Origin of the sequence: Acinetobacter sp. S4397-1, from assembly GCF_024129285.1 — a bacterium.
Classification (GTDB): domain Bacteria; phylum Pseudomonadota; class Gammaproteobacteria; order Pseudomonadales; family Moraxellaceae; genus Acinetobacter; species Acinetobacter lwoffii_C.
The window spans coordinates 1-57671 of the sequence record NZ_JAMXXZ010000007.1 but is presented as its reverse complement, the minus strand read 5'-3'; the positions used below and the strand labels follow the sequence as shown (position 1 = coordinate 57671).

Below are 57671 nucleotides of genomic sequence, written 5' to 3'. Positions count from 1 at the left end.
CTGAACATGTCCAAATAGTTGCGCAAACCAAAGGCTGGTTGCGTTATCGTTTGCCACACCGCTATATACGTACGGATTCAGATCCGGTATGTATCGGTCAAAAGCAAAAGTGGTTTTTACTCAAATTGACGGCGCCGGTACAGCACATTCAGTTGAACCTGTCCGACCCACCAGAATTTGATCAGTGGCAATGGGTCAGTTATTGGTATCCATTGGGCCAGGTCGTGAATTTTAAACGTGATGTTTATCGCAAGGCAATGATCGAGTTGTGCCAGCAGCTCCCACAGCAAAAACCTTAAAAAATCGCATCAATATGCAGATTTTTTGGCTGGCTATTGTTATAAATAAGTATCCGATTAAAATTCTGAGTATGACGGAGCAGAACTGATGTCAAATATGCAACTGGACACTTTAAGACGCATTGTTCAAGAAATCAATGCTTCGGCCAGTTTGCATGAATCTCTCGAGATTATGGTCAATCATGTGGCTGCCGCCATGCATGTGGATGTCTGCTCCATCTATCTACTGGATGAACGCAACCAGCGTTATCTATTGATGGCTTCTAAGGGTCTAAACTCTGAGTCTGTCGGCCATGTCTCCTTGCATACCAGTGAAGGTCTGGTGGGTCTGGTCGGGCAGCGTGAAGAAATCGTCAACCTCGATAATGCCTCCAAACACGAACGCTTTATGTACCTGCCTGCAACCGGAGAAGAGATTTATAACTCTTTTCTCGGCGTGCCGGTCATGTACCGTCGCAAAGTGATGGGTGTACTGGTGGTCCAGAACAAAGAACCTCAGGATTTTTCTGAAGCAGCGGAATCTTTTCTGGTCACGCTTTGTGCCCAGTTGTCGGGCGTGATTGCACATGCCCACGCGGTTGGCAATATTGATGTCTTTCGCAAGCCCAGCAATCTGCCTGCCTATAAAACCTTTCAGGGAATCTCCGGCTCTGGCGGAATTGCACTGGGCCGCGCTGTTATTCTCTATCCGCCCGCCGATCTGGCCGCTGTACCAGATCGCGAAGCCGACGATATTAGTGAAGAATTACAGCTTCTGGACAATGCCCTAGATTCAGTGCGTGAAGAAATTCAGGCGCTGGATGAAAAAATGCAGGATGCACTGATGGCCGAAGAACGCGCCCTGTTTAGTGTGTTCCTGCGCATGCTGGATGAAAATGCCCTGCCGGCTGAAATTAAAGCTGAAATTCGTGATGGAAACTGGGCACAAGGCGCAGTCCGTATTGTAATTGATAGCCATGTGGCCCAGTTCGCCCAGATGGAAGATGACTATTTGCGGGAACGGGTTGCAGATCTGAAAGATCTGGGACGGCGCATTCTGGCACGCTTACAGGAAGCGGATTCCAGCCACCGTGAACTGACCGACGAAAGTATCCTGATTGGTGAAGAAATTTCGACGGCTGCCCTGGTCGAATTGCCGGTCGATAAGATTGCAGCGATTGTAACCTCTGAAGGGGCCATGAACTCGCATATGGTTATTGTGGCACGCGCCCTCGGTATTCCTACCGTGGTCGGGGTGACCGAGCTGCCAATCAGTAGCATTGATGATGTAGAAATGATTGTGGATGCACATCAGGGCCGGGTGTTTATCAATCCGCCGCGCCGCCTGCGTACCCGTTATAAAGAAATTCAAAAAGAAGAAGAACTGATTGCCAAAGACCTGCGGCAGTATGAAACCAAAGATACCATTACCCCAGATGGCATTGTGGTGAAACTGTATGTCAATACCGGCCTGATGATTGATGTGGTTCGTGGCGTTCAACGGGGTGCCAAAGGCGTTGGCCTTTATCGCTCTGAAATTCCTTTTATGCTGCGAGATCGCTTTCCTGGTGAAGAAGAGCAACGCGCCATTTACCGTCAGCAGCTGAGCCATTTTGCCAACAAACCGGTGGTCATGCGTACCCTGGATATTGGTGCCGACAAGGATCTGCCTTATTTTTCCATTGAAGAAGAAAATTCAGCCTTGGGCTGGCGTGGCATCCGTTTTACCCTCGATCATCCGGAGATTTTCTCTTCCCAGATTCGCGCCATGCTGAAAGCCAGTATCGGGCTGAATAATCTGCATATTCTGCTGCCAATGGTGACCAGTGTCAGCGAAGTCGAAGAAGCTTTATATTTGCTGGAACGCGACCATCATGCCGTTCAGGAAGAAGAACAGGTCAAAATTACCAAACCCAAAATCGGTATTATGGTGGAAGTGCCCAGTATCTTATATCAGATTGATGAGTTCTCGGAACTGGTGGACTTTTTTTCGGTCGGCTCCAATGACCTGACCCAGTACTTGCTGGCAGTTGACCGTAATAATCCGCGGGTGGCCAATGTCTATTCTCATTTGCATCCTGCTGTCTTACGCGCGCTGGACCGTCTGGTTCAAGACTGTCATCGCAATGAAAAGCCGGTCAGTATTTGTGGTGAAATGGCAGGAGATCCGCTTTCTGCAATTCTATTGATGGCAATGGGCTTTAATACCCTGTCGATGAGTTCCAGTAATATTTTGCGGGTCCGCAAGGCGATCTGTCATGTACCGATGAACGATGCGCAAGAGATGCTGGCACATGCCTTAAAAATGGATAATCCTCTGGTGGTGAAAAGCCGGATTGAATATTATTTTAAAACCCATGGGCTGGGGGATATGGTGAAAGCAACCACCCGGATTGTCGGGGCTTAAACACCAGCCGCCAAAAAATGCAGTAATAAAAAAGGGCGATCATCTTGTTGATATCGCCCTTGTTTGTGCTTGGTGTAGCCACGTTTCGCATTTTTCTTCCGGTCTACAAAGACCTGACTCTTGTTGACCTCATGCATGTGTTTCGCCACGAAGTTGTGAATAACCACTTCTGGCAGTGCTTTTTTCTTTGCCATCGCGCTGTCCTTTTTCAGTTGATGAGTTTTAGTCTCGGTTCAGGTTTTCGGTTGAGTCAACCTGCAAATCCTGTGGATTTCAGTTATTGCCTATAGGATTAATGGGTTCATAGGGTTTAAATTCAAGCCCGGTCAGCTTGCATTATTTCTTGCATGTAGGCGCTCATTTCCATGAGCTTGAGAAAAGCTGATCATACGCTTTTTTGTACATTGTACAATGGTTTTTTATTCAGCCAAGCTGGGCGGATTACAGCATCCAGAAAATAGAAGACAGGTTCTTAAGCTGCCAAGACCCGCCCCAACACCCGTTCCACATCCACCTGCTTCGCCTCAATCATTCCCGCCACACGGCCATGAAAACCGCTATAGCGGGTTTGAATAAATCCATCAGCTACATAGTCCGGGGCATGACGTGTCAGCAACACCGCTTGGGCCAAAATCACCAGACGGCTGACCAGACTGCGTCCCATAAACTGTAATTCCTCGGGCGGCTGCTGGAAGAGTTTAAATAAAGACTGCAATTCCGTTTTTAGCGTTTCATTGTGCATAGCGGTAGATGCCCAGTCTTTAAACAGCATTTCCATCGACTCAGGTTCACGTGCAATGGCACGCAGTACATCCAGACACATGACATTGCCTGAACCTTCCCAAATGGTATTTACCGGGGCTTCTTTAAAGATGCGCGCCATAATACCATCGTCAACATAACCATTACCGCCCAAGACTTCCATCGCCTCGCCTGTCAGCTCGACAGCCCGTTTGCAAATCCAGAATTTAGATGCCGGTGTCATGATGCGTTTCCATGCCAGTGCTAAGGCATCATCGGATTCATAACAATGCGCCAAATGGAAACTAAGTTGCATGGCCGCTTCAGTTTCTAAAGCCAAATCTGCCAACACGGCGCGCATCAAGGGCTGTTCAACCAAATGCTTGCCAAAAGCCTTACGCTGACGGGTATAGGCAAGGCATTGTACCAGAGCTTGGCGCAGCATGGCCGTACTGCCCACCGAACAGGTAAGCCGAGTGTAATTCGCCATTTCGATAATCGTGGGAATCCCACGCCCGGCTTCACCAATCATTATGCCCCAGGCCTGATTAAATTCGACCTCGGAACTGGAATTACTGCGATTGCCGACTTTGTCTTTTAAGCGCTGCACATGAATATTATTTTTTGTGCCATCGTCCAGCCAGCGTGGTACAAAGAAGCAGGCCAATCCTTCCTGCTCGGTTTTCGCCACCACCAAATGTGCATCACACATCGGCGCAGAAAAAAACCATTTATGTCCGGTCAGCACATAGGCTTTGCCACGGCCCGGCTCCGCAATCGGTACAGCAACGGTCTGATTCGCCCGCACATCTGAACCACCTTGCTTCTCGGTCATGCCCATGCCTAGCCAAATTGATTTTTTCTGGGCAATCGGTACATCGCGCTCATCGTATTCAGTCGATAACAGTTGATCACCCAGCTTTGCCCATAGCTCAGGTTCACGCTGGATGAGCGGAATACTGCCCAGCGTCATGGAATTGGGGCACAGGTTGCCACATTCGATCTGTCCAGCCAGATAAAATCGAGCCGCCCACTCCACCCATCTGGATGGAGATTGCGGGTGGTTAAAGGGATAGGCATGTGTGTCGAAGTGACGGTTCAAGCCCATCCATTTGTGCCAGGAGGGATGAAATTCAATGAAATCTTTACGACGGCCACGGGCATCAAAGGCATGCAAGATGGGAGGATGTTGATTGGCCAGTTCGGCATGTTGATAATATTCGGCTGAACCGGCCATTTGTGCCATTTTAGACAAGGTGGCCTGATCTTGGCTGCCATAGCGCTGTAAAATTTGCTGTAATACGATATCGGTTTCAAATAAATTATAATCCTGCTTTTCATCAAACTGGTTGTGAATTTGATGGGTCGTCCATGTCTGCATTGCTCTCATTCCTGTTTTATTTTTATGGCTGTTTTCATCCCAGTATAGTCAATAAATCGCCCCCGCATAGGCAGTTTTTAAAATAAAAATTTTCTATGGAAAATCAGCGAGGCGCATGTGCTGTATAGCTTCTATATGCCAGATGACCTAGGCCAAGACTGCTGTAACGGAGCCATCCACTACAACTCGCCAGACCCGTCAATTCATTTAATTTCAAATAAATAACAAAAACTTGAATGATCGAAATAAACGGTTAATGCAAACATAATATTCTATTTGTCAAAATGCATAATTCTGATTAATCTCAGAGTCTAACACTCCGCTTAGAGCAATAAGATAACCACAACTTTCATGTTATTTTGCTTCTAGACATTTTTGCATTTTTTAATTTTTCGGTTTTTGAAGATCGCATCGCTATAGCAACGCCACTTTAAAATCAATTTACAGAACGGTTCATATTGGATTGAGCGTGATACTCTGCATAGATTCTTCTCGCAGTCCTCAAAATATGATGATAATAATGGAGATATACAATGAGCGATGACTCTAAAAAATGTCCTGTCACGCACCTTACCACTGAAGCTGGTGCGCCTGTTGTAGACAATCAGAACAGCATGACAGCTGGTGCTCGTGGCCCCGTGCTCGCCCAAGATTTATGGCTGAATGAAAAACTGGCAAACTTTGTGCGTGAAGTGATTCCTGAGCGTCGTATGCATGCCAAAGGTTCGGGCGCTTTCGGTACCTTTACCGTCACCCATGACATTACCCGCTATACCCGTGCCAAGATCTTCTCTGCAGTAGGTAAAAAAACCGAGATGTTCGCGCGTTTTTCTACCGTAGCGGGTGAACGTGGCGCAGCTGATGCCGAACGTGATATTCGCGGTTTTGCCCTGAAATTCTATACGGAAGAAGGGAACTGGGACTTAGTCGGCAACAATACCCCGGTATTCTTCCTGCGTGATCCTCGCAAATTCCCGGATTTAAACAAAGCGGTTAAACGCGATCCAAAAACCAACAAGCGCAGTGCCACCAATAACTGGGATTTCTGGACTTTATTGCCTGAAGCCCTGCATCAGGTGACGATTGTGATGTCAGACCGCGGCATTCCAGATGGCTATCGTCATATGCACGGTTTCGGCAGCCATACCTACAGCTTTATTAATGCCCAAAATGAGCGCTTCTGGGTGAAATTCCACATGCGCACCCAGCAAGGCATTCAAAACCTGACCGATGCTGAAGCAGCAGCGCTGATTGCCAAAGACCGGGAAAGCAGCCAGACCGACCTATTTGATGCCATTGAGCGTGGCGATTTCCCGAAATGGACAATGTACGTGCAGATCATGCCGGAAACAGAGGCAGAAAAAGTCCCCTATCATCCATTTGACCTGACCAAAGTCTGGCCAAAAGGCGACTATCCACTGATTGAAGTGGGTGAGTTCGAGTTGAACCGCAACCCTGAAAACTATTTCCAGGATGTGGAACAGGCGGCATTTGCACCAAGTAATCTGGTTCCAGGGATCAGCTATTCACCGGACCGCATGTTACAGGCCCGTTTGGTGAACTATGCCGATGCTGTGCGCTACCGTGTTGGCGTGAATCATTCACAAATTCCGGTCAATGCTGCGCGTTGTCCTGTGCATTCGAACCGCCGTGACGGTCAGGGCCGTGTGGATGGCAACTATGGCTCATTGCCCCATTATGAGCCAAACAGTTTCAGCCAATGGCAGGAACAACCAGAGTTCAGAGAACCCCCACTGAAAATTACCGGTGATGCGGATTTCTGGGATTATCGCCAAGACGACAACGATTATTTCAGCCAGCCACGAGCCCTGTTCAACTTGATGAACGATGAACAAAAACAGGCCTTGTTCAATAACACTGCCGGCGCGATGGGGGATGCACTGGATTTCATCAAATACCGCCATATCCGTAATTGCTATGCATGTGAACCTGCATACGGTGAAGGTGTCGCCAAAGCATTGGGCATGACTGTGGCCGATGCACAAGCCGCGCGTGAAAGTGATCCTGCGAAAAACTTACCAAGTTTTCTCTAAAACTTGAGTGAAGAGCGTAAAAAACCACCTTCGGGTGGTTTTTTGTTGGTCGCTCATGCAATATGAAAACAGTCCATCACAAAACAAGTATAACCATGCGCAAGACGATAGAAGACATCATTCAAAAATACGACATTATTTTATTTGATGCCGTGTGTGTCATCTGCACGCGCTGGGCACGTTTTTTAATCCGATATGACCGAAAAATCCAGTTTAAATTGGTCTCTGCACAATCTCCCTTAGGCTTTGCTCTGCTTCAGCATTATCAGATGTCAACGGAGCAGTATACGACGCTGCTCGTCATTCAAGAGGGGCAGCTTTATACCGAGTCAATTGCTGTGCTAAAAGTCATGCAGCAACTCGGCTTGCCTTTTTCATTCATGAATATCGGGTATATTATTCCACGCGTTGCACGCGATTTTCTGTATCGTCAGGTTGCTTTAAACCGTTATCAGTGGTTTGGAAAAACCAACAGCTGCCTGCTGCCTTCTAGTGAAAATAAGCGCCATTTTCTGGAAGATGTGATGGATGAGTCTTAAGTTTTTAGCGACTTTGTACGGTTTGGCTCAGGATTGTTGGACGGTGGCTGAATCGGGGGAGCTATGCCAAGACTCTCGCTTGAACTTTCTGGAGAGATGAATGTTTTTTGGCTGATGGGTCTTAGCTCCCCTATCACACGGACAGCAGGATTTAGCCCACCGATCATGAAGCCTGCCCTGCTGATTCTTCTCATCATCGTCCTAGAACAGCATCCAGCAGCTAGACAATAATGCGCTTGCCTTCACGAATACAGTAAAATGGGTTAATTAACTTGGAAGAATGCTGGATAATATCCTGCAGGACATTTTCAGGCTGGTCACGGTCTTCATCGGTCAACTGGAAGGTCCGGTAATGAATGGCCAGAGAACAGCGCGCATGCAGGTCCTGATGGGCATGAAAGGCATCTTCCGGGTTCATATGGATATAACGCATCAGCTCACGCGGCTCATAGGCCCCGATAGGCAATAATGCAATTCGCGGCTCACCCAGACGTTTGCGGATTTCCTTGAAATGCGAAGAATAGCCACTGTCGCCGGCAAAGAAACAGTGTTCCTTACCATGCAGCAAGGAAAATCCTCCCCATAAGGCACAGTTCTGATCACGCATGCCGCGCCCTGAGGCATGCTGCGCAGGTGTATACACAATCCGAATATTTTGAAAAAAGCTGTTCTCCCACCAGTCCATTTCAATCACATTATAGTCTTTAGGCAGATACCAGGCATTTCCCAGACCGGTATAGATCGGCATCTTAAAATTGTGATGCAACCAGCCGAGTGTGGCCAGATCCATATGATCATAATGGTTATGGCTAAGCAGCACCGCATCAATTGGAGGCAATTCATCCAGGGCAATCCCGGCAGGAATCACCCGTTGTGGACCGCGGGATGAAAACGGGCTGGCATATTCTGACCAGACCGGATCTGTCAGAAAGTTATAAGGCCCAATCTGGATCAGGACCGTGGCATGGCCGATAAACCAGATTTGCCAGTCATCCAAAGAAGCATCGGGGCGGTGATGCGGCAAGGCACGCGGACGCGACAGGAAGTCGGCCTGCTCCTGTTTCAGGTTCACTTCCCAGGTTTTGGACTTTCTGGTAAATAACCATTTATACAAGTCGAAGCGGCTCTGCTCAAGCGAAGAGGGCTCCAGATTTTTGAACCGTTGACCATCAAAATGCGCTGAATGCAAATAGTCAAATACCGGCTTGGACCAGAGATGCTTCCAACTGGATTCGGTCTCAAGCTGAAACTTTTTAGTTTTAAAAAAATCTTGCATAAACATCCACTATTTATTATTTGCTATATGCAAGACAGCATCGACTTGAGGCGCTCAAGCGAAGTATCTTTGTTATTAGCATACCAACTTCTATACCTGCGTATCTAAGCATACTATGAAATCTGATCAGGGTATTCATTTATGTTTTTGTTATTTTTAGCAAAAAAAACCAAAAAAGGAAGAGTTTCGAAACTTTGCGAGTAGTTACTGGTCGGATTAAACAGACTTTCGATATGCTGTCCTGATGTACACCCCAGCTCAAATATAGCAGCCTTTTGGCTCTCAAAGAAAGCCGGCTTGAATGCATAAACCATCCTTTTACAATAGGCGCTATTCACTTAAGCTGAAGCCTCACCTGATGAGCTAGGTGTTTAGACCCGGCCCCGGGTGCGTTCCAGCCATACTGCCTTGGTTTGCGGCTTGACAAAGAGGGCAATAATTTCAGGATGTAACTGTTTGATCTGGGCTTCTATCCGATTGACACAGTGTTCAATTTCATCTGAAGTCAGATCATCTTTAAATTCCAGGCTTAAAAATACGATCACCTGATGCGCGCCCATCTGTTCAGTCAGCAGACCGTTGGCGCTATGAACGGCATGATCCTGCTGGGCTACTTTTAAAACATGGTCCCGCAGTTTGGGATCTGCAACTTCGCCGAGTAACAGACCTTTGGTTTTCTGCGCCAAAAGCCAGGCTGAAATCGCCAGTACAACACCAATCAGAATTGATGCTGCACCATCCAGCTCGGGAATATTCAGTTGATGGGCCAGGAAAATTCCGACCAGGGCAATCAATAAGCCGGTCAAGGCAGCAGTATCTTCAAATAATACGGTAAAAGTGGTGGGATCTTTACTGCGTCGGAATGCGGCAAAATATCCGAGCTTGCCCTTCTGCTTGCGAAAGGCTTTTAAAGCCACCCACCAGGAAAACCCTTCACATACAATTGCGATACCCAGCACAATATAGTTAATGACAGGGTCCTGCATTTCCTCGGGCTGTAAAATATGCTGTATGCCCTGATAAATGGAAACGATGGCGCCTAGGGCAAAGACCATCAGAGCCACAATAAACGCCCAGAAATACAACTCACGGCCATAGCCAAAAGGATGTTGGGCATCTGCCGGTTTTTGGGAGGTTTTCATGCCATACAGCAGCAAAATTTCATTTAAAGTATCCACCACAGAATGGATGGCTTCACTCAGCATTGCTGAACTGCTGGTCATATAGGCGGCAATAAACTTCACCACTGCAATCGTCAGATTCCCAAACAGGGCAGCATAAACCACAACTTTATTTGATTCAGACATCCTGAAACTGTCCTAAACAAGCTGCATTCAGCTTTTCTTGTCTTATGTACCAGTATTTTAATCAGTTTATAAGCAGCAGTTGTTTTACAAATTGTTGTAGCGTCGTGAGATTGATGGATGATCCGGGCGGTTGGGCACACTGAAATTCTAAAAAGAACAGCTGAGGCCCTTCCTGTTTGCTGTGCCACTAAGTTCTGGAAAAATACTGTTCGCGCCATTCTTTCCAGAAATACATGACAATGCCCAACATCACCACCGCAATTCCGGCGAAAGCATGACTGCTAATGATTTCATTGTTGAGTGTGGCTCCCAGAACCAGTGCAATCACCGGGGTCATTACATTACTTAAAGAGACGGTAGACGCAGCTAGACGGCGGATCAGCCAGAAATAGCACAGCATGGCCACAATTGATGACATGATCATGGTAAACAGGAACCCGATCATGGCATGGGTACCTGGCATCTGCGTAGGAAAATGCTGCCAGATAAACGGGATTAATAACAGTGAACCTGCCGCAGACACCAATAATGAACCGGTGGCTTGCGACATTGGTTTTAGCGGTGCATTAATCTGTTTGACCCAGAAAATCGAACTGATATACGACACCATACTGATCAGCATCAGGACCACGCCCCACGGGTTAATTTTTGAATCTGCCGAATCGGCAAAGACAAAACTCAGGCCAGCTACCGCAACCGCCATTCCCAGCCATTGCAGCCATACCAGCCGATGGGTTTTTAAAATCACATGCCCGATCAAGCCGGCAATCAGCGGTGAGAACCCAAAAATCAGGGCCATCAGACCTGAAGTTAAATAGTTGGCAGCCAGATAAATAAACAGCTGGGCGCCAATTAAATTCAAGCTTCCGGCCAGATAGCTTTGCATCGAGGTGCGGTCAAAAGGTAATGGACCGCGCATCAGCTTGAGCACTAGCAGTGCAATGATGGAGGCACCAAAATAACGGATAATCAGCACCCACATCGGATGCACCTCCGCCACACTCCAGACAATCGCCAGCGGCGTCGCTGCCCAAATCAGCACCAAAAGTGCATATATACTTGCCGTCACCAGCATAGAAGATGAATTTGAATTCATAAATGACTCAATTAAATATAATAAAAAGAATTAAACCAAAAGTTCTGTTCAAATCCATGATTAGCAGTATTACAAGCGGCATGGATGCCGCTCGAGCGTTTGGGATACAAGGAAGTATCTTCAAACGCTCAAAAAGATTTTTGTTACTTTTCATCTTTGAAAAGTAAGACACAACTGCACAAAGTAATTAAACGTCGCAATATAAATAGTGGTCATGCCAAAACAATAAATAAAGTAGCCATAAAAAAAGCAGACCCCAGTTCCCCAAGATCTGCCTTTGTTAAACATTCAGCTTACTTCACCAGCTTACGCAAATCCTGGCTTAAATCCAGATATTTATCCGCCTCAAAAGCCGCCTGCTTGCTGATCAGTTTTTTCAGATGACGCATGTCTTTGGCCGCATTCACCGTGATGCCACCGACGATGATGCCATCTGTGACACCAAACAATACAAATGATGAATCAGCCCCCTGCTCGGCATTCATTTCACCACGTACAACCCACTCGCTTGCTGTCATATCACCCACGAACTGGTAGTTGATATTGAGCTGATCGGTCCAGAACCACGCCGGATTAGGCATTGGCTGCTCGAGCCCCATCACATGACGGGCAAAAATTCCGGCTTGCAGATTGGCATTTTCCCAGGTTTCGACACGGCGATGATTGCCGCAGTCACGCAGCTGAGTCGCTACATCGCCGGCAGCATAAATATCAGGATGAGACGTTTGACAGTGTTCATTCACCTGAATCGCACAATCCACCGCTAAACCGGCATCAATCGCCAGCTGTGCATTAGGTACAATCCCGATACCGTAAACAACTGCATCAGCACGCAGCTCTTCACCACCTTCAAGAGTAACGACAACTTCTTCACCTTCAAGACGGCAGTCTGCAATCTTGGTTTCAAGACGTACATTGACCCCAGCCAGACGCTGTTGAGCCAATAAAAACTCGCTCAATATATGTGGAGATGAACGACCCATGACCATTGGACCCATTTCAATCACAGTCACTTCACAGTCTTTGAAGCGAGCACTGGAGGCCAGTTCCAGACCGATCACGCCACCACCGATCAGGATGATACGGCGACCCGGCTGTAATACAGGCACCAGCGCTTGTGAATCTTCCAGATTACGCAAAGTGTAGACGTGCTTGCCTAAGGCATCGAAGTTTGGCAAACGGCGTGCTGCACCACCGGTGGCCAGCAAGAGCTTGTCATAAGCAACAACGTCACCATTTTGCAGCTCAACCGTGTGCGCTTCAGCATTGATTTTCACCACGCCATTGCCGCGGATATGCTCGACACCCAAATCTGCCAGTTTTTCTTCGGACAGGATTTCAATTTTGGTCTCAGCCGGCTTTAAAATCACGTCTTTAGATAATGGCGGACGCTCATAAGGCAAATGTATTTCATCACCAATCAGAATGATGTTGCCTTCAAACTTGTTGCCACGCAGTTCTAAAATCGCGCTTGCACCTGCCTGGCCTGCGCCTACAATCACGATGGTTTCGATGTTGCTCATGTCATTAACCTTTTAACTCTGCAGATACGATACCAAAGCCGGCAATCCATTCACTGATATCTTCATAGCAGTGGGTGGTCATGTCGTATTCGCCTATTTCGCTTAAAGCAGCAAAAGCCGCCATCCAGGAACGGACTTCCTGACCGCCACGGCCCCCATCACGGCGAATGTCAGCTTCAGTCATGGCTTCCAGTGCAGCGAAGTCGGCCTGCTTGAATTTTTCAAGTAATGCGACATCCCATTCCGGACTGAGTGGCACTGCAACCGAGGTATCCCCTGCTGCGAGTTTCTGACCAACAGCAATAATTTTTGCCTGACGCGCCTCCCGGGCTTCAACTGTTGGGTGACGGCCAGCGATCAGAAACTCTTCCACTTCTGGTGGTACTGAACCCATTTGCGGTGTCGGTGGATCATGGGACAGCCCCCCTGTACCCAGCACCAGTACGCGCTCATTTTCAAGGTTTAAAGACTTGATAAACTGGCCAACTGCACGGCCCAAAGCGATGGTGCGCTTGGTGGTCGGCATCGGTGCTGCAGCGCCATTAATAAAAATCGGAATTGTTGGATAACGATCAAGCTTGCCTGCGCACAGGAAATGTAATGGCTGAGTCACCCCGTGGTCCGCCTGCATACGGTAGGAGTATGCAACGTCGACCCCTTCATCCAGCACCCGGCGAACCAGCGCCAGTGCCCGATCTTCCGGTACATCAATGTGGTCATTGTCCTTGCCATAATCCCAGTCGCCTGCGGCTTTGGCACGAATCCCCACGCAGAAGCTTGGCATCAGGTCATAGAAGAAACCGTTAAAATGGTCTGGACCAAATGTGATAATGAGAGTGGGATCATAGGCTTTTACTTCAGCAGACAACTGTTCAAACGCAGCACGTACTTTCTGCTCTTTAGATTGATCCTGCGGTGAAGCAAATTCCATTAACGGACTGTGCGATGCACAAATGAGTTTAACGGCCATGAGAGACTCCTGAATAAGGAAGGCAGCCCAGAACAGGCTGCCGATAAGTCCATTCGACTAGACTAGATTTTTATTCGTCAAAGAAACCGGCGCGTGGCTGGCGTAAGCCACGAATTCCCAGACCACATTCTGCATTAATCAGAACACCGGTCAGTGGACGGTTATTTTGACGCGATGCCAAGAGCACGTATGAACCGGTCATGTCTTCCGGTTCAGGCAAGAAATTCAGTGGCATACCACGTGCGATTTTCTCAGGGTCGCGAGCATCCAGCAGGCCCAGATTATCCTGACCCAAGGATGCCGCGCCTTTGATATTCACATTCATACCTGAGGGTGCAACCGCATTCACTCGTACTTTAGGCGCAAGCTCATAAGCCAGTTCCTTCATCACCCCGACACCGGCATGCTTGGATGCAGTATATACAGGGCCTCCGCCAGCGGAGTACAGTGCTGAATTAGACAAAGTAAATATGATAGAACCTTCAGAAGCGATCAATGCATCCAGCGCAGCCTTCGCTCCCAGAATTAAAGATTTGGTATTAATACCCATGATTTCGTCAAAGGCTTTTTCCAGCTGCTCGCCCGAAGTATTGACGATATCGGCATAATGATCCCAGATCCCGGCATTGCCCACGAAACAGTCGAGTTTTCCGTAATGCGCTACGGTTGCATTCACCGCACGGACGTTGTCTTCATAGCTGGCCACATCACCTGCGATTGCGAGCACGCGATCTCCGAAGTGTGCTTTCAGCGCATCGACTTTTGACTGGGAGCGCTGAAGAACCGCCACTTGTGCGCCCTCTTCCAGAAAACGTTCGACCAGAGCCCAACCGAGACCTGAACCGCCACCCGTGATCAGTGCAACTTCGCCTTGTAGCCAACCCATGCTTACTCTCCTGCCATCTCAACAAATAACTGACCATCTTCCACAATTACCGGGAAAGTCTGAATCGGATCAGTTGCTGGCAAGCAGAGTGCTGTACCAGTTTTTAGACAGAAACGCGCTGAATGAAGTGGACATTCCACCGTGCCGTCATCTTCCAGATAACCTTCAGACATTGAGGCATTACCATGTGAACAGCGGTCGTTCATGGCGAAAAACTCACCACCGTTATTGAATACTGCCAGCGCTTCAATACCGTTTACGCCACAATCTACTTTTAACGCTTCGCCTTCGTCCAGTTCATCAACTTGGCAAACAAAAATCTTATTCATTAGAAGAACACGCTCAGGTTGTGTGAGTTATAAGTCGCCTGGTCCAGTGTGATCTTACGGTTGAAGATCTGGAAGCCTTGCTCGGAATCGACCTGACGGATTTTGTCGTGACGCTTACCGCAGTAGATGGTGACATCTTTTTCTTTCTGGGTGCGGTACAACAGGTAAGTGACATACACGTCGTATTCACCGTCAACTTCAGTCGGCTCCACAATAATGTTAGACACCATATGTGTAGTACGTGAAGGAGGTTCTTCCGCCCAGGCCATACCGGTTTCCAAACGGGCAACGCGGCGTTCCAGCAGGTCTTTAGAATCGTTAAATACCCAGGTCGTTGGCGGCTCAATCGAACGGCGACGGTCACGGGTTTGCGCATTCGGTGTAGTACGCAGCGTATATGAAATATCTTCTGCCAATACGTCCAGCCATTCGCGGAACTTCCAGTCGTCCAGCAATTTTGCTTCGCGGTACAGGAACTGACTGATCTGGTGATGCAGTTCTAAGCTGATTTGACTCATTTCACAAGCTCCTTCTCGTATTCGTCAGCGGCTTTTTCCACGTCTTCCCATTTTTCATGGATCAATAAATCTGCCCAGCGACGGTACATGCCACGTGCTGCAGTTTCTGAGAAAATGTAGTTGGTAATGCCCGGAATATCATCTTCACGAACTTTCTCGTTACCTTTACCCATTTCCATGATCAGGCGGTTTTGACGCGCTTTATAACCCCGAAGCACTTTCTGGATTTCGATCCAGTTTTCCGAGTCATCCTGCTCAAGGAAACCGGCCGGACCGAAGGCACGCGTTGCCGAACGTTCAAAAGCTTCTTTTACTTCCTGCGACGCTTCAGCATCCGCAATACAGAATGCCCAAACTTCAGTTTTGTTTGGACCACGTGGGTGCCATACGCGCAGTGTTGCCGTACCGTTTAACCAAGATAATGTCGGGAACATGGTGTTGTGACCTGCAAGACGCAGCGCACGCACTTCACCTAAACGCTCTTTGACTTCTTCATAAGTTTCACGGAAATAGTTCGCTACCTCACCATCCACCCATACGTTGGCATCCGGCTTTTCAGTAAAGAAGAAGCCTGAACCATGACCGCGTGAACCATATTGAATCGCGTCTTTGGCGGTTTCCCACACCGGACGCGCTGTTTGCGCAGCACCGAGTTTCTTCGAGGATTCATCATCCGGTTTTGCCCCCAGAACTTGAATCGCAGAAGCGTGAGAGAACAAAGCATGGTATTGGTCAGAAGCAAACTGTTCCGCTGCAAATTTCCAGTTACAGTCGATTTCCCATTTGTGTACACCACCGATGATTTCTGTCCCGCCCGGACGACGATCTACCACACCATCCAGATACCAGGCGATGTCGCCCATGTATTCTTCTAAATCAGGTGTGGTTTCATCCCAGCAACCGAAGACTAAGCCTTTGTAAGACTTCACACGATTGACTTCAACCAGACCCCATTGTTCTTTACATGCCCCATGTGGATAAGCACGTTCTTCAAGCGGGATATCTTTGAGTGAACCATCAATACCGTATGACCAGCCGTGGTATGGGCAAGTAAATGCACGAGTATTACCACAGTCTGCGAAGCTGACCCGCATCGAACGGTGACGGCACTGGTTTAAAAATGCTTTGATTGAGCCGTCTTTTTGGCGTGCCACAATAATTGGATCTTCACCCATATAGGTATTGAAGAAATCACCAGCCTTGGGAATTTGGCTTTCATGGCATAGAAATAACCATGTACGACCGAAGACACGTTCAAGTTCTAATTCGTAAATGTCAGGATCAGTATAGATCGATGGCGTGATACGTCCATTTTGTGCATCGACCAAAGCGTCGATTTCGCGCACATCAATTTTTCCACTCATGAAAAGCTCTCCTGTGGCCACTATGGACACACAATAAATAGACTCAACTCGAATGGATAATGGATTTTTGCAGGATTTTGGGGAAATATTTTTTTTGTTTTAATTAATAGGTTTAAGCAATTATTGACCACGCTTATTTTTATATTAAAACACCAATCCACCCCTCTAAGGTATTTAGTTCCTAAATGACAAAATCATCTTCACGACATAGTTGTTTATGGACTATACTCCTATCAAATTATAGTAAGACATTTTTTGGATTACTCTTTGGGCTGATGACATGGAATTAAGACACCTTCGCTACTTTATCACTGTTGCTGAAGAACTGAACTTTAGTAAGGCAGCACTCAAACTTTATACGGCGCAACCCTCTCTCAGCCAGCAGATTAAGGATCTGGAAGAAGATGTCGGTGTACAACTGCTGTACCGTACCAAACGCAAGGTCGAGCTGACAGAAGAAGGTGCTGTATTTCTGGAACAGGCCCGTCTGACCTTGGCTCAGGCAGACAAAGCCGTTGCCATGGCGCGTCAGGTGTCGCAGGCCAAGCAGCAGATGCTGCGCATCGGCTTTGTGCCGGTGGCCGAAATGAAGATCTTTCCGTATATTCTGCCCAACCTGCGTGTCCAAAACCCGGATCTGAAAATTGAACTGCTCAGCCTGAACAATACCGAGCAAATGAGATTACTGAAAAAAGGCGATCTAGATCTCACCTTTACCCGTCACAACTTCCATAGCGACGAAATTGAAAGCCAGTTTGTCCTGCGTGAGCCGCTAATCTTTATTTTGCCTAAAGATCATCCACTGGCCAAATATGAACGAATTCCAGTTAAAGAGTTGAATGGCATAGACTTTATTATTCCTGCTGCCGAACAGTCACTGACCCTGCACAATGCGATTTTAGACTTTGCCAAGATCAACAATCTTGAATTCAACATTGTGCAAAAAGCTGACAATATCCTGTTCAACATTAACTCGATTGGTATGGGCTTAGGTTGCACGATTTTACCGGGCTATATTGCCCCGTTGACCATGAATAATACGGTCATTCGTCCGCTTGACGTTGAACTGCCTTATCTGGATTTATACGTGAGTTACCGCAAAGCTGGAAATTCAATGGCCGTGGACAAGTTCCTGGAGTTACTGACCCACGTGTTCTATCTCAATATCAATCGCGACGAACAAAAATAAATTTCCGCTTTTTTTGACAGCACAGGTTGCGCTATACATACCTGTGCTATTTGCTTTTATTATTTTCTTATTAAAACCCGCTTTGTATTCTGGTTTTTTCATAACGACCAGCTTTTTGGTGCCTCAAAATCAGCCTCAACCTGGGCTACAGATGAGGAACTCCCGCTCAAAAATCATCTGCTTTACAACTTAAGTCTAATGAAAATTTAAGTGTTTTTTCTTCTAAAAAAGCCTCAATCTAGACTTAAAACAGATTAAAAATATCTATCAAACTTGCTACACGAGAAAGGTGACTGCTTTAGCTCTCCCCATAAAATCGTTTAGCCATAAAAAAAGGATGCCTGGCATCCTTTTTTTATATTTTTACTCGGGCTTATTTTACGCCATGTGCAAGCAGGTAGTTTTTGATAATGGTATTAAACTCTTCTGCTTTTTCCACCTGGGACCAGTGGCCGCACTGACTGAAAATGTGGGCATCGGCATTTGGCACAATATTCAGAATATCCCAGGTCCGTGATACAGGAATCACCACGTCTTGCGTACCGTGGATCAACAGCACAGGAACTGTGATCTCTTTCATTTTTTCAAAATCAAGCGGGAATTCAAAACGGTCACGGTCACGTGCACCCACCACATCCATCAAACGATTTGATGCATAGTCATTTGCAGCAGACGCAAAACGTACTTTTACCAGTTCATCAGTAATCAGGGTTTTGTCCACGACAAACATCGACAGGGTCTTGCGGATACCTTCTTCAGTAAGCACCGGATTTGCGTGCGCCTTCAACGCGGCAGTTTGTTTCGCACCGCCGGTCCCCATAGAAACAATACCAAGAACACGTTCTGGATAGTCAAGTGCCATCTGGAAAGCCAACCAGCCACCCAGTGAGTTACCGACCACCCAGGTTTTTTCAATACCCAGTGCATCTAAAGTACGCACCGCATGATCAACCCAGGCACGAATACCATAAGCCGTACCAGGCGCTACCACAGTCTGACCATAACCAATGGTATCAATGGCGATACAACGTGCCTGCTCACCAATGGCTGGAAGGTTTAACCACCAGTTTGCCGCCGCAGATACACCAGTACCTGAACCGTGCAGGAACAGAATTGGTGTACCTTCACCAATCTCGTGATAGTGCGTCAACTCACCTTCTGCCGTTTCAATCCATTTGTCTTCTAAACCAAAAAATGGATCTGTTTTGTATTCTGGGATTTGAACAGTGCTCATGTTGATTCCTCTTACAGTTTTTAGCTTGCGTGTCCATCTGATAACAGAGGTCAACGCCAAGTTGACTCATTAACAATGACTTCTTTACGCCCTTATCTTAACCGCTGCAGCCGAGTCAACTGATACAAAATTACGATTGTATGCTACAAAAAAAATATAATTTAAATATCTGTTTTATATAAATATTTTATTTTAATTCCTTAAGTTTTCTCAGACTTGAGGCCTTAAAAAGGCGATGCTGTTGCATCGCCGGTTTAAATCTGCTGAATACTTAGAATTTATAGGTATAGGTGGTCGCCACACGGTATTCCTGCAAATCGGACTTATAATCAAAATCAGCATCGATATACATGGCTTGGACGCCTAAGCCTTTTAATTTACCCTCTGGCACTGTGTAATTCACAATCAGGTTCCACTCGTCTGAATCCTGATCTTTTTTGGTGCCGTAAGTTGCATCCTTCCCGAGCATATACACGGCGGTGGCACTCAAGCCCTTGGCACCCAGTTCAGAGAAATCATAACCATAGGTTAAACCCAATGATTTTTCATCAGGATTGGTAAAAGTCGCAACCCCCCAGTTGACCAGATAAGGCTGTGGCACCCAGCCGCCCAATGTCGGGAATGCTGAATCGCCCAGCATTTGCTGATAGCCTAAACCAATCGTATGCGCACCATGATTAAGTTTAGTACCTACTGATAAAGCCTGGTTATCAATCTCACCATAGAGTTTGTTACCTGAATCCGAGTTATCGAAGTAACGTACATGGCTGGTCAGTTTGCTTTTTTCACCTAAAGCAGCAGTATGGTTTAAACCCACAAAATGTTGCTGATAGATGTCTTGTACATCTGCGTACCAATAGCTTGCACCCAGTTCCTGAGTGAATTGATGGTCTACTCCTGCAATCCACATCCCGTCAGATGTTGCACCATTGTCATAGGCAGGTGGCGCAAATTTGCTGAGGTCACGAAACTGGTTGTCGTAACGGTTGTTAATGCCGTCAATATAGGCCAGCGTTAACTTGGTATTTTTCAGGTCTTTAGATTCTAACCATGCACCGCTAAACGTGGTAAGTAACTGACGCGATGGATCAAACACCAAGACTGGAGAAACCGGCAATAATTCACCCACTTTTAATTCAGTTTGCGATACTTTGGCTTTTAAGGTGGCACCGACTTTACCAAAATTGTCTTTCGACTCTTTACCATCATGCGGCAAAATAAAGTCTGGATTTCTGTCACGGCCATTCAGCTTAAAGGCATGCTGCACCAACAGGTCTGCACCAACCTGAATACCGCCGCCAATATCGTGATAACCAGATTTGGCATCCAGCATCACCCCCTGAGACCACGAACCCCAGTTTTTAGCGGGATCGTCTTTAATCTGGCGATCTAGGTAAAAGTTTTTAAATTTGAGCTGGACCTGACTGTCGTCAATAAAATCTGCCTGAGTTGCAGTGGTTCCTAAAGTTGCTGTTGCAGCCAGCATTGCTATCCATAAATTTTGACGACGCATGACTTATTCCCAATAATCAAATAAAGCTAGGGCGCCATCATGCTGAACAATGGCCAGAAACGGAATCCGACCAGAGTATTAAGATTTAAGTCATGCACCCTATTTTTGTTTTTTCCTGACTCGCCCTCCGCTCAGGTTAAGAGCTTTAAACAATAAGATATTTTGCTCGATATTCGTGGGGTTTTTTCTAAACCCCTGTTCTGTCATCTATTTTTAATAAAATTTTAGTTTTTGAAACATAAAATAAAAAAACTAATCGTTTTTAAGTTTAAATCCCCGTATTAATCCTGCTAAGCAATTGATTATATTAATATACTTCAGATATAACCCAATATGCTTTAGCTATAATTTAAATTTAAGCAAGTAACGCTTCTACTTCGCGCTCCTCTTCTTAAAATACAAAACGCCCGATGACCTACATCGGACGTTGATCTGAAAATAACTGCGCAGCGGTTTAAAGGCTAAACAGTTAAAACCACATTAAGCTTCGGCTTCTTTGGCTTTGGACATGGTCAATGCCAGATCTTCAATCATATCTTCCTGACCACCGACTGTGCCACGGCGGCCCAGTTCCAGCAGAATTTCGCGTGCAGATACGCCATATTTGGCTTCCGCACGTTTCGCAAACAACAGGAATGATGAGTAAACGCCTGCATAGCCCAGTGTTGCCGCATCGCGGTCTGCACGGATCGGGTTGTGCATCATTGGAATTACCAGATCTTCTGCCACGTCTTGTACTTTAAACAGGTCAACCCCGGTGTCCATCCCCATACGGTTGGCAACGGCAATGAACAGTTCAAGAGGTGTATTTCCTGCACCTGCGCCCAAACCGGCAGAGGCCAAATCGACACGCACTGCACCAGCATCCACCGCAGCAACCGTGTTTGCCACGCCCATGCCTAAGTTGTGGTGACCGTGGAACCCTAGTTCAATACTTGGATCAAGCGCATCACGCAAGCATGCAACGCGATCGGTTACATCCTGAGGAAGCATATAACCTGCAGAATCCGTTACATAGATACAGTTTGCACCATACGACACCATCTTCTTCGCTTCTTCAAGCAGTTGAGCCGGAGTTGCCATATGGGCCAGCATCAGGAAGCCTACAGTATCCATCTCCAGCTTACGCGCAGCTGTGATGTGCTGTTCAGAACAATCCGCTTCCGTACAGTGCGTTGCCACACGGATGGTTGATACACCAATCTCATGGGCCATTTTCAGATGGTCAACTGTTCCGATACCCGGCAAAAGCAATGCAGATACTTTGGCATTCTTCATGCGTGGCACTACAGCAGACAGGTATTCTTCATCTGTTGCCGCAGCAAAACCATAGTTTACTGATGAGCCACCCAGCCCGTCACCATGTGTTACCTCGATTAACGGTACGCCCGCCTCATCAAGTGCAGTTGAAATCGCAATCATCTGCTCGACAGTGGTTTGATGGCGCTGTGGATGCATACCATCACGCAAAGTCATATCATGAACAATAATCTTAGACATGTGGTTGCTCCTTAAGCCTGTTCTTTTGCAAATACGTGTTCAGCAAACATTTCTGCAGTACGTGCAGCCGCCGCAGTCATGATGTCCAGGTTACCCGCATATTTTGGCAAGAAGTCCCCCAGACCTTCGACTTCCATGAAGATCGACACACGGTTGCCATCAAACACAGGACCATTGACCAGCTTGTAGCCCGGTACATATTTTTGGACTTCTTTGATCATGGCATGCACTGATTCAGTGATTGCCGCCTGATCCGGCTCACCTTCAACCAGACAATGCACGGTATCGCGCATCATTAAAGGTGGTTCAGCCGGGTTAATGATGATGATCGCCTTGCCTTGTTTTGCACCACCGACTTTTTCGATTGCACCGGCAGTGGTACGGGTAAATTCGTCAATATTTTTACGTGTACCCGGACCTACCGACTTGGTGGATACGGTTGCAATGATCTCACCATATTCAACCGGTTGAACGCGGGAAACTGCAGCGACCATTGGAATGGTCGCCTGACCACCACACGTTACCATGTTTACGTTCGGCACTTCGCCAGCAGCCAATAGCGTTTCTAAGTTTACAGGCGGTACACAGAACGGACCAATCGCTGCAGGTGTCAAATCAATCATCAATACGCCCAGCTCGTTCAGCTTGCGGCTGTTTTCAGCGTGAACGTATGCAGAAGTCGCATCAAAGGCAATTTTGATGTCATCTTCCAGAACATGCGGCAGCAGACCGTCTACCCCTTCAGCCGTGGTTTTTAAGCCCATTTTCGCTGCACGTGCCAGACCTTCAGACGTTGGGTCAATGCCCACCATCCACACTGGCTCCAACCATTCGCTACGCTGTAATTTATAAAGCAAGTCCGTACCAATGTTGCCGGGACCGATCATTGCACATTTAATCTTTTTCATGAATGTACTCTCAATATTCCATTATTCAGCAGCAAAAGCAGCTGTTACTGAACCAAAGCCTTCAATCTCAACCTTGAACTCATCGCCCGGCTGAGCAACCACCATCGGGCCTAAAGCACCGGTCAGGATGATGTCACCTTTGAGCAATGGGCGACCACGGCGTACCATCTCATCTGCAAGCCAGACCGCTGCATTTAAGGGATTGGCCAAACATGCTTTACCCACCCCTTGTGAGACCACTTCAGCACCGCGAGTCATGACCATCTTGCAGTTCACCAGGTCAAGGTTGTCGAGTTTCACCGGGCGTGAACCCAAAACAAATGCTGCCGAAGAGGCATTATCTGCCACGGTATCAATCAGGCTGATTTTCCAGTTCTCGATACGGCTATCGACCACTTCAACTGCAGGAAGTGCATAATCAGTTGCACTGATTATGTCTGCATAGGTGTGTTTTTCTTTGGTTAAATCTTCTTTGATCACCAATGCAATTTCCGCTTCAACTTTAGGCTGAATCAACAGACCGGCAGGAATTGCTTCACCATCGCCATAGGCCATGTCTGCAAACAACATGCCAAAGTCAGGCTGATCTACGCCGAGTTGTGTCTGAACCACTTTAGATGTCAACCCGATTTTACGACCCACCAGACGGCGGCCTTCAGACAACGCACGCGCTGTATTGATTTCTTGAACGGCATAGGCAATATCCACGTCCGCACTTTCACCACCAAGTTCAGGGCGAATCGGTGCGATCGCAGTTTGTGATAATTCAGCGCGACGAAGGGCGTGTGCAACTGATTCAACAACAGCAGAATTCGACATCAGTGTTTCCTTAAACTGCAAAAATGAAGTTTATGCCTACATCCAGACGAAGTCGTTCAGCAAGCTGGAAACGACCTGACAATGAGCTGGGATTGTCTGTCCTGAACGAGACATAAACATATACAATCTAAGAATCTGAAAATTAAGAGATGAATGCCAATAGTTATTTTATTTTTCGCTATAGCTATTAACTATTAATAAATCCAATATTATTTTAAATAAAACAGCGACTTAAGTTATGAATTCGACTAAATCCACAGCAAATTCATCAACATTGCTCTACGCTTAAATTGATCAAGTTTGCAGCTTTAGACTAAAAGATAAGAACATATCCGGCAGTTGAGTGCATTTACAGGCACTCTTTTCAAACCGAGTGCCTGCAAGTTTACCGATCTCAAGATAAGCGATTAAATCGCTTCTTTCCATTGAACTTTAGCCAATAAAAAGCTATTCAGGCTGCGAATATCATGCACGATGGTCAAGGGATTAAACTGTGCCAGCGTTTCAGGCGTATGCACGCCATAGCTCACCCCCACACTTGGCATCGCAATCTTCTGTGCCATCTCCAGGTCATAGGAGGTATCTCCCACCATAATCGCCTCATGCGACGCCACACCAGTTTCAGACAGAATCTCAGCCAGCATCAGCGGATCAGGTTTGGAGCGGGTTTCACTGGCCGCGCGGGTAACCGCAAACAGCTCGACACTCTCGGTTTGCTTTAGGACCCGATCCAGCCCTTTACGGCTTTTTCCGGTCGCGACCGCCAGTTTTACGCCCTGCTCTGCCAGCTCTTGCAACATCTCCGCCACACCAGCGAACCAGCAATCTTCAGTAGAGTTCGCCACATAATGCTCAGAATAAGCCTGTAAAATATCGCTATGTAATTCTGGCACTGTCGGAAACAGGCGCTGGGCAACTTCAGGCAAACCCAGACCGATAATACTTTTGGCATCGGCATCGGTCAGCGGCTGATTAAACTGCCGGGCTGCAAACTGGAGACTTGCCACAATCTGGCCAACTGAATCGAATAAGGTGCCATCCCAATCAAAAATAACCAGTTTTACAGGTGAGTTCATATAAGGTCCTAATATTTGATTCAGTATCTTTAAGCCCTCTCCTTCTAGGAGAGGGTTTGGGAGAGGTTAGTTAAATTTAATTCACTACCACAATTAATGTCAGTGAGCAGCTGTTTTCGTATAGGTATTATCTACTTTTCAAGGATGAAAAGTAGCAAAAATCCTTTGTTACTCTGATGGCACGTCCTTGTACCACAGAGTAACGGCGACATCCATGTCGCCCTTCATTGATTTAGAAATTGTCTTGAATCATCTCTACCTTTAATAAAGAAGGGAATTTTCCTCACTCAAATAAAGCAAAATCAGGAAGACTCATTAAAAAGCTAAAGATTACTCTTCATCTTCGGCAAGTGTGACCAGCTTATCCGCCTTCTGCGCTCTGAGCTGCGCCACCAGACTTTGCATATCTTCAGGCAAGGGCGCCTCAATTGTCGGATAGCCTGGAATATCCAGACGCATGGCATGCAAGCACAAACGGCGTGGTTTAGGTCCTCTATATTCGGTTTCGTGACCATATTTTTCATCCCCCACCAAAGGATGACCAATACTAAAACCATGCACACGGATCTGGTGGGTACGCCCCGACAGCGGAGAGGCATAGACCAATGTGGCATGCATAAAGCGCTCTTGCACATTCCACTGGGTTTTGGACTCTTTGCCTTCTTTAGACACCCGCACGCGACGTTCGCCATTTGGCAGCTCATAACGATACAAAGGGGCATCAATCAACTGCTTGTCCAGACTCACCTGGCCTTTGACCACCGCAGCATAGGTCTTGTGAATTTTATGTTCTCGCAGCAGGTCTTGCAGGGTTTTTAGCACGCTACGTTTTTTCGAGATCATCACCAAACCGGAAGTGTCACGGTCAATACGATGAATCAACTCCAGATATTTTTTCCCGGTTGCAGCACGTAACCCCTCTATCAGGCCATAGGCCACACCACTACCGCCATGCACGGCAATACCGGAAGGCTTATTCACTACCATTAAGCCTTCATCTTCGTAAATCACACGGGCCAACAGACCTTGAGCGACCTTGTCGGAGACGGGCGCTGCAGTTTCATCTTTCTGCTCATAACGGATCGGTGCTACACGAATTTGATCCCCAATCGAAAGTTTGGTTTCTGCCTTAATCCGTTTTTTATTCACACGAACCTGGCCTTCCCGAATCAAGCGATAGATACGGCTTTTGGGCACGCCTTTCAGACGACTAAACAGGAAATTATCGATGCGCTGACCATCCTGGTGCTCATCCACTTCAAACCAAGTGACACTTTGCCATTGTTGCGTAGAATTCATACAGTTACTGTGACCTGAAATTGACTTAAATTGAATAAAAAATGATCATTTAGATTATGCTTTACACAAGAAACATAAGCTTAGCCCATAGGCAGATGATGCAAGGTTTGATATAGTCAGCGCACGGAAACCATCGTTTGTGAATAACAATTGAAGCATTTCAGATTTTTTTCTGAATTTGATTATTCAATTAAAGACTCACATGATACGGGAAGGTCCCCAAAGAATTATGCCGACGCCGAAGGCTTATTATATCGGCAAACAAAGCAAACTGTTGCGTTTAATTGTACCTCAGGTACATAAATCAGTTTGTCTGAAAAAATATGTCGCCAACCTAGTTGGTTTTTAAACGTAAACTGATACACATCAGATTAGTCGCACCCTGGAAACGACTTCAGGCTACAGTGTTTGATGCATTGGATCTGCACCGTTTGTAAAGATACGATGATAATTCCGTATCAAGACCCCCTATCTACAGAGAAGGGTTGATCTTCGAACAACGTGACAGTGAAAGTTACTCACATCCAATGCACCGCTCGTCCGCCAGTGAAGCGTTCAGGTGACTTTAATCATTTAAAGATTGAAGCCGTATTGTCATCCTCAATACGTGAATCAAAGCCGAAGCTGATCTATATAGGTAGCAGCCGGTAAAAAAAGACTCAGACCACAATGTCTTTACATTTAGTATCTGGGCCGTTGATCCGTGATGTGTGATGTTCGCTACGTGTCTAGCGATTTTTTGCTGTGTATCACTATAAGGTGTTACACCCATGAAACGTATGTTGATTAATGCAACACATGCCGAGGAAATTCGCGTTGCACTTGTCACTGGTCAGCGTCTTTACGATTTCGACTTAGAAAACCGTACCCGTGAACAAAAAAAATCTAATATCTATAAAGGTCACGTGACTCGCGTTGAACCTTCTTTAGAAGCTGTATTCGTTGAATACGGTGCAGGTCGCCAAGGCTTCCTGTCGATGCGTGAAATCGCCAATTCTTATTACAAAGCCGATCCTCGCCAAACATCAAACATCCGCGAACTGATCACTGAAGGCACCGAACTTCTGGTTCAGGTGGAAAAAGAAGAACGTGGCAATAAAGGCGCGGCCCTTTCTACGTTTATTTCACTGGCTGGTCGTTATCTGGTGCTGATGCCAAATAACCCGAAAGGTGGCGGTATCAGCCGTCAGATTTCAGGTGCAGTACGTGAAGAACTCAAAGAAATGCTGGCTTCCCTGAACGTACCGCGTGGTATGAGCGTGATTGTTCGTACTGCCGGTATTGGCCGTTCTCAGGAAGAGTTACAACTTGATCTGCAACACTTGATGGATCTTTGGGCTCAAATCCAGAGTACAGCCAACTCTGGCCCATCCCCAATGCTGGTGCACCAAGAAGCTGGTGTTGTAACCCGTGCCATTCGTGACTATTTACGTGATGATGTTGCTGAGATCCTGATTGACTCAGAGCAGGCCTATAACGAAGCTTATAATTTCGTAAAAGCCGTCATGCCGCGTCAAATTGACAAGCTGAAAACCTATACCTTAAATGAGCCTTTATTTGCCCATTTCGGTGTTGAAAGCCAAATTCAGACCGCTTATGAGCGTGAAGTCAAACTTCCGTCTGGTGGTTCAATCGTGATTGACCAGACTGAAGCCCTGGTGTCAATTGACATCAACTCGGCAAAGTCGACCCGTGGTCAGGACGTTGAAGACACCGCACTCAATACCAACCTGGAAGCCGCTGAAGAAATCGCACGTCAATTACGTTTACGTGATATTGGTGGTTTAGTCGTGATCGACTTTATCGACATGACCAAAGACCGCAACCAGCGTATGGTCGAAGCCAAACTGCGCGAAGCGACCCAAAGTGACCGCGCACGTATCCAGTTCGGTCAATTATCCCGTTTCGGCCTGATGGAAATGAGCCGTCAGCGTTTACGTCCGTCTTTGGAAGAAGCGACTGGCTATGTTTGCCCTCGCTGTCATGGCACCGGTATGGTACGTGATTTACGCTCACTTTCCCTATCGATCATGCGTAAAGTCGAAGAAATTGCCCTACGTGAACGTCATGGTGAAGTACAGGTTGAAGTTCCGGTTGAAATCGCGGCCTTCATGCTGAATGAAAAGCGTCACAGCCTAGTTTATCTGGAACAAACCTCCAATGTACGGGTGACTGTGCTGCCGCACCCGCACCTGGAAACTCCGCATTATGAAATCACGTATAATGCTGAAGGCTTTGCGCCGACCAGCTATGAGCGTACAGAAGCCACTCGTTCAAGTGAGAAAGAGTTAGGTTATGAGTCTTCTGAATGGCATCTAGAAGAAGAACAGCATGCACAACATGCTGCACCAGCGCCTGCACAGCCACAACAAAACAACGGCCGCAATCACAATAAACGTCGTAATCAGCAAAACCAGCCGGCTCAACCGCAAGTTGCACAGCAGGCCCCTGTTCAGGCAGCAGCTCCTGTAGCATCAAGCAGCCCATGTGCATGGTTAGAAAACCTGTTTGTACAAAAACAGGCGGCCACTGTAGATCAGTCCCGTACAGCAAATAATGCTGCTGCCGCAATTGAGCAAATGGTAAATGGCGGTGCGGTTAGCCGTGGTCAGTTTGGCCGGGTCAATGCAGCAGCTCCGGCGCAACCAGTAGCCAGCGTGGCACCAGCAACATCAAGTAATGTGTATCTTGCGCCTTCTACCGTGGCACACAAGCAAGAGCCTGAGCCGACTGAAAAACTGGTAGAGCGTGAAGAAAAATCACAGCGTCCGCATAAAAAGCAGCGCCCTAGCCGTCATAAAGACACACGTGAACACACTCAGTCTGAAAGCTCTACTGTATCGACATCTCACGCCAACACCTCTCATCAGGTGGTGGAAGAAGTAGTTCAGGTATCACGTCAAGAGCAACGTCAAGAAGCACGTGAACATAAACGTCATTCTCGCCGTCAGCATCATAACGACACCGCACAGAGCCATGATGCACAGAACAATGAGCAGCAACAGAATGTGCCACGTCGTGACCGCCGTAACCAGCAACGTCCGGAACGCCCGAATCGTCACCGCGATCCAAGCGTGCTGAATGAACCAGCAGTGGAAACACCGGTAGTGCCTGAAGCAGCAGCTATCAACCAGAAACAGCCTCAGGTTGAGATGATAGATGCGCCGCGTCAGGACATTATGCCGACAGCTATGGTGGTGAATATTGATCAGGCAAGCAGTGAAATTGTCGCATTAAACGGCACAGCAGCACCAGTTGCAACACCAGCTCCTGAAGTGACTGCGCCAGCTGATACACCTGTAAAGGCTCCACCGGCTGAAGAGTTCTTGGCTGAGGTGAAGACAGCTGAAGCAGAAGAACCGCAAGTCAAAGCTGAAGCTCAGTCGACCAAGCCACGTGCCAGCAATGATCCGCGTCAGCGCCGTCGTCAACAGCGTGAAGGTCGATCTCACCAGGCCAAAACACCACAATTGACTGCGTCGCAAATTCCGACTCTGGGTCAGTTTACAGTGGGCAGCCTGATTCGCCATGTATATGGTGAAGACTGTTCTGTGCTGATTGAACAGTTTGGTCTATTACCCACCTTTAACCGTGCCTTGCTGAAGTTTACGCAGGAATATAATGCGACTGTAGCCAAAGCAGCAGCGCCTGAGCCTGAGAAAAAGCCTGTCACCCGGGATGTAGAAGTTGCCAAGGCACAGCCTGAAGCAGAGCCTGCACCAGTTCTGGATTTAACACCGCCAGCGCCTACGCCAACCGCGCGTGTAGCCAATGACCCGCGAGAGCGCCGTCGTTTAGCTAAACTTGCAGCAGAGCAAGCCTTACAGCAGGCGAAGCAGCAAGCTCAGGCCGGGTCGGCAAAAAAACTGGCTGATGCACCTGTCGAAGAGGCTAAGACAGTAGAAGCAGAGCAAGCTGAAGTGACCAGCACTGAGACAGTTCAGGCCGATGTGGCGAAAGCGCCAACAAATGCGACCGTAACTGCTGAAGTCCCGGAAAACACAGCAGTCGAGTCAGTGCCCGAAGAAGCCGTAACAGCTGAAGAAGTGACGGACACGCCAGCAGCTGCAGAAGTGGCCGAAGTCAGCGAAGCTCGTGAAGAAAAGCCTCAAGCTGAACAGAAAGCGCCTATCACTGAAACTGCGGATTCACCTGCCGCAGATCAAACAGCGACTGAAGCAGCAGAGGCGGAGAAAGCCGACAAGCAGGCTGCTCGTCCACGCCGTCCACGTGGCCGTCCACCTAAAAAAGCAAATCCTGCAACGGAGTCATAATTCGCCCAATTGTAGGAAGATAAAAAAACCTAGTCATTTCGGTGACTAGGTTTTTTTTGCTAAATTTAGTCAGAATAGGTTGATTGCACTAGACTTTAAACGTTAAAAGATAAGAGTTAAGCGTTTATTGCATATAAATCACATGTAGTGGATACGAAAAATAAATAGGAAGATCATGAGCCCGATGAACCAACCCGATCTGATTGGTATTGCAGATGTCGCAGCCAAAATTCCAGCTTTTTTAAATAAAATACCAAACCTGCTGCATGGACTAAAACAGGCTTATTTACGTACTCCCAATACCCCAACCGGTCTAGGTATGGCTTTTGAGAAAGCGGTCCTGCGTAATCCGGACGGAAACGCCTTACTGTTTGAAGAACAGCGTTATAGCTATGCGCATTTAAATGCCTGGGCCAATCAGATTGCTCATTTCTATCTTTCCTTAGGCGCACAAAAAGGCGATGTGGTGGCGGTCATGATCGAAAACCGCCCCGAACTCATCACGACAGTTATTGGTCTGGCAAAAATTGGCGTGACCATTGCCCTGCTCAATACCTCACAGGTTGGCAAAGTCCTTGCGCATAGCATCAACTTGGTCAAGCCGTTTGCTGTGATCGCCGGGGAAGAGTGCCGCGTCGCAATTGATGAAATCCGGCATGAGCTGGCTATTGCTGCGGGTCACTTCCACTGGTTTGCAGACCAGGATACACAAACAGATGCTGGGCAGGCACCCGAAGGCTTTGTCAATCTAGCAGAAAAAATTGACCTGTTCCCGAAATTCAACCCGTCTACCACCGGCTCAGTGCAGGGCAAAGACGGCCTGTTCTATATCTATACTTCGGGAACCACCGGCTTGCCGAAAGCTGTCATCTTTAGCAATGGACGCTGGACACTGGCCTATGGCACCTATGGTCATGTACTGAACCTGAATCAAGAGGATGTGATGTATTGCACCCTGCCGCTTTATCATGCTACGGGGATGGTCGTGTGCTGGTGTGGCGTGATTGCAGGAAGCAGCGCACTGGCCATTCGGCGTAAATTCTCGACTTCCTCATTCTGGAAAGATGTCAAAAAATTCGATGCATCCGCAATTGGGTATGTCGGCGAATTATGCCGTTATCTGATGGATGCACCGCCTTCGGAGCAGGAACACGGCCACCGGGTCACCAAAATGATTGGCAACGGCATGCGCCCGAATATCTGGGACAAGTTCAAGGCACGTTTTGGGATTAAAGAAGTTCTAGAGCTATATGCCTCCAGCGAAGGCAATGTTGGCTTTAGTAATGTGTTTAATTTTGACAATACAGTCGGCTTTTCGCCCACCCCCTATGCGATTATCGAATTTGATAAAGAGAGAAATGAACCAGTCCGTGATACCAAGGGTCACTGCAAACGGGTAAAAAAAGGTGAAACTGGCCTGTTAATTGGCAAGATTACCCGTCGTTCGCCTTTTGATGGCTATACCGATCCGGAAAAAAACAAGTCCGTGATTATGACCGACGTTTTCACTAAGGGAGATGCCTATTTCAATACCGGTGATCTGGTGCGTGATATCGGCTTTCGGCATGCCCAGTTTGTAGACCGTCTCGGTGACACTTTCCGCTGGAAAGGCGAAAATGTCTCGACTACTGAAGTTGAAAACATGCTGACCGAATATGACAAGATCGTTGAAGCAGTGGTCTATGGCGTAGAAATCCCCAATACCAATGGCCGTGCCGGCATGGCGGCCATTACCCTGCAGCCAGGCAGTGAACTGAACGAACAGGACCTGAAACAGATGGTGAGTACCTTTAAGCAATGCTTGCCTGCTTATGCAATTCCGGTATTCTTGCGTATCCAGCAGCAAGTAGAAACTACGGGTACCTTTAAATACCAGAAAAACCAGCTTAAAGAACAGGCGTTTGATCCTCAAAAAACCGATGAACGCTTGCTGGTTTTGCTTCCGAATGCGACAGAATATTGCGAATTGACCCAGGAAATATTCAACAATATTCAAGCCTATCAATACCGTTTTTAGTTTCAAAGCGCATTTTTTAAAGAGATTGAGTGAATTTGTTGCATTTATAAACAAACATCAACAAGTTTGCTAATTTTTACTTGCGCTCAGTTGATAACTTGCTACAATACGCTCCATCAAAACGAAGTGGTGTTGAGGAAATCTCTTTTTCTTGCACTGCACATTCAGACCAGGTTTGAGTGTTGGTTCAGGGTCGTTAGCTCAGTCGGTAGAGCAGCGGACTTTTAATCCGTTGGTCCCGCGTTCGAATCGCGGACGACCCACCATTTATTTTGATGTACCTAGAGATGGGTCGTTAGCTCAGTCGGTAGAGCAGCGGACTTTTAATCCGTTGGTCCCGCGTTCGAATCGCGGACGACCCACCATCTTTTAAAGGCTTCTGATACGAAGCTCTTTTCGCTTTTAAAGCAATATCTTGAATGGGTCGTTAGCTCAGTCGGTAGAGCAGCGGACTTTTAATCCGTTGGTCCCGCGTTCGAATCGCGGACGACCCACCATTCTACCCCTCAGAATAATTTTCTATTGATCAACCGATCATTCCGGTTTAGCGTATAACGCTTATCTTATTGATTTTTATAAGTTTATTTCTAATCAGAATAAGCTAATCCGTTTTTTACCCTTCGATGCCCATGACATTATTCAAGGTCTGATCGCTTATTGCGGCGGGAAATTATCTTTTTTGCTCAACACATAAGCTTTAGAGGGCGCCGGATAGCCGCGCTCAAATAACTCCTGATTGATGGTTTCTTTTTCACTATGAATTTTTTCCAGATTCATCACCAGCTGATTGCTATTTTTAATAATGTAATAAAAGCTGGCACCTTCTTTACGCTGGATAATCAGCTCGGTACGTTCCGGATTCACAATCCAGCGATCTTTACGATAGGTGATATTGCCATCATCGGAGTTCTTTGAATTATCAATAAAAATTTTACCATGCTGCACAATACTGCGATGCACTGTACCATCTGCCAATAAAGTCAGAATAAATTCAGCTGTTCCCTCGAGACAAGGTACAAAACGGCCATCACACTGAATTTTAGCGCAATAGCGTCCTACAAAATCCTGGGCATATTCAGGTACAGGCTGAGACTCCCCGGCTGTTTCGGCCCGAAAATTGGTCTGGGAAGCGATCTGGGTCAAGGACTTGGCGACCACCGGCTCTGTAGGCACGGTATTGGCCGCCGTTATGCTGATCCCACTGGCCTGTTCCGATCCACCAATTTCCTGCATAGGCTGAACCTGATGACGATCACAGGCCAACAACCCCGCTATACCAGCGAATACCAGACCCAGCCGGCTCAAAGTATTGAATGCATAAACTGACACAATTGATTTCATCTTTTCACGCACCGCAATAGGGCTATATATGCCATAGGGCTTATAAGAGTTGTATAAATTTTTGACATAAATCAATGAATTTTTCATTATGTTAGAGGCTGAAGCCTAAATAATTAATCTTTATTAACATTACTTAACGAATTAATCGGGAGGATATGCTTTAAAATTTGCAAAAAAGCTCCATCTTTTAATTCATGAATCATTTTGTAAAGATTCAAGCTTATTTTTTTTCAGGAGATATGTATGACCAATGTTGGTTTATATCGCTCGAACCGCTCCAATATGATTGCAGGTGTCATGGGCGGTATTGCTGAACGTTTTGGTTGGAACGTCACCCTATTACGTCTTATTTTTGTTTTGCTCTCGGTAATGAGCGCAGCCTTTCCGGGTATTTTGGTTTATCTGGTCTTATGGCTGGTGATTCCAAAAAAGAACCTGATGCTGGAAGAATAACCCTTATTTTCCTTTAAGTTTTCACCCAAATTGAATGTGGTGAACTTTTATACCGCAATAATTCCCCCAAATTATTGCGGTTTTTTTATTGATTTTTCTTTCTATTTTTTAAAGCCGATCTCAAGCTGGCTATTTACCCTATCGCAGATTCGCTATAACTTAGTCATGTATTTCTAGAAATGGATATTCAATGACGCAGGCAGAATGGATCATCTTATGTCTTTGTGCATTTGCCGCGCTGTTACACGGATTAAGCGGCTTTGGCTTTCCAATGATGAGTACGGCGTTACTCTCGGCGCAATACTCCTTAAGTCTGGCCATCGCTCTGGTCATTCTGCCCTGCCTGCTGCTTAACCTGATTTTACTCAAAGCCGATCCTTCCCGGGGGATGCTCGCAAGCATCACTTATCATTTTAAAAAATACTGGCCACTGATTCTGAGCAGCCTGTTGGGCAGCCTGCTCGGTGTAAAATTACTGCTTTGGCTGAATGAGGGCTATCTTAAATTATTACTCGGTGCAGTAATCCTGTTTTATGTGCTGGACCAGCTGCGCCACCAGCCTTTTCAGGTCAGCCCCACTGTATGCAGCATGCTCGGGTTCGGTCTGCTGGCAGGGACAATTGGCGGAGCCACCAATGCCATGGCCCCTTTTTTAATGATGTATCTGCTGAGCTGCAAGATTTCTACCACTGAAGTCGTGATGGTCAGCAACCTGAATTTTATTGTCAGTAAACTGGTGCAGCTCTGTGTGCTCTTCCCTCTCCTGCTACAGCTCAATCCCCAACAGCAGTATATTTTAGTCTGGATTACAGTATTTGCGCTGGCCGGCGTCTGGATAGGTGGAAAGATTCGCCATCGGCTATCACCACAACATTTTAGATCTCTGGTCTTAGGACTGTTGCTGATCTTTGGCCTGCATGCACTCTGGCAAAGTACTGCACTATTACAACATTCTGCGCTACTCATTAAGTAGTATATTTTTCAGGACAATATCCATTACATTAGATCAATAATAACCAGGACAAATTCTTTCAAATAAAATATGGAGTAAGGAGATTGTATGAGTGTTAATTTAACCACCCCGACCAATGTCATGCCCAAAGGAAGCCGTAAGGGTTGGATTCTGATTATTCTTTCCACCCTGATTGCCTATGGTCTGTATAACATTTTGCCCTATGATGAAAATGCCAATAAGGGCTTAGCTCTATTAATCTTTATTGGTATTTTATGGCTGACTGAAGCCTTACATATTACGATTACTGCACTACTGGTTCCCGTGCTGGCGGTACTGCTGGGCATGCCCATGGCCTCGGGTGAGGAACTGGTTCCCATCACAACTCAGGCAGCATTGGCCACGTTTGCTGATCCGGTAATTTTCCTGTTCTTCGGCGGTTTTGCTTTGGCAACGGCGCTGCATATCCAGAAACTCGACAAGAAAATTGCTATGTGGATTATTTCACTCTCCGGTGGGCATCTTGGCGTCTCGGTGCTGGCAATTTTTATTGTCACCGCCTTGCTTTCCATGTGGATTTCCAATACTGCTACCGCAGCAATGATGTTACCGCTGGCACTGGGCTTACTTGCACATCTGGATGTACAGCATGAACGTAAAACCTTTGTTTTTATTCTGCTCGGGATTGCCTATTCCGCCAGTATTGGCGGTCTTGGCACCATGGTTGGCTCACCGCCCAATGCGATTGCGGCCAAGGCACTCGACTATGATTTTGCCGACTGGATGAAAATCGGTTTACCGATGATGCTGATTATCCTACCTGCCATGCTGGTCAGTCTGTATCTGGTGCTGCGTCCAAAACTGAATCATAAAGTCCAGTTTATCACTGAAGATATTCCCTGGACCGGCACCCGTATCGCCACCATGATTCTGTTCCTATGTACCGCAACCGCCTGGATTTTCAGCAAGAAGCTGACGGAAAACTTTGGAATCAGTCAACCCGACACCTGGATTGCCATTTTAGCAGCTTGTATGGTGGTCATTCTGGGCACCGCGACATGGAAACAGATTTCAGAAAATACCGACTGGGGCGTGCTCTATCTGTTTGGTGGTGGCCTGACATTAAGTGCCGTTCTGAAAGATTCAGGCAGTTCACTGGTGCTGGGTCAGACTCTGGCCAATGCCTTTGGGGATGCCTCTCCACTACTGATTATTTTCGTGGTAGCAACCTTCATTATTTTCCTGACCGAATTTACCAGTAATACGGCCTCTGCCGCACTTCTGGTTCCGGTCTTTGCCGCCATTGCTGCCCAAATGGGTATGCCTAAAGAAATTCTGGTGATTGTAATTGGTATCGGTGCTTCCTGTGCCTTCATGCTACCTGTGGCAACGCCACCAAATGCGATTGTGTTTGGTACCGGTCATATCCAGCAAAGTGAAATGATGAAAGTAGGCTTTGTCCTGAACATCATGTGTATTTTCCTGATTTCCCTATTTATTTACTGGTTCTTTATTTAATTTGTCTTTTCAAATATAGACCAAAGCATACTCCGGTGTGCTTTTTTATGGGAATCTCCAAATTGTTCTAGTCTGCAAAAAAATAAGCCCTGTTTTTTTCTACACCTCAAATTCTATAAAACTGGCTGATAAGCAGACTCAATAAAATACAGGTCTCATCCCTGCTATAGGCAATTGAGTGTCTAAGCTTTCATTTTAAAATGGTTCAGTTCCTGATTTAAGGCGGCAATAATATCGGCCCGGCTAATAATCCCCACCAGCTGCTGCTCACTTACCACTGGAATATAATTAAAAGAACGTTCAACAAAATAAGGCACCAGATCCTGAATCGGTTGCAAGGGCTGCACTGTCACCACCTTACGGGTCATAATGTGTTTGACTGGATGTTCCCAGCTGCTGCGAAGATCACCAGCATGCTTCAACCATTCCACCACCTCATACATCGCCAGGGTCCCGACCAGTTTTTCATTGGCATTGACCACTGGCAGGCTCATCAGGTTCATCTGCTTAAACTTGTCCAGAGCATGCTGAATATTATCTGTTTCATGCAATGTAACCACGTCCTTGGTCATAATATCCTGACAGCTGAACTGGGTAACTGCACGCGCATTGGCCAGGTCTTGTGCCTCTAAAATAATCTTTTGCAAATCATATTCACTAATGTCCAGCAGCTCGGTCTGATGGTCCAGCACGTCCTGAATATCTTGCGGCCGAATCGTCACTTTCTGGGTCGGCGTTGGGTCTTTGGAGCGAGTATTCAGCTGGGCCTGTTGCTGTGGATAACGCTTGCCAATCATCCGGTTAAAAATAATTGCAATCACCATCAACAAGACCGAATTGAGCAGTACCGGGTAAAAAACAAAGGCATAGCCTAATTCATGTACCGCACTACCGCCCAGTACTGCCGTAATAGCCACCGCACCACTGGGTGGATGCAGGGAATCCGTGGTCATCATCAGGATAATTGCTAGAGCCACTGCCAGACTAAAGGCTTCGGTCGGATTGGCAATATACAAGGCACAGGTCACACCGATCACCGCAGCAATGGTATTTCCCACCATAATGTTCCAGGGCTGTGCCAGGGGACTGGCTGGAACAGCAAAAAGTAGGACCGAAGACGCACCCATCGGCGCAATATACCAAGCCTCAAAGTCTCCCAGTATCCAGTAACTCAGCAGGGAGGATACTCCAAGACCCAGCAATGCACCGATTCCACATAACAAACGATCTTTAAAAGGAAGAACTTTAAAATTGGGTTTTAAGGTATTAAGCCATTCGAGATTTGAGTGAAACACGCTTTGCCTGGTCTGATTTTTTTACAAATTTTGCGTATTATAAAACCAAGTGTTATTGAAGATGTATTCATTTTATATCTTTTCTAAATTGATTTTTTTACTGATACAACAATGCTTAAAATAAAATCAATAAATATCAGTAACTTAAAATCATATCAAATACAATTAACGCTTAAAAAGTTTCACCATTCTTTTCTATTCCACTCAGCAACTATTATCTCAAGCTGAACTGATCAAGCTGAACTGATCAATCTTTTAGCTCAAGTAAAAGACCTCACTATCTGCCTGCCTGTTCCGGATCTCACTGAAAAAATTATGCGTTTTTGTCAGATGAAGGCTGAAGAACAGCTACTCGTCGTAGTGAGAATGGAGGACAGGTTCAAAGAGTCAATCACGATCACTCATGTAGAATTACAGAATTTTCATCCTCTTGCACTGAGATTTGCACAGAGATTTAGCTTAATGTATGAACCAAAATTTACTATCGAGCTAGAACCTTTTGATGATAAAACGCTGTTGGATTTTACCTGGATGTTTAGCGATTTGGCTAAAAAACCATCCCAACTGTGCATTTGAAATCAGGCAGCGCATAAACGATTTAAAAACAGGGATCAGAGCTTAAACCTTTGCCACACTCCGGCAAAGTCCTTATAATTGAGCACAATTTTTCTCTAATTTTAAGTGGATGACCATGAGTCGCGCCATATCGCATATTGATACTTTCCAAGGCTTAATTCTTGCCTTACAAAACTACTGGGCGGAGCAAGGCTGCGTCGTGTTACAACCTTACGACATGGAAATGGGTGCAGGAACATTCCACACTGCAACCTTCCTGCGTGCGCTGGGTCCTGAAACCTGGAACGCGGCCTATGTACAGCCTTCACGCCGTCCCAAAGATGGCCGTTATGGTGAAAACCCGAACCGTCTACAACACTACTACCAGTTCCAGGTGGTACTAAAGCCCAACCCGGACAACATCCAGCAACTTTATCTGGATTCTTTAAAAGCGATTGGGATTGATCCTTTGGTACACGACATCCGTTTCGTGGAAGACAACTGGGAATCGCCAACACTGGGCGCATGGGGCTTAGGCTGGGAAGTATGGCTTAACGGTATGGAAGTGACGCAGTTCACCTACTTCCAGCAAGTTGGCGGTGTTGAATGCTACCCGGTTACTGGTGAAATCACCTATGGTCTGGAACGTCTGGCCATGTATTTACAAGGGGTAGATTCGGTTTACGACCTGGTCTGGACCAAAGGCCAGTTCGGTACAGTGACTTATGGCGATGTATTCCATCAAAATGAAGTAGAGCAATCGACTTATAACTTTGAATATGCCCCAATCGAGAAGATGCTCGATCTGTTCGACTTTTATGAAGCTGAAGCATCTCGCCTGATTGAAGCTGAACTGCCATTGCCTGCTTATGAACAAGTCATTAAAGCATCTCATTGCTTTAACTTGCTCGATGCACGCGGCGCAATCTCGGTGACTGAGCGTCAGCGCTATATTTTACGTGTACGCACGCTTGCACGTTCTATCGCACAAAGTTATGTTGCTGCACGTGCCAAACTGGGCTTCCCAATGGCTGAACCGCATCTGCGTGATGAAGTCTTGGCACAATTAAAAGCCCAAGTGGAAGCAGAAGCAGCCCAAGCAGAAAAATCAGCGGAGAACAAATAATGTCTAAACATACCATTTTATTTGAACTTGGCTGTGAAGAACTTCCACCAAAAAGCCTGAAAAAATTACGTGATGCGCTGCAAGCAGAAACCGTAAAAGGCTTAAACGATACTGGACTGGCTTTTGACTCTATCGAAGCATACGCAGCGCCCCGTCGTCTGGCTTTAAAAATTGTCAATGTTGACGCTGCGCAAGCCGATACGCAAAAACGTTTTGATGGTCCCGCTGTACAAGCGGCGTATGATGCAGAAGGCAAACCGACGAAAGCCCTAGAAGGCTTTATGCGTGGTCAAGGGATTAGCGTTGATCAGGTCTCTACTTTCCAGGCCGGTAAAGTAGAAAAAGTGTGCTACTACAAAGATGTCAAAGGTCAAAGCCTGGATGCGCTGTTACCGCAAATTCTACAAAATGCGCTGGACAACTTACCTATCGCTAAACGTATGCGCTCTGCGGCAAGCCGTACCGAGTTTGTACGTCCAGTGAAATGGGTGGTATTGCTCAAAGATGATCAAGTGATTGAAGCGACTATTCAGGACCACCAAGCCGGTAACCTGAGCTATGGTCACCGTTTCCATGCGCCTGAAGCGATTACTCTGGCCCATGCGGAAGAATATCTTCCGAAGTTAAAAGCAGCTTACGTTGTGGCGTCTTTTGAAGAGCGCCAAGCCATCATCGACCAGCAAGTCAAAGCGCTGGCGGATGAAGTGAATGCGATTGCAATTGTACCAAGCGACCTTCGTGATGAAGTGACTGCGCTGGTTGAATGGCCGGTGGCTTTACGTGCCAGCTTTGAAGAGCGCTTCCTGACCGTGCCGCAAGAAGCGCTGATCACCACCATGCAGGACAACCAGAAGTACTTCTGTCTGGTAAATGCTGAAAATAAATTACAGCCTTACTTCATTACTGTATCGAATATCGAATCTAAAGATCCGGCCCAGATTATTGAAGGTAACGAGAAAGTTGTTCGTCCGCGTCTATCTGATGCTGAATTCTTCTTCCTGCAAGATCAGAAGCAGCCACTGGCTTCTCGTAAAGAGAAACTGGCCAATATGATCTTCCAGATAGAATTGGGGACGCTTTGGAACAAGTCTGAACGTATCGCCAAACTGGCTGTTGCACTGGCGCCCATTACCGGTGCAAATGCTGCTGATGCTGAAAAAGCCGCGCTGCTGGCAAAATGCGATTTGACCTCTGAGCTGGTGGGCGAATTCCCTGAACTTCAAGGGATTGCGGGTACTTACTACGCACGTCTTGAAGGCGAAAATGATGAAGTTGCAGAAGCTTTAGGTGAACAATATTTACCTAAATTTGCAGGTGACGTTTTACCGAAAACCAAAACCGGTACAACGATTGCCCTGGCGGACCGTTTAGATACCTTGACGGGGATTTTCGGTATTGGTCAGGCACCGACTGGCTCTAAAGACCCGTTTGCACTGCGTCGTTCTGCGATTGGTATCCTGCGTCTGGTGACTGAAAACGAGCTGGATGTTTCAATTGAAGAACTGATCGAACTGGCTTTGACTGCCTACGGTGATGTACTGAAAGATCCGGCGAAGACTCTAGCCGATGCTGTTGCCTTCCTGGAAGGTCGTTACCGTGCCAAATATGAAGACAAAGGCGTTGCTGTTGATGTGATTCAAGCGGTTCAGGCGTTGACACCAAAATCCCCACTGGATTTTGACAAGCGTGTCAATGCAGTTAATCACTTCCGTACATTGCCTGAAGCAGCTGCTTTAGCTGCTGCCAACAAGCGTGTTGCGAATATTCTTGCCAAAGAGGCTGCTCCTGCTGGTGAAGTTGTTGAAGCAAATCTGGTGGAAGATGCTGAAAAAGCATTATTCGCTGAACTTGCGAAAATCACACCAGTGGTTGAGCCGCTGTTTGCTTCTAAGGATTACACGGCTGCGTTGTCTGCATTGGCTGCCCTGCGTGCGCCAGTCGATGCATTCTTTGACGGTGTCATGGTCATGGCGGATGATGCTGAGCTAAAAGCAAACCGTTTACGTCTGCTTGCTCAGTTACGTGATCTGTTCACGAAAGTTGCAGATATTTCGGTGTTACAGCACTAAGTTCTAAGCTATAAAAAACCCGCTTTAGAGCGGGTTTTTATTAAGCTAATTTATAAATAAATTCTTTTTGCTTAGGTAGGTATAAACCCGTTTCAATATTTTCGATTACAAAATTATTAGAGGATAGCAAAGCATTTAGAGAACTATTTACTGATTCAGAAACTGTAATACCAACTTCTTTTTCTCCAACTAACTCAATTGCTAGAGGTAAAAGTTTTTTGCCCAAACCGGACTCTCTAAATTCTGGCAGAATGTAAAAGGTACAAATTTTTTTCTCAGAAAAACTATTTTTTAATAGAGAAAAACCAGCTAATTGACCATAATTGTCTTTTGCCAGAATGATTTCTCGTTCAGCTCCAGCAAAACCTTTAGCAAATACATTCCAATACCATTTCTTAATTTCAGGATAAAGATATGTTAAAGCTTCTATATCCTGACTCAAAAGTTTTAGAGTATTAAAATCATGAGGCATGACTTCACACTTAAAAATTTGGTCTAAACGATAGATGCTCTTTTGCATACTCACCCCCATACAACTAAGATCACGATGATATAGTTATAAATTTACAATACAAGTTTTTTATGCATAAACAGGTAAAAAAATGTAGTCTTTCTTTAATGTCGTTTTACTGGCCATTGAAACTTTAAATTGTTTTTCCAAAAAGCGTATCCAATACAACAGATTATAGATACGATACCTATTCCTATCAAGATATGCCAAATCAAATATTTAGTCCAGTGATATATACCAAGTGGTCTTGACTCCACAAATACAGTAGCCAACAGACTGCCCATAGCACCTAGCATAATTACGGAGAAGATGAATACTAAGATATTAGATAAGGTTACTTTCACTCGTACAAACTTAGCAAAAGCATTAAATCTATCAATATGTTTTGATTCTTTGTTATCTCCTTTACTACTCTTTTCAAAATGGTAGATCAGCATCTGTTCTGGCAAGATAGCCGACTCACCTTTAAATTTTAAATAGGGATTCCAAACTTCTTTTTCTAAGAGTCGACATCGCTTATATTTAGCATGTGAAAGTTTTAATTCATCATGTATATCACGTATTAAAAAGAAATGAATTTGTTCTAAAATAAAATTTTTATTCAAACAATTACTTACAGCAGCTGGTAGATCTCTTAACTCATTCAGTCGAAAATCTATAACTTCTATTTTCTCGAATTTACTTACAACTAGACGATCCTGAGGCTCATAGTTTTGAGATAAAATCTTTACATGCTCAGGAGTCAATCGTAAACGAAATCTAAAATAATGATAAACAGTTTTACCTTCTAGGCTAGTTGACTTCGTATCGAGCATTTCTGCAGGGATCTTAATACGAGTGCTTCCATTCTCTTCGTCCAGAATAAATTTAACATTAGTTAATTCATTACCAATATCTAATTCTTTATATAAACGAAGTGTGTCATTTTTTTCTCCATAAAAATTAATGTCTTTAAAATTAACCCCTTCGAAAGATGACTCAAGGCGTTCATTAAAGATAAGTTCTACTAATTCATCTGTAGAACAAATTACACTCCCAAGGTTACCCATATAGTTTTCTTTTGCCATCTTAAATGGAAAATAAAAATTGATACTATTAAATGAATTATTACTTACCAATTCTAATCTTAAGCCTATGTCTAAATAATTACAGGCTTGTTTAGCTTCCAAAGACCAATAATTAATATGAAGCTCAACTTTGTTCGCAGATATTCCATCAACAGGACTTGTATTACTTTTATCTTCAAGCCAAAATCCTAAACTGTAGCCCAAGAGTACCTCCCTATGAGTATTGTTCTAAGTATAAAACCGCAATTTACTAATCTAATTCTTGAAGGGAAAAAGACTATTGAGCTAAGAACTAAGATTGGGAAAAAATTTTCAAATAATGCTGACCTAATAATTTATAGTTCTAGTCCTGTTAAAGCAATAGTAGCTATAGCAAAAGTGCATAAGATACAAAATCTTAGAAAAGATCAAATTACCTCAGATCATTTTGATAAAATATGTATTTCTAGTGCGTTTTTTCAAGATTATATGCAAGGTAGAGAATCTTGCTATTTAATGGAACTCAAAGATGTTAATAAATTAACAAATCCTATTGCTTTATCAGATTTGAAAAAATTAAATTTCACAGCTCCTCAATCATTTTGCTATGCTTCAGAAGACCTAAATTTATTAGTAAATTCTCATTTATGATCATTGGATTATTTGGCTTATCAGGCAGTGGAAAATCATATCTAAGCCAAAATTTTAAGAAGAAGCACCCTTATTTTTATTGCACTTCGGCTTCCAATCTTTTAAGGGAAGCTAGTAGACCTACATCTATTGAGGTATTAAATAATGTAGAACTAAATAACAATCAAAAAGTCTTATCTAAATTAATTCAACAATTAGATTTAAAGTATGACAATCTATTTATTGAATTACATGCTGTTATAGAAGAAAAAAATGGTAAAGCATACGCAGTAAAGGAGGATATATTACAGTCATTTCAATTAGATCAAGTTTATATTTTAGATAGACTGCCTGCTCAAATTCTGAAACAACGTAAATTAGATAAAAGCAAACATCGCCCTCCTGTTACTGTAGAGGATTTAATAAAGCTCCAACAACTTCAAAAAGAAATTTTGACTCAAGCCTTCTGCAATAAGGTTAAAGCTATTACAAACTTAGAAGAGCTTGAATTTGAAATGAGAAGATCTCACTGTAAATAACGATTACTATCTATTCCCTGTAGGTTAACTATAGTCATTTTCCACCCAACTCCCTATACTCAACCTAACAACACTCAACAAGAAAGAATCATATGAAATTTAAAGCTCTTATTTTGACGGGTCTTGCGAGTATTGCTATTACAGCGTGTACATCTGCACCCAAAGTTCCGCAGCTTGAAGTTGGCGTCTTACAGGAAGTACAAAACCTCGAGGTATCTCCTGAAACCACCAACAATCAGGCAAAACTGACCAAATTCCTCGATAAGTGTGTGATTGAATTTACAGGCGATATTGAAAATAACCGCATTATTGAACAATGGTCATTTAAAGGCATGACCTTGATGGATGCCGGTTCGGCAACTTTCCAGCGCGACGGCACTAGCACCGCGCAAAAATTCAATCTGCATGACGCAGGTGTACAAAAGAACTTTGTCACCTTAAGAGAACATTTCGCGAAAGATGCCCTGAGCCAATGTGACTAAATGGATGGCCCTATTTTGATAAAAAATAGGGCTATTTCTTTAAGCCGCCTAAAATTTAAAATTATTTCTTCCTCTTTTTTCTTCATTATAAAAATGACAATGCTTTGAATCTATCTATTTTAATATCTTTTTCTTCACAGGATATTCATTGTTTTCAACCCTTCATCCGCTACACTAAAAACAAACTCAGACCATTCTTAGACAAATTCGAGGTCGCTCCATAATGAATATCAAAACTCCTCTTCTTTTAAGCGCAGCTTTAATGCTGTCTATACCGGCATTTGCACAGACCACGACTCAGCCCGCTAAACCGGTTAAACCCTATGGTGAAAACCCGAACCTGTTGCATGTGTTTGCCTACAAGGCGCAGGAAGGCGTAATCCATACTGCCGAAAAAGTAGGCGAAGTGACTGAAAAAGGTATTGCCAAAATTAAGCCGGGGGTCGATCGTGCCTGGGACAATACCAAGAGCGTAACCTCCGATACGGTACAAAAAGTAGATCAGGGTGCCCAGCAGGCTGCTCAACAGGCCAATCAAAAAATTCAGCAAACTAAAGAGGTGTGGGGTGGCAATCCTCAACAACCTGCACCCATTCAACAACAACCTTTAAGCCAGTCGTCAACAGTGACCGAAAGTCCAACTATGCCACAAGCTCAACCGCAGGCAGGCGCAGCCACCAGTTATGCGGTGACTGATCTATAAAAAAAGCCCCTCATGGGCTTTTTACATCTTGTGTAGCAGGAAAATTTTAGCTGCACGCAAGTGGCTAGAATCAATTCACCTGCCGAATCGGCTGGCCCTGTTTAAAGGCTTCGACATTTTCCAGCAACTGGTCCACGATTCGCTGACGTGCATCCACACTGCCCCAAGCATTATGTGGCGTCACAATGAGGTTCGGAATTGAAGCATCAAGCAGGACATTGCCCTCTTTAGGCGGTTCAACCGAGAGCACATCGGTGGCTGCACCTGCAATCTTGCCTTCACGCAAGGCCTGTGCCAGTGCCTGTTCATCCACAATGCCGCCGCGCGCACAGTTCAGCAAAAATGCACTGGGCTTCATCGCATCCAGCTCAGCATGACTGATTAAATGTCGGGTATCTTCAGTGAGCGGGCAATGCAGACTGAGGAAATCTACCTGTGGCAAAAGCGCTGCAAATGGAATACGCGATTCGTCCGCAGGACGACCAGGCAAGGCAGCAATCCGGATCTGCATGCCAAAGGCTTCGGCCAGTCGGGCGACCGCCTGGCCCAATTCACCATAACCTACAATTCCAAGCGTTTTTCCAGCCAGCTCAACAATCGGTGCATCCAGCAAACAGAACTGGGTAGATTTTTGCCATTCTCCCTGCTGTATCGCACGCTGATAGCTTAAAAATGAAGTGGCCAGATTCAGCATCAACATTAAGGTATGCTGTGCCACAGCCGAAGTTCCATACGCCTGACAGTTACATACCACAATACCGCGTGCCCTGGCCTCAGCCAGATCAACATTATTGGTGCCAGTGGCTGAAATCAGAATGAGTTTAAGCTGGGGGCACTGCCGGATCGTCTCGGCATTGATGACCACCTTATTGGTGATGATCACTTCGGCATCGGCCACACGTTCCAGCAGCACATCGGCAGAAGTCAGCGGATAAAGGGTCAGTGCATCAAAAGCGGCCCGAAGAGCCTGCATATCCAGATCTTGCTTGTCTAAGGATGTATAGTCCAGAAAAACGCCGTTCATATAAATTCCCTTGTTCCTGTTCGACAATAACCTCATGATTTAACCGCTATTGGCATACAAAGCAAGTTAGTGCTAGCGTTTCACTGCCTGTTTTTTTAGTCGAGCGGCTTATCAATATAATTACGCAAGGAAGTCCGCATTTTGCACATCACATAAATCGCCAGAATAATCACAAAAATAATAGATGCACTGAATAAAATAACTTTAGGATGCACACTTTCTGCATAGGCCAGATTTGGCAGCATCACAGTCAGGATCAAACCAATCTTCATCGACATAGACTGCATTCTGTATCCCCTCTTTCTGTTTTCAGCTTCGGGAGTGACAAGCCCCCCTAGCCTGCCACCTAAATACATCTTAAGCCACCTTAGCTTTATGTCAAATATTTGTTTTAGATTAACTTTTTTTGGTTAATCCAGCTCATTTTTAGTCACAAACTGTACATTCTTGTCACTTGAATCCACAAAGCTGGCTGCGCCATATTCATTGGTACTCAGATTGAGCTGTTTATAGCTGAAGATATAAAAGTCTTCATAGCGCTTCATTAAAATAGGATGCATGCCCAGACTGAGCGTATCCTGTTCCTTGACCAGTTTCATGATATGCCGGTCATTCATCACCACCAGATAGCGCTCATCATTCAGGCTAATCGTTAACAAGCCGTTGCCTTTGGCATAAATCGGAATCAGGAATTTATGGTTCAGCGCAATCGCGCCATCCGCATAGCTCTCAATTTTATTGCTGATCACATTAAACACCAGCCCATGACCATAGGCATCCAGCAATAGCTGACGGTTTTCCTGCGGCAGATTCAAATGAATCCCCAGTTTCAGCAGATCCTGCTGATCTACCTGTTTATTGCTGAGTAATTCCCGCAAAATGACCTGTTTCTGGGCCGCATCAAAAAACTGGGTATCCAGCAGCAGATCGTTATTTTTTAAAATGCGTCCCAGGGCCTGACGATGGCGCGGCAGGATATTTTCGATCACCTTACGATAATAGAACTTGCTGTTTTTCTTGACCTTGCGCATTTTCTGGTAAAAATAGCTGGCATCATAATCCCGTACCAGAAAGTCATAGAGCAACTCGGAACTGGCCAGCACAGCGATGGCATCATGGCCGGTAAAAGGCAAATGCAAGACATGGTGCTGCGGAATGACCGCCTGCAATTTCAGATAATGGGCACGGTCTTCGGCGCAATAAGGATCGTAGATAATAATATATTCACGCGCTGCACTGACATCTTCTACTTCAATCCGCATGCCCTGATTAAGCTCCGGCTGATAGAACATGTTATAACGGCGATCTTCGACATCTTGAGGATCAATCGAATATTGCGGCACCATGGCCACCACGCGCTGTACATCTAAGGCATTGGAATATTTGATTGCCGCATAGCCGCCCATCGAGCCGCCATAGGCAATCCTCTGCTGAAAAGGTGCAATCAGCTCGGCAATAGCCTGCAACATGTTCCACATGGAACCTTGTGGAAACCAGGATTTATGCTTAGGCATAATACCGAGTACATTAAATTCAAATTTTGCCAAGGATTTCTCGGCATTGATACTCAAGCCCTTCGCACGGGTAATCAAATCTCCAAATGAAAAAATCAATTCTGAAGATGATCCCGGCATAAAAACCGCACGTATATGCTCATCTTCAAAAACAATCTGCTTATCCATAACTTTCCCGTGCTGGTTAATCGAACCCTTCGGCAACAATTCAGTCAATGAATGCGACCGAAAAAGTGAATATGCTATTTTATAACGATGAAAAAGATTAAAAAGCGCAAAATATGACACAATCATTACATCCTGCAGCGCAACAGGGATTTAGTGCAGCGGCCGAGCTTTATCAGCAGGTCCGGCCTGACTATCCGGCAGATCTCAGCCGCTGGCTGGCCGCCACCCTGTCGTTGCCAGAGGATGCGCATCTTTTAGATCTCGGCAGTGGGACGGGAAAATTTATTCCATCCTTACGTCCGCTCGGCAGTCGGATCACGGCGATTGATCCTGTGCCGGAAATGCTAAACCAACTGCAACAGGCCCATCCAGATATTCATACCCTGGAAGGTCTGAGCCATCAGCTTCCTTTGCCGGATCATAGCGTGAATGCCGTGTTTTGTGCACAGTCATTTCACTGGTTTGCCAATCTGGATACTTTAAAAGACATTTATCGGGTACTTAAACCGCAGGGTTATCTGGTTCTGGTCTGGAACCAGCGTGATACTGAGATAGACTGGGTAAAAGCTCTCGCAGATTATATCGCACCCCTGGAAGGCAAGACGCCACGTTTTCATCATGGCCAATGGCAGGAGGTATTTAAACAACAAACATTGTTCCAGCCGTATGCAGAAACCCATATGCAGCACATGCAGCATGGTCCTGTGGAACAGGTGGTGTCCAAGCGTCTGCTATCGACCAGTTTTATCGCAGCGATGCCAGAGGCACAGCAGCAGCAGCTTAAACAGAAATTTGAACAGCTGCTTGAACAATATACGACCAAACAAGCCCACGATCTGATAGATTTTCCCTATCGGACTTATGTATATGTATTTCAGCGAAGTGACTAAAAACAGGATTTGATCATGAATAAAATGCAATGGATGACACGCACTGTGCTTTTGAGCAGTGCCATATTTCTCATGGCCTGTGATCAGAAAAATACAGAAAATACTGAGCCGAGTCCAGATTCATCTGCCTCAGAACAAGTAATGAAAGAACTACAAACCGATCCGGTCAAAACCTTCCCCCAAACGGCTGATGATCCTTATGACATTGCTGTATTAACGGACTATGAGCTACGCTTTCAGGAAATGAGTGCGGATCTGGAAGCAGAAATGAACCAGATGCGCAAAGACGAAAATCTGACTGAAGAATTTATCCAGCAACGTCAGCGTGACCATGTTCGTTCTGCCCTGAACATGCTCAAGGCTCTGGAGCTTAAAACTGAACAGGGCCGCTATATTCAGGGCTTGATGTATCAATACTGGGAACATCAGGAACAGCTACTGAAGCGTTCAGAGCGTCAGGCCAGCACTGTCACTGAAGCCAGCAAGAATGTACAGGGATTGGGTAAATATCTGCATGCTCAGGAACAGTTAGAACATTGGCGCTTGCAGTATCCTCAAAATACGCAGCCCCCAGCAAAAACCACCCAGAATTAAACTGTTTTTCATCTCCACAGGAAGCCGGGGATTTGAGCCGTTTCTGGTCTGATTTTAGCTATTCAGCCCGGCTTTAATTCGACAGAAACTGATGCACCCCTTCTCCGGCTGCACGCCCTGTGGCAAAACAGGCGGTCAGTAAATAGCCGCCGGTCGGTGCATCCCAATCCAGCATCTCGCCGCAAAGAAATACCTGCGGATTGGATTTGAGTTGCAGCTGTTCCGAAAGCGCTTCACGCTTGACTCCGCCTGCACAGCTGATTGCTTCTTCAATTGGCCGAAAGCCACTTAAAGTGATAGACAGCTGTTTGATTTTTTGGGCCAATTGGTCTGCATCCTGCCAGATGGATTTCGCCACCAGTTCTCGCACTAGGGCGGCTTTTGCTCCTTCCAGACCCGCTTTACGCCAGACATTGGCCAGAGACTGTTTTTTGCCGGGTTGCAGTTTTTTGGCCAGCTGCTCTACCGTTTGATCCGGAAATAAATCCAGCTCAAGCAGCATCGGCTGGCCAGCTTTTAATTGCTCACGCAGCCCCCGGCCCTGTTTATAGATCAGTCCACTTTCCAGACCATAGTGACTAATAACGATATCGCCAGTGCTTTTATCTCCCTGCCCTACCCAGGCCGCCACACGCTTTAGCGGCTGTCCGAACATAGGCTGCATAAACTGGGACCAGACATACTCCACCCCGGCATTACTCGGCTGAAATGGCTCCACTTCTTCAGCTGCTAACCAGCTTTGCCATGCTCCATCACTGCCCAGCTGCGACCACGAGACTGCCCCGCAGGCCAGAATAATCGCATTGAACGCTTCGGTCCGGCTTTGCTTAGTCTTCATATCCTGAAGTTGCAGGTATTGCTGCTGCACCTGTTCCACCTGATGCCGATAATGAAACTGAATGCCTTGCTCGGTCAGACGCTGTAACCAGGCACGCAGCAACGGTGCAGCCTTCATTTCGGTGGGAAAGACCCGGCCTGAGGAGCCAATATAAGGTTCAATCCCCAAATTTTTCATCCAGTTCTGAATCCAGGCAGCATCCCATTGTCTTAGCCACAGCGCCAGCCAGTCGGCCTGATCATAACGCAGAATAAACTGCTCAATAGGTTCAGCATGGGAAATATTCAGCCCCGTTTTTCCTGCCATTAAAAACTTGCGCGCTGCCGAAGGTTTTTGCTCATATACATGCACCTCATAATGCCACTGGCTTAATACTTCAGCCGCCATCAATCCGGCCGGACCTGCACCGACAATTGCAATACGCTGGCTCATGCAAATTATTCCATCACTTGAGCGTTCTGGCCTTGCAGAGGCTGAAACTCGTCAAAGCGGGTGATATAACCTTCTGGTTTACGAATGATTAACTGCTGACACAGTTCCCCCCGCTCCAAATATTTAATTTCAAAATGTGTACGCGCCGAATCCTGAGCAATCACTTCTTTTTTAAATGGCAATTGCCAGACTTGCACTAACTGCTGTTCTGCTTCCGCAATATATTCCGGAATATTACTGGCCAAAGTGATCATACCGCCGCTTTTTAAACGGGATAACAAGAATTCAAAAAATGGCATATTTAACCAGCGCTGTGCCGGATTATGCGGCTCCGGATTGGGATATAAAATAAAACACTGTTCCACTTGCTGCGGATAAAGTGCATGTACAATCCACGGTAGCGCATCGGCATGAACCGGTTGCAGATTGGCCTGACCTTCAAGCGCATGCTGTTTTTGCATGGCCAGAAATTTTTCCCGGGTTCGTTCAATGGCAATCAATTGACTCTGCGGATGTGTCCGGCTAAAGAGTAAAGCATGTTTTCCCTTGCCCGCTCCGATTTCAAGACAAATCGGCTCAGGACTGATACTTTGAAAATCACGAGGCGCATGCATACGCTGTGCTTGAAATTGACGAATCGGCATAATCAGATCAAACTAATAAAAACCGCATCAGTCTACCAACTGCGGCTATATTTGCCTAATCGAAGCTGCATATTTATCGGGAGTTTAACCATGTCTACCAGTTTAAAATGTCCACGTTGTGGCAAACTCACCACTTGGGAAAATAATGAATTCCGTCCCTTTTGTTCAGAGCGCTGCAAAATGATTGATCTGGGGGCATGGGCCAATGAAGACTATAAACTGCCCACCCAAGATGCGCCTCAAGCCGATGCTCCAGAAGACTAAAACCGGAGAAAGTCTGCTTTTTTTTCCTTATCCCTAGATAGAAATATAGCTGGCATACTCATATAAACCAGATCAAGTTAAGCGAAAATTAAACGCAAGTTAACCATATTGATCGCCTAATCACATTCCTACTCTGAACTTAACCATTACATTATTTTTAGAGCATTCATATGGGCTATATCCTCTTAAAAGCTGTTTTTATGGGGATGTGTTTCTTGGCCCTTCTTTGCCTGAGTATTGGAATTTTTCAGCAAACTGTTCTGTTTATTGTGGTAGGCTTTTTATTTGCCTTTCTAAGCGGGTTATTGCCTATGCAAGCCCGTCAGCTTCCTAACAATCCTTTTTCCAGATAAAAAACCAGCGAATGCTGGTCTTTTTAACAATTAGCCTGTTATTTTAACCCGCCTTTCCCGCCACAAAAGGGTTATGCTGTTTTTCAAAACCAATGCTACTTATGGGCCCATGCCCCGAAATAAAGCGAGTATCATCAGGTAAGCTAAAACATTCTCGTTGAATCGAGTCCAGTAATTGCTGATGATCGCCTCGTGGAAAGTCCGTACGGCCGATTGAACCCTTAAAGAGCACATCACCGGTCCATAACAAGCCATGATTCTGGTTATAGAACATGACATGGCCCGGGGTATGACCTGGTGCAAAGCGGACTTCAAATTCCTCATCACCCAGTTGCAAGACTTCCCCACCTTCCAGCCATTGGGTCACCTCGACTTTTTCAGGAATCGGAAAGCCATAACGTGCAGAAACTTCCTGAATCATGTCAAGCCAGAATGCGTCTTCACGATGCGGGCCTATAACCGGAATATTCCATTTCTTTTGTAGGGCACCTACTGCACCGGCATGATCCAGATGACCATGTGTGAGCCACAGGGCTTTGACCGTTACACCCAGTGCTTCCACCTCAGCTACCAGCTTTTCCGGCTCTCCTCCTGCATCGATCAAAATAGCTTCTTGAGTGTCCGTATCCCAAAGTATCGAACAGTTTTGCTGAAAGGCCGTTACAGGAACAATTTTGACTTGTAGCATAGAACGAAATACCTCGAGATATTTTAATGGGCAAGAGTTTGAGTCAACGCCTCAAGATTAGCTTCTAACAACGTATTGAGCAATTGCAAATGATCTTCACGATTATTCAGCGCCGGAATATAGCTATACTGCCCACCACCTAGCGAGCTAAACAGCTCGGCGTTCTGGATGGCCAGTTCTTCCAGGGTTTCCAGACAATCTGCTGAAAAAGCCGGACTCATGACCTGCACGGATTTCACCCCTTGTCTGGCCCACTCTTCAATCAGTACATCGGTATAGGGCTTGACCCATTCCTGCTTGCCAAAACGCGACTGAAAGCTGATCGCATATTGATCTTCAGTCAAGCCCAGTTCCTGCGCAACCAGATGACCGGTAATCCGGCAACGATCGGCATAGGGATCGCCTTTATCTGCATAAGGCTGCGGAATACCATGAAAAGACATCAATAACTTTTCTGCTTGTCCATGTACTGCCTGATAATCCCGCACACTTTGCACTAAAGAGCGAATAAAAAGTGGGTGTTGATAATAGTCCCGAATCATCGAGATACCTGGCAGATTACGCTGTTTGGGAATCCAGTTCGCTATCGCATCATATAGCGGCGCAGTCGATGTCGCCGAATACTGGGGAAATAAGGGAAACAGAATAATATGGTCTTGGGGCTGGGCCGATAACTGATGGAGCACATCTTGAATATTGGGATTGCCATAAGTCATGGCTGGCACCACATTCAGCTCAAACTGTGGATAACGCGCGGCCAGCTGGGCTTTTACAGCCTCGACCTGCTGCAACAGAATCTCACGCATGGGAGAGTCCTGCTGCCAGACCTGCGCATAAGCATGAGAAACACGCTTGGGACGAAAAGGCAGAATGAATAAACGCAAAATGATTTGCCAAATTGGTTTGGGAATTTCAATTACGCGCTGATCAGACAAAAACTGTTTCAGGAAACGGCGTACCGCTGGCACGGTCGGTTCATCTGGCGTGCCTAAATTTGCCAATATAATCGAGACTTTAGGTTTGGCTGTAGAAAACATTCAGTGCATCCGTCATGGTATCAACCCGCTTACTTTAACAGCTTTTACCTTATTCTCTATATAGATTAATAGGCTGACTTATATGGAAAAGTACGATCTTTACCCAATAACTGACTGTCCAGAAGTTTACGTGCTTTTGGGGTCACCTGCCAAAGCAGACGCTGGCGATCATCACGACCCGAAGGAATAATCCAGTCATTCTGGCGCATTTGCATTTTTATGCTATGCAGTGCACGGATATTGATTTGGGCGCGAGCCACTGCATGTGCACGTGGCATTTCTGCGTGGGCATCTTCCAGACCGGTTTCATTTAAATATTCATTCATGCGTTTGGAAAAAAATTCTTCAGGCGTTGGATTGATAAAAGTCGAGCCCAAGATCTGCAGTAATTGTGCCCAGGTCAATTTTTTCTGGACTTTCAACTCTTTAAAGTTACCGTCCTGATAGGCATGCATACGATATTCAAAAGAAAGTAGCTCATGCATGGAGACTTTAGGCAGGCTCAGAAATGGATCAATTTCGCGTGTTCCCATTTCCTGCTCCAGTTGCGCCAGCCTGGTCTTCAACTGGTCAATTTCATCATGCAAGGCTTGGGTATTTTGCGGACGCACCCAGCCCGCTACCGGATAATGCTCCAGAATTTGTGACATATTCAGACGTACCGCCATTTCCAGATCACGCAGGCTGCGATACCTAAACACCTGATCTGCTTCATTTTGGAGTAACTGACGGAATTCCTTAAATTTTTCTTTTAATTCCGGCTTGCTATCATGCAGATCAGGATCACGTGAGTCCGGGTCCTCATGCATAAAGACAATTATAGGCTTCTGTTTCGCGACCGCATAAATATATTCCAAGTGCATATAGCCCACACCGGAAACCGATTGCTCCCCATATTGGCTGCCCAGCAGGATCACGACATAATCACAGTCATCAATCTGGCGGCGTGCAAATGCCGTATTGAGCGGAGTACGCTGTTCCAGTCCCCAGGAAAAGAACCCCATACCCACCAGTGTTTGAGACAAAATAATCCGCTCTGGCTGCATGTCTGCCCCAGAAGTGGAAATGAATACCTGATAGCGTTTATCGAGCATGGGTTATCCTCTTCTACCGCATAGGCACAAAAAAGCTTTCGCATTTGCAGCCTATGACTCCCCCAGTATTAAAAAATACTTTTCCAAATTTATAGAAATAATTTTTACTGCGCCGGTTGGAATCAAGTATCCATATTGCTAAGTTGCCAGCTGAGATCAGCTGGAATCAGGCGCTGTAAAACAGGTTGAAGCTGGTCAGCATTCTGCCCACTCACAACCAGTCTAATTTTCAAGTTTTGCTGATCACCATGCTCAAATAGTAACCCATTTTTAATCAAAATACGGGCGGTTTGTCGCGCTACTGCCAATCCTGAGTCAATTAGTGTCAGCTTATGACCAAAAATATACTGAATTGAGGGTTTTAGGAAGGGGTAATGTGTACATCCTAAGACTAAATAATCGGCGCCTTGATCGACAACAGGCTGTAAAATCTGTTTTAAAGTTTCCAGACAGGCCGCACTTCGCTGCTCTCCGGCTTCTACAAAAGGAACCAGCTTCAGACTGGTTACTGGCAGGACGCGAACCTGCGCAGGCTCGGCAAACCGGGTTATAACTTCTTTAATCAGTTGACCGCGAAATGTGGCAGGCGTGGCCAGAACCGCAACTGTTTTGGAGCGGGTATTGAGCACAGCAGGTTTCAAAGCAGGCACTAAACCGATTATCGGAAAGTTTTCCCCATAGTAATCACGTAAATAATCCAGACTGAAAGCAGATGCCGTATTACAGGCCACCACTACAACTTTACAGCCCTGACGATACAGCCAGTCCACAGCCTTGGCAGTCAGGTTGCGAATTTCCTGATCATCCCGTGCTCCATAAGGCACATGTGCAGTATCGGCATAATAAATAAAACGCTCATTCGGCAGATAACGGGCGATTTCTACAGCGACTGACAAGCCGCCAACACCCGAATCAAAAATACCAATCGGTGCATCTGCACTCGCTTCAGGCATGGGTTGAAGAACTGAAGAAACTGGTTGAATGGCGCTCATAAGGGATAATGGATTGATGTGTCAAAATACCTGAAGCAAAGCTTAAACCTCAGGTACTCAAATGCAAGTCTAAATCACCACTTTTTAAGCTTAAAACGGTTTCACCGGCAGCATTTTCACTGAGCTCTCCCATTTCCACCAGATGTAAAAAGGCAGCACGCTGGATCAGGGCATTGATTCCAAAACGGACATGCACATAAGGACGCAGTTCGCCCTGATATTCCCGCATGAATACCGGGTGCGCTTGATCCACAATTATCAGGTCCTGGGTCGTGGTGCTCAACTGCAGATAGGTTTTGCCTTCAATCTCGACCTGATCAACCTGATTGACAAATAAAGGCTCGTCCTCTACTGCAATTTCAATCATTTCCACCGGCGTTTTTAGATAGAATTTATCGTTTTCTTTCCAGAGCACCGTTGCAAACAGGTCAATCATCGGCTGACGCTTGATCAATTGACCTTCGTGCCACCATTCGCCGTTGGCCAAAACCTTGAGATCCATTGCGCCACAATGCTTTGGCTGCCACTGCTCCAGAGGGGGGATTGACCTTTTGTGACTGCCCTGTGCATCTTTTAAGTATTGTGCGATGTCCATTAAGTTTTTATCATCACGATCAGTTAATTTTTTCGTCGGATTCGTGTTTGGCATTGGCTTATCCATAAAAGAAGACCTTAATGACGGAAAAATAATATGTTTCAGCCAATTGGCTAAAACCGGGTTTAAAACTATACTAGCCCAGATTATGAAAGACACTAGCATTTTTGTGTCTAGGAATTCAGAACACTCATGGCAGCACCCAATCAGCTGATTATGGTTGCCACCGAATAGACATATGAGGAGTCCTACATGGAACACATCGAACGTGAATCGATGGAGTTTGACGTAGTCATCGTAGGTGCAGGCCCTGCGGGTCTTTCTGCGGCAATTAAAATCCGTCAACTTGCAATTGAAAACAACCTGAACGATCTGTCCGTTTGTGTCGTAGAGAAAGGCTCCGAAGTCGGTGCCCACATCCTATCCGGTGCAATTATCGAACCTCGTGCCATCAATGAACTCTTCCCTGACTGGAAAGAACAGGGAGCGCCTCTTCATGTCCCCGTCACTGAAGACAAAACGTTCTTCCTGCTGTCTGAAACCACCTCCAAACAGGCTCCGCACTGGATGGTGCCAAAAACCATGCATAATGATGGCAACTATGTCATTTCCCTCGGCAACGTGGTGCGCTGGTTAGGCCAGAAAGCCGAAGAGCTGGAAGTCTCCATTTTCCCGGGCTTTGCAGCTGCTGAAATTCTCTACCATGAAGATGGCACGGTGAAAGGTATTCAAACCGGTGACATGGGCATTGGCAAAGATGGCGAACCGACGCATAACTTCACCCCGGGCTATGAGCTGCATGCCAAATACACCATCTTTGCTGAAG

52 protein-coding genes and 3 tRNA genes (1 of these 55 running past the window's edge) are annotated in these 57671 nt (G+C 45.9%); 23 read left to right on the top strand and 32 right to left on the bottom strand.

Annotated elements, in window-relative coordinates; all coding sequences use genetic code 11:
* Nucleotides 1-299 carry the 3' portion of an RNA pyrophosphohydrolase gene (locus NI467_RS05830; RefSeq protein WP_151204020.1) on the top strand. Its footprint begins 184 nt before the window's first position, so 299 of the gene's 483 nt are visible here — the last part of the coding sequence; its start codon lies beyond the left edge, outside the window; it ends in the stop codon at nucleotides 297-299.
* Nucleotides 300-387: 88 nt separating this feature from the next.
* A complete protein-coding gene (ptsP, locus tag NI467_RS05825) occupies nucleotides 388-2685 on the top strand; it encodes a phosphoenolpyruvate--protein phosphotransferase (protein ID WP_151207072.1) in 2298 nt (765 codons plus the stop codon).
* On the opposite strand, the gene NI467_RS05820 is transcribed toward ptsP, so the two are convergent.
* Together NI467_RS05820 and NI467_RS05815 are read right to left on the bottom strand one after the other, a co-directional pair.
* Nucleotides 2682-2879, bottom strand: coding sequence for a hypothetical protein (locus tag NI467_RS05820; RefSeq protein WP_151204022.1), 198 nt, complete (start codon nucleotides 2877-2879; stop codon nucleotides 2682-2684). The two genes, ptsP and NI467_RS05820, sit on opposite strands and share 4 nt — an antisense overlap.
* 278 nt (nucleotides 2880-3157) lie before the next feature.
* Entirely contained in the window at nucleotides 3158-4807 is a 1650-nt protein-coding gene (locus NI467_RS05815) for an acyl-CoA dehydrogenase family protein (RefSeq protein ID WP_253151616.1), read from the bottom strand.
* A gap of 533 nt (nucleotides 4808-5340) precedes the next feature.
* Here NI467_RS05815 and NI467_RS05810 point away from each other — a divergent pair.
* Both NI467_RS05810 and NI467_RS05805 read left to right on the top strand, forming a co-directional pair.
* Entirely contained in the window at nucleotides 5341-6861 is a 1521-nt protein-coding gene (locus tag NI467_RS05810; RefSeq protein ID WP_253151608.1) for a catalase, read from the top strand.
* A 95-nt stretch (nucleotides 6862-6956) separates the two neighbouring features.
* The gene (locus tag NI467_RS05805; protein ID WP_253151606.1) at nucleotides 6957-7400 is read left to right on the top strand and encodes a thiol-disulfide oxidoreductase DCC family protein; all 444 of its coding nucleotides are present in this window, start codon (nucleotides 6957-6959) and stop codon (nucleotides 7398-7400) included.
* A gap of 220 nt (nucleotides 7401-7620) precedes the next feature.
* Here NI467_RS05805 and NI467_RS05800 read toward each other — a convergent pair whose 3' ends face one another.
* The 9 genes from NI467_RS05800 to hcaE form a co-directional block, all read right to left on the bottom strand.
* Complete coding sequence (locus tag NI467_RS05800; RefSeq protein ID WP_253151604.1) at nucleotides 7621-8676, bottom strand: MBL fold metallo-hydrolase; 1056 nt, start codon at nucleotides 8674-8676, stop codon at nucleotides 7621-7623.
* A 371-nt stretch (nucleotides 8677-9047) separates the two neighbouring features.
* Nucleotides 9048-9983: a cation diffusion facilitator family transporter gene (locus tag NI467_RS05795; RefSeq protein ID WP_253151602.1), complete on the bottom strand. Its 936-nt coding sequence runs from the start codon at nucleotides 9981-9983 to the stop codon at nucleotides 9048-9050.
* Between the two features lie 187 nt (nucleotides 9984-10170).
* On the bottom strand, nucleotides 10171-11079 hold the full coding sequence (locus NI467_RS05790; protein ID WP_151204028.1) for a DMT family transporter: 909 nt from the start codon (nucleotides 11077-11079) through the stop codon (nucleotides 10171-10173).
* Between the two features lie 293 nt (nucleotides 11080-11372).
* Complete coding sequence (gene hcaD / locus NI467_RS05785) at nucleotides 11373-12602, bottom strand: 3-phenylpropionate/cinnamic acid dioxygenase ferredoxin--NAD(+) reductase subunit (protein WP_253151600.1); 1230 nt, start codon at nucleotides 12600-12602, stop codon at nucleotides 11373-11375.
* A 4-nt stretch (nucleotides 12603-12606) separates the two neighbouring features.
* A complete protein-coding gene (locus tag NI467_RS05780) occupies nucleotides 12607-13572 on the bottom strand; it encodes a 3-carboxyethylcatechol 2,3-dioxygenase (protein ID WP_151207089.1) in 966 nt (321 codons plus the stop codon).
* Nucleotides 13573-13642: 70 nt separating this feature from the next.
* Complete coding sequence (gene hcaB, locus NI467_RS05775) at nucleotides 13643-14458, bottom strand: 3-phenylpropionate-dihydrodiol/cinnamic acid-dihydrodiol dehydrogenase (protein WP_253151599.1); 816 nt, start codon at nucleotides 14456-14458, stop codon at nucleotides 13643-13645.
* Nucleotides 14459-14460: 2 nt separating this feature from the next.
* Entirely contained in the window at nucleotides 14461-14787 is a 327-nt protein-coding gene (gene hcaC / locus NI467_RS05770) for a 3-phenylpropionate/cinnamic acid dioxygenase ferredoxin subunit (RefSeq protein WP_151205623.1), read from the bottom strand.
* Nucleotides 14787-15305, bottom strand: a complete 519-nt coding sequence (hcaF, locus tag NI467_RS05765) for a 3-phenylpropionate/cinnamic acid dioxygenase subunit beta (protein WP_151207093.1) — start codon at nucleotides 15303-15305, stop codon at nucleotides 14787-14789. Before hcaF ends, hcaC begins: the two co-directional genes overlap by 1 nt.
* A complete protein-coding gene (gene hcaE / locus NI467_RS05760) occupies nucleotides 15302-16669 on the bottom strand; it encodes a 3-phenylpropionate/cinnamic acid dioxygenase subunit alpha (RefSeq protein WP_151205625.1) in 1368 nt (455 codons plus the stop codon). The genes hcaF and hcaE overlap by 4 nt, the downstream gene beginning before the upstream one ends.
* Nucleotides 16670-16949: 280 nt before the next feature.
* Between hcaE and hcaR the strand changes: the two genes are divergently transcribed.
* Nucleotides 16950-17858 carry a DNA-binding transcriptional regulator HcaR gene (hcaR, locus tag NI467_RS05755; RefSeq protein WP_253151597.1) on the top strand — a complete coding sequence of 303 codons (909 nt, stop codon included), beginning with the start codon at nucleotides 16950-16952 and terminating at the stop codon, nucleotides 17856-17858.
* Nucleotides 17859-18231: 373 nt separating this feature from the next.
* Here hcaR and NI467_RS05750 read toward each other — a convergent pair whose 3' ends face one another.
* From NI467_RS05750 to NI467_RS05720, 7 genes are all read right to left on the bottom strand, one after another.
* Nucleotides 18232-19092 carry an alpha/beta fold hydrolase gene (locus NI467_RS05750; RefSeq protein ID WP_253151595.1) on the bottom strand — a complete coding sequence of 287 codons (861 nt, stop codon included), beginning with the start codon at nucleotides 19090-19092 and terminating at the stop codon, nucleotides 18232-18234.
* Between the two features lie 271 nt (nucleotides 19093-19363).
* Nucleotides 19364-20605, bottom strand: coding sequence for an OprD family outer membrane porin (locus NI467_RS05745; RefSeq protein ID WP_253151593.1), 1242 nt, complete (start codon nucleotides 20603-20605; stop codon nucleotides 19364-19366).
* Nucleotides 20606-21085: 480 nt separating this feature from the next.
* Nucleotides 21086-22105: a 4-hydroxy-2-oxovalerate aldolase gene (gene dmpG, locus NI467_RS05740; RefSeq protein WP_151207099.1), complete on the bottom strand. Its 1020-nt coding sequence runs from the start codon at nucleotides 22103-22105 to the stop codon at nucleotides 21086-21088.
* A gap of 11 nt (nucleotides 22106-22116) precedes the next feature.
* A complete protein-coding gene (locus NI467_RS05735) occupies nucleotides 22117-23013 on the bottom strand; it encodes an acetaldehyde dehydrogenase (acetylating) (protein WP_253151591.1) in 897 nt (298 codons plus the stop codon).
* A 21-nt stretch (nucleotides 23014-23034) separates the two neighbouring features.
* Nucleotides 23035-23832 (bottom strand): 2-keto-4-pentenoate hydratase, encoded by a 798-nt coding sequence (locus NI467_RS05730; RefSeq protein ID WP_151205424.1) that lies wholly within the window; start codon nucleotides 23830-23832, stop codon nucleotides 23035-23037.
* A 407-nt stretch (nucleotides 23833-24239) separates the two neighbouring features.
* Nucleotides 24240-24908 carry an HAD-IA family hydrolase gene (locus tag NI467_RS05725; protein ID WP_253151579.1) on the bottom strand — a complete coding sequence of 223 codons (669 nt, stop codon included), beginning with the start codon at nucleotides 24906-24908 and terminating at the stop codon, nucleotides 24240-24242.
* A 330-nt stretch (nucleotides 24909-25238) separates the two neighbouring features.
* A complete protein-coding gene (locus tag NI467_RS05720) occupies nucleotides 25239-26207 on the bottom strand; it encodes an RluA family pseudouridine synthase (protein WP_253151578.1) in 969 nt (322 codons plus the stop codon).
* Between the two features lie 770 nt (nucleotides 26208-26977).
* Between NI467_RS05720 and NI467_RS05715 the strand changes: the two genes are divergently transcribed.
* From NI467_RS05715 to NI467_RS05695, 5 genes are all read left to right on the top strand, one after another.
* Nucleotides 26978-30481: an Rne/Rng family ribonuclease gene (locus NI467_RS05715; RefSeq protein ID WP_253151576.1), complete on the top strand. Its 3504-nt coding sequence runs from the start codon at nucleotides 26978-26980 to the stop codon at nucleotides 30479-30481.
* A gap of 175 nt (nucleotides 30482-30656) precedes the next feature.
* Entirely contained in the window at nucleotides 30657-32498 is a 1842-nt protein-coding gene (locus tag NI467_RS05710; RefSeq protein ID WP_253151574.1) for a long-chain-acyl-CoA synthetase, read from the top strand.
* Between the two features lie 190 nt (nucleotides 32499-32688).
* Nucleotides 32689-32764, top strand: a tRNA-Lys gene (locus NI467_RS05705).
* Between the two features lie 23 nt (nucleotides 32765-32787).
* Nucleotides 32788-32863, top strand: a tRNA-Lys gene (locus tag NI467_RS05700).
* A gap of 56 nt (nucleotides 32864-32919) precedes the next feature.
* Nucleotides 32920-32995, top strand: a tRNA-Lys gene (locus NI467_RS05695).
* 157 nt (nucleotides 32996-33152) lie between these two features.
* Here the strand turns inward: NI467_RS05695 and NI467_RS05690 are convergent.
* Nucleotides 33153-33839: a hypothetical protein gene (locus tag NI467_RS05690; RefSeq protein ID WP_151205122.1), complete on the bottom strand. Its 687-nt coding sequence runs from the start codon at nucleotides 33837-33839 to the stop codon at nucleotides 33153-33155.
* A 243-nt stretch (nucleotides 33840-34082) separates the two neighbouring features.
* On the opposite strand from NI467_RS05690, the gene NI467_RS05685 reads away from it, so the two are divergent.
* From NI467_RS05685 to NI467_RS05675, 3 genes are all read left to right on the top strand, one after another.
* Entirely contained in the window at nucleotides 34083-34292 is a 210-nt protein-coding gene (locus tag NI467_RS05685) for a PspC domain-containing protein (protein WP_151205123.1), read from the top strand.
* A gap of 190 nt (nucleotides 34293-34482) precedes the next feature.
* A complete protein-coding gene (locus tag NI467_RS05680; protein ID WP_253151573.1) occupies nucleotides 34483-35265 on the top strand; it encodes a sulfite exporter TauE/SafE family protein in 783 nt (260 codons plus the stop codon).
* 87 nt (nucleotides 35266-35352) lie between these two features.
* On the top strand, nucleotides 35353-36762 hold the full coding sequence (locus NI467_RS05675) for a DASS family sodium-coupled anion symporter (RefSeq protein ID WP_151205125.1): 1410 nt from the start codon (nucleotides 35353-35355) through the stop codon (nucleotides 36760-36762).
* A 182-nt stretch (nucleotides 36763-36944) separates the two neighbouring features.
* Here the strand turns inward: NI467_RS05675 and NI467_RS05670 are convergent, their stop codons facing one another.
* On the bottom strand, nucleotides 36945-38057 hold the full coding sequence (locus tag NI467_RS05670; protein WP_253151571.1) for an HPP family protein: 1113 nt from the start codon (nucleotides 38055-38057) through the stop codon (nucleotides 36945-36947).
* 691 nt (nucleotides 38058-38748) lie between these two features.
* Here NI467_RS05670 and glyQ point away from each other — a divergent pair.
* Nucleotides 38749-39738 (top strand): glycine--tRNA ligase subunit alpha, encoded by a 990-nt coding sequence (gene glyQ / locus NI467_RS05665; RefSeq protein ID WP_151205127.1) that lies wholly within the window; start codon nucleotides 38749-38751, stop codon nucleotides 39736-39738.
* The gene (gene glyS / locus NI467_RS05660; protein WP_253151569.1) at nucleotides 39738-41807 is read left to right on the top strand and encodes a glycine--tRNA ligase subunit beta; all 2070 of its coding nucleotides are present in this window, start codon (nucleotides 39738-39740) and stop codon (nucleotides 41805-41807) included. Before glyQ ends, glyS begins: the two co-directional genes overlap by 1 nt.
* Nucleotides 41808-41847: 40 nt before the next feature.
* Here the strand turns inward: glyS and NI467_RS05655 are convergent, their stop codons facing one another.
* Together NI467_RS05655 and NI467_RS05650 are read right to left on the bottom strand one after the other, a co-directional pair.
* Complete coding sequence (locus NI467_RS05655) at nucleotides 41848-42327, bottom strand: GNAT family N-acetyltransferase (protein ID WP_253151566.1); 480 nt, start codon at nucleotides 42325-42327, stop codon at nucleotides 41848-41850.
* Nucleotides 42328-42422: 95 nt separating this feature from the next.
* A complete protein-coding gene (locus tag NI467_RS05650) occupies nucleotides 42423-43589 on the bottom strand; it encodes a hypothetical protein (protein WP_253151564.1) in 1167 nt (388 codons plus the stop codon).
* Nucleotides 43590-43601: 12 nt separating this feature from the next.
* On the opposite strand from NI467_RS05650, the gene NI467_RS05645 reads away from it, so the two are divergent.
* From NI467_RS05645 to NI467_RS05630, 4 genes are all read left to right on the top strand, one after another.
* Complete coding sequence (locus NI467_RS05645) at nucleotides 43602-44015, top strand: ASCH domain-containing protein (RefSeq protein ID WP_253151562.1); 414 nt, start codon at nucleotides 43602-43604, stop codon at nucleotides 44013-44015.
* Nucleotides 44012-44533 (top strand): AAA family ATPase, encoded by a 522-nt coding sequence (locus NI467_RS05640; RefSeq protein ID WP_253151549.1) that lies wholly within the window; start codon nucleotides 44012-44014, stop codon nucleotides 44531-44533. Before NI467_RS05645 ends, NI467_RS05640 begins: the two co-directional genes overlap by 4 nt.
* A 92-nt stretch (nucleotides 44534-44625) precedes the next feature.
* Nucleotides 44626-45015, top strand: a complete 390-nt coding sequence (locus NI467_RS05635; RefSeq protein WP_253151547.1) for a hypothetical protein — start codon at nucleotides 44626-44628, stop codon at nucleotides 45013-45015.
* Nucleotides 45016-45238: 223 nt separating this feature from the next.
* Complete coding sequence (locus tag NI467_RS05630) at nucleotides 45239-45718, top strand: hypothetical protein (protein ID WP_151205130.1); 480 nt, start codon at nucleotides 45239-45241, stop codon at nucleotides 45716-45718.
* 70 nt (nucleotides 45719-45788) lie between these two features.
* Here NI467_RS05630 and NI467_RS05625 read toward each other — a convergent pair whose 3' ends face one another.
* From NI467_RS05625 to NI467_RS05615, 3 genes are all read right to left on the bottom strand, one after another.
* Nucleotides 45789-46742 carry a 2-hydroxyacid dehydrogenase gene (locus tag NI467_RS05625; RefSeq protein WP_151208166.1) on the bottom strand — a complete coding sequence of 318 codons (954 nt, stop codon included), beginning with the start codon at nucleotides 46740-46742 and terminating at the stop codon, nucleotides 45789-45791.
* A 95-nt stretch (nucleotides 46743-46837) separates the two neighbouring features.
* Nucleotides 46838-47029, bottom strand: a complete 192-nt coding sequence (locus NI467_RS05620; RefSeq protein ID WP_253151545.1) for a hypothetical protein — start codon at nucleotides 47027-47029, stop codon at nucleotides 46838-46840.
* 123 nt (nucleotides 47030-47152) lie between these two features.
* The gene (locus NI467_RS05615; protein ID WP_174659206.1) at nucleotides 47153-48424 is read right to left on the bottom strand and encodes a hypothetical protein; all 1272 of its coding nucleotides are present in this window, start codon (nucleotides 48422-48424) and stop codon (nucleotides 47153-47155) included.
* Nucleotides 48425-48537: 113 nt separating this feature from the next.
* Here NI467_RS05615 and NI467_RS05610 point away from each other — a divergent pair, with 113 nt between their 5' ends.
* Both NI467_RS05610 and NI467_RS05605 read left to right on the top strand, forming a co-directional pair.
* Nucleotides 48538-49314 (top strand): class I SAM-dependent methyltransferase, encoded by a 777-nt coding sequence (locus NI467_RS05610; protein WP_253151544.1) that lies wholly within the window; start codon nucleotides 48538-48540, stop codon nucleotides 49312-49314.
* Between the two features lie 15 nt (nucleotides 49315-49329).
* Entirely contained in the window at nucleotides 49330-49908 is a 579-nt protein-coding gene (locus NI467_RS05605) for a hypothetical protein (protein WP_253151542.1), read from the top strand.
* Between the two features lie 73 nt (nucleotides 49909-49981).
* Here the strand turns inward: NI467_RS05605 and NI467_RS05600 are convergent, their stop codons facing one another.
* Nucleotides 49982-51178 (bottom strand): TIGR03862 family flavoprotein, encoded by a 1197-nt coding sequence (locus NI467_RS05600; protein WP_253151540.1) that lies wholly within the window; start codon nucleotides 51176-51178, stop codon nucleotides 49982-49984.
* A gap of 5 nt (nucleotides 51179-51183) precedes the next feature.
* Entirely contained in the window at nucleotides 51184-51828 is a 645-nt protein-coding gene (locus NI467_RS05595) for a tRNA (guanine-N(7)-)-methyltransferase (RefSeq protein WP_253151754.1), read from the bottom strand.
* A gap of 84 nt (nucleotides 51829-51912) precedes the next feature.
* Between NI467_RS05595 and NI467_RS05590 the strand changes: the two genes are divergently transcribed.
* Nucleotides 51913-52086 (top strand): DNA gyrase inhibitor YacG, encoded by a 174-nt coding sequence (locus tag NI467_RS05590; RefSeq protein WP_174659203.1) that lies wholly within the window; start codon nucleotides 51913-51915, stop codon nucleotides 52084-52086.
* 396 nt (nucleotides 52087-52482) lie between these two features.
* On the opposite strand, the gene NI467_RS05585 is transcribed toward NI467_RS05590, so the two are convergent.
* From NI467_RS05585 to NI467_RS05565, 5 genes are all read right to left on the bottom strand, one after another.
* Nucleotides 52483-53127, bottom strand: coding sequence for an MBL fold metallo-hydrolase (locus tag NI467_RS05585; protein ID WP_151208158.1), 645 nt, complete (start codon nucleotides 53125-53127; stop codon nucleotides 52483-52485).
* Nucleotides 53128-53150: 23 nt separating this feature from the next.
* Nucleotides 53151-54164 carry a ferrochelatase gene (hemH, locus tag NI467_RS05580; RefSeq protein ID WP_253151538.1) on the bottom strand — a complete coding sequence of 338 codons (1014 nt, stop codon included), beginning with the start codon at nucleotides 54162-54164 and terminating at the stop codon, nucleotides 53151-53153.
* Nucleotides 54165-54229: 65 nt separating this feature from the next.
* Entirely contained in the window at nucleotides 54230-55258 is a 1029-nt protein-coding gene (locus tag NI467_RS05575) for a DUF4062 domain-containing protein (protein ID WP_253151536.1), read from the bottom strand.
* 122 nt (nucleotides 55259-55380) lie between these two features.
* Nucleotides 55381-56250, bottom strand: coding sequence for a glutamate racemase (murI, locus tag NI467_RS05570; RefSeq protein WP_151208155.1), 870 nt, complete (start codon nucleotides 56248-56250; stop codon nucleotides 55381-55383).
* 49 nt (nucleotides 56251-56299) lie between these two features.
* Nucleotides 56300-56911 (bottom strand): DUF1285 domain-containing protein, encoded by a 612-nt coding sequence (locus NI467_RS05565; protein ID WP_174659198.1) that lies wholly within the window; start codon nucleotides 56909-56911, stop codon nucleotides 56300-56302.
* A 186-nt stretch (nucleotides 56912-57097) separates the two neighbouring features.
* Here NI467_RS05565 and NI467_RS05560 point away from each other — a divergent pair.
* The coding region (locus NI467_RS05560) for an NAD(P)/FAD-dependent oxidoreductase (RefSeq protein WP_253151534.1) at nucleotides 57098-57671 on the top strand (574 nt) is incomplete at its 3' end.

Bases quoted from the DNA above. Each gene is read 5' to 3' on its own strand.
- NI467_RS05630 (WP_151205130.1), top strand. From the start codon at position 45,239: ATGAATATCAAAACTCCTCTTCTTTTAAGCGCAGCTTTAATGCTGTCT.
- glyS (WP_253151569.1), top strand. From the start codon at position 39,738: ATGTCTAAACATACCATTTTATTTGAACTTGGCTGTGAAGAACTTCCA.
- NI467_RS05800 (WP_253151604.1), bottom strand. From the start codon at position 8,676: ATGCAAGATTTTTTTAAAACTAAAAAGTTTCAGCTTGAGACCGAATCC.
- NI467_RS05575 (WP_253151536.1), bottom strand. From the start codon at position 55,258: ATGCTCGATAAACGCTATCAGGTATTCATTTCCACTTCTGGGGCAGAC.
- NI467_RS05685 (WP_151205123.1), top strand. From the start codon at position 34,083: ATGACCAATGTTGGTTTATATCGCTCGAACCGCTCCAATATGATTGCA.
- NI467_RS05715 (WP_253151576.1), top strand. From the start codon at position 26,978: ATGAAACGTATGTTGATTAATGCAACACATGCCGAGGAAATTCGCGTT.
- hcaR (WP_253151597.1), top strand. From the start codon at position 16,950: ATGGAATTAAGACACCTTCGCTACTTTATCACTGTTGCTGAAGAACTG.
- hemH (WP_253151538.1), bottom strand. From the start codon at position 54,164: ATGTTTTCTACAGCCAAACCTAAAGTCTCGATTATATTGGCAAATTTA.
- NI467_RS05680 (WP_253151573.1), top strand. From the start codon at position 34,483: ATGACGCAGGCAGAATGGATCATCTTATGTCTTTGTGCATTTGCCGCG.
- murI (WP_151208155.1), bottom strand. From the start codon at position 56,250: ATGAGCGCCATTCAACCAGTTTCTTCAGTTCTTCAACCCATGCCTGAA.
- NI467_RS05600 (WP_253151540.1), bottom strand. From the start codon at position 51,178: ATGAGCCAGCGTATTGCAATTGTCGGTGCAGGTCCGGCCGGATTGATG.
- NI467_RS05780 (WP_151207089.1), bottom strand. From the start codon at position 13,572: ATGGCCGTTAAACTCATTTGTGCATCGCACAGTCCGTTAATGGAATTT.
- hcaF (WP_151207093.1), bottom strand. From the start codon at position 15,305: ATGAGTCAAATCAGCTTAGAACTGCATCACCAGATCAGTCAGTTCCTG.
- NI467_RS05605 (WP_253151542.1), top strand. From the start codon at position 49,330: ATGAATAAAATGCAATGGATGACACGCACTGTGCTTTTGAGCAGTGCC.
- NI467_RS05625 (WP_151208166.1), bottom strand. From the start codon at position 46,742: ATGAACGGCGTTTTTCTGGACTATACATCCTTAGACAAGCAAGATCTG.
- NI467_RS05640 (WP_253151549.1), top strand. From the start codon at position 44,012: ATGATCATTGGATTATTTGGCTTATCAGGCAGTGGAAAATCATATCTA.
- hcaC (WP_151205623.1), bottom strand. From the start codon at position 14,787: ATGAATAAGATTTTTGTTTGCCAAGTTGATGAACTGGACGAAGGCGAA.
- glyQ (WP_151205127.1), top strand. From the start codon at position 38,749: ATGAGTCGCGCCATATCGCATATTGATACTTTCCAAGGCTTAATTCTT.
- NI467_RS05810 (WP_253151608.1), top strand. From the start codon at position 5,341: ATGAGCGATGACTCTAAAAAATGTCCTGTCACGCACCTTACCACTGAA.
- NI467_RS05730 (WP_151205424.1), bottom strand. From the start codon at position 23,832: ATGTCGAATTCTGCTGTTGTTGAATCAGTTGCACACGCCCTTCGTCGC.
- hcaB (WP_253151599.1), bottom strand. From the start codon at position 14,458: ATGGGTTGGCTACAAGGCGAAGTTGCACTGATCACGGGTGGCGGTTCA.
- NI467_RS05795 (WP_253151602.1), bottom strand. From the start codon at position 9,983: ATGTCTGAATCAAATAAAGTTGTGGTTTATGCTGCCCTGTTTGGGAAT.
- NI467_RS05805 (WP_253151606.1), top strand. From the start codon at position 6,957: ATGCGCAAGACGATAGAAGACATCATTCAAAAATACGACATTATTTTA.
- NI467_RS05735 (WP_253151591.1), bottom strand. From the start codon at position 23,013: ATGAAAAAGATTAAATGTGCAATGATCGGTCCCGGCAACATTGGTACG.
- NI467_RS05815 (WP_253151616.1), bottom strand. From the start codon at position 4,807: ATGCAGACATGGACGACCCATCAAATTCACAACCAGTTTGATGAAAAG.
- NI467_RS05720 (WP_253151578.1), bottom strand. From the start codon at position 26,207: ATGAATTCTACGCAACAATGGCAAAGTGTCACTTGGTTTGAAGTGGAT.
- NI467_RS05790 (WP_151204028.1), bottom strand. From the start codon at position 11,079: ATGAATTCAAATTCATCTTCTATGCTGGTGACGGCAAGTATATATGCA.
- NI467_RS05620 (WP_253151545.1), bottom strand. From the start codon at position 47,029: ATGCAGTCTATGTCGATGAAGATTGGTTTGATCCTGACTGTGATGCTG.
- NI467_RS05820 (WP_151204022.1), bottom strand. From the start codon at position 2,879: ATGGCAAAGAAAAAAGCACTGCCAGAAGTGGTTATTCACAACTTCGTG.
- NI467_RS05750 (WP_253151595.1), bottom strand. From the start codon at position 19,092: ATGAGCACTGTTCAAATCCCAGAATACAAAACAGATCCATTTTTTGGT.
- NI467_RS05710 (WP_253151574.1), top strand. From the start codon at position 30,657: ATGAGCCCGATGAACCAACCCGATCTGATTGGTATTGCAGATGTCGCA.
- NI467_RS05655 (WP_253151566.1), bottom strand. From the start codon at position 42,327: ATGCAAAAGAGCATCTATCGTTTAGACCAAATTTTTAAGTGTGAAGTC.
- NI467_RS05745 (WP_253151593.1), bottom strand. From the start codon at position 20,605: ATGCGTCGTCAAAATTTATGGATAGCAATGCTGGCTGCAACAGCAACT.
- NI467_RS05615 (WP_174659206.1), bottom strand. From the start codon at position 48,424: ATGGATAAGCAGATTGTTTTTGAAGATGAGCATATACGTGCGGTTTTT.
- ptsP (WP_151207072.1), top strand. From the start codon at position 388: ATGTCAAATATGCAACTGGACACTTTAAGACGCATTGTTCAAGAAATC.
- NI467_RS05585 (WP_151208158.1), bottom strand. From the start codon at position 53,127: ATGCTACAAGTCAAAATTGTTCCTGTAACGGCCTTTCAGCAAAACTGT.
- NI467_RS05645 (WP_253151562.1), top strand. From the start codon at position 43,602: ATGAGTATTGTTCTAAGTATAAAACCGCAATTTACTAATCTAATTCTT.
- dmpG (WP_151207099.1), bottom strand. From the start codon at position 22,105: ATGTCTAAGATTATTGTTCATGATATGACTTTGCGTGATGGTATGCAT.
- NI467_RS05725 (WP_253151579.1), bottom strand. From the start codon at position 24,908: ATGAACTCACCTGTAAAACTGGTTATTTTTGATTGGGATGGCACCTTA.
- NI467_RS05635 (WP_253151547.1), top strand. From the start codon at position 44,626: ATGAAATTTAAAGCTCTTATTTTGACGGGTCTTGCGAGTATTGCTATT.
- NI467_RS05565 (WP_174659198.1), bottom strand. From the start codon at position 56,911: ATGGATAAGCCAATGCCAAACACGAATCCGACGAAAAAATTAACTGAT.
- hcaE (WP_151205625.1), bottom strand. From the start codon at position 16,669: ATGAGTGGAAAAATTGATGTGCGCGAAATCGACGCTTTGGTCGATGCA.
- NI467_RS05590 (WP_174659203.1), top strand. From the start codon at position 51,913: ATGTCTACCAGTTTAAAATGTCCACGTTGTGGCAAACTCACCACTTGG.
- NI467_RS05690 (WP_151205122.1), bottom strand. From the start codon at position 33,839: ATGAAATCAATTGTGTCAGTTTATGCATTCAATACTTTGAGCCGGCTG.
- NI467_RS05675 (WP_151205125.1), top strand. From the start codon at position 35,353: ATGAGTGTTAATTTAACCACCCCGACCAATGTCATGCCCAAAGGAAGC.
- hcaD (WP_253151600.1), bottom strand. From the start codon at position 12,602: ATGAGCAACATCGAAACCATCGTGATTGTAGGCGCAGGCCAGGCAGGT.
- NI467_RS05610 (WP_253151544.1), top strand. From the start codon at position 48,538: ATGACACAATCATTACATCCTGCAGCGCAACAGGGATTTAGTGCAGCG.